Below are 57671 nucleotides of genomic sequence, written 5' to 3' on the forward strand. Positions count from 1 at the left end.
GAATCGCTTGTGGACAAGAAGTAGCCGTCTACCTTGGACGAAGCAAGAAGAAAACGTTAACCCAATCAACTTTCTTTGAGTAAGTTTAAGTAAGTTTTTCGGAGCAGGATGGGTTGTCATCGATCAATAAAAAAAGGTAGGAAGCCCTACCTTGAACCCAAAAAAAAGCATTTTGTAACCAAATACATTTTTTAATATTGCATATTGGTATGACAGCGATATTGCAAACACACGACGAAAGTGTGAATCATTGATAATCAAGGGTTTAGGGGTTCAAGGGGGTGGGATTGATGGGTTTGCTGACAACCAATTTCCACAAATTTATCAGTTGCTAACATTGAAGCATTTTACTTCCGGCTGCTTGTACTAATTTGCCGTCTTCCATCTGAATGATGCGATCGGCTATGTCTAAAATGCGGTTGTCATGAGTCACCATCAAAATGGTACAACCTTGCTCTCTGGCTAGTTTTTGCATTAAGTTAACTACGTCTCTACCTGATTGGCTATCAAGGGCGGCGGTTGGTTCATCAGCTAAGACGATTTTAGGGTAGCTTACCAAAGCACGGGCGATCGCAACTCGTTGTTTTTGCCCTCCAGACAGTTTATCAGGATAGTAATGGAGGCGACTTCCTAAACCTACTTGCTCTAGCATCGCAGTTGAACAGATATCTATCTCTTGAGAGTCAATGTGCTGATGCAGTTCTAAGCCCATCTTCACATTTTGGAGTGCTGTTAAACTCCCGTGTAAGTTGTGCGCCTGAAAAATATAACCGTTATGGCGGCGTGTCTGCACTAATTTTTCTGCACTTGCGCCACAAAGTTCTTGCCCTAAAACCTGTAAGCTACCAAACTGTGAAGAACGCAACCCCCCAACTAAAGTTAATAATGTTGTTTTCCCTGAGCCAGATGGGCCAGTTAAGATAATAATTTCTCCGGCATTAATTTCTAAGTTGATATTAAATAAAACTTGCTTACGCAGCGTACCATAACCAAAATAGTGGTTGAGATTATAGATAGAAATAATTGGTTCAAAAGCCATAAATAATTCTATTTAACTGAGTTATTGATAATTCTTAGCTACAAATGACTAATGACTAGTTTTAAAACATATCAGCAGGGTCAGCAGATTGCAGTTTGCGTGTAGCGATCGCCCCAGAAACAGCACACATAATAAAAGTTAAAATTATTACTTGCAACCCCCGAATTAAAGTCATGTATATGGGTAAATTTGTGGCGGCGCGTGTTATCTGGTAAAGCCCTAAGGATACAGCTACACCTGGGATAAATCCTAATACAGCTAAAATTAAAGCTTCTTCAAAAATTACACTCAGCAGATAGTAATTACGATAACCAATAGCTTTAAAAGTGGCGTATTCTTTAATATGGGTATTCACATCTGTTGAAAGCACTTGATAAACAATAATTACTCCGACGACAAAACCCATTGATACGCCTAAACTAAAAATAAATCCGATGGGTGAATTGGTGCGCCAAAAATTGTTTTCAAATTCAATAAATTCCGCATAAGTTAGCACTTTGACATCATCTCTAAGATGGGCTTTTAATGCTATTGCTACTTGTTTTGCATCATAACCAGGTTTGACTCGAATCAAACCTAAGCTGATACTGTTAGCTTGTCGGCGAGAAAATATGCGTAAAAAGTTTTGATCGCTGGTAATCAAACTGCCATCTGCCCCAAAGGAAGCACCAACTTTAAATAAGCCAGTAATTCTGATGGTGCGTCGTTCTATTTCCGTGGTGAGGGTTTGCCCTTGATCGATTTGCGCGATTGCTTGTTGATAATCGCCTCTTGCACCGCGATCGAATAGGACATGATCGGGTAGTTTTATGCTTTGCAATTGCTGATTGACATCGGGTAAATCAAAGGCTGGCTTATCTGGATTTAAACCAATAACTAACACCCCTGTTTCACGCCGCGTTTGAGGATTCTTCCAAATACTATTACTGAAATACATTGCTTCGGCTGAGTTTACACCCGGTACATCCATCGCTTGATACAGTCGCCGCCGCGAAAACGAAGACATACTTTGTAAGTTACGGGCTTGAGGACTAATTAATACAATGTCTGCTTCTAAACTGCGATGCAGTCTAGTGTTGCTGTCATACAATGCAGTCTCAAACCCAAGCTGCATAAACATCAACACATCAGCAAAAGCAATACCTGATAATGCCACTAGCAAACGGCTTTTTTCATGACTTAATTGCAGCCATCCTAACGGTGTGCGTCGCTGCATTCGTTTGATTAATTTCATCATAAGTTAAGTGCTGAGTGCTGAGTTGAAAGTGCTGAGTTATAAATTTTCTCTGTTTCCCTACAACCTCTTTTTCAAAGTTCAATGACTACTTTGACTTGCATATTGCTGAGGCTGGCTGCTTTCTGGCTAGATGCTTTATCTAGTCGGATATATACTTCTACTACTCGGTTATCAATATTGCTGATGGGGTCAGTGTTAACTACATTTTGCTTTCGCACTTGTAAACCTTTGCGTTCTACTGTTCCCTGCAATTCAATTGGTAAAAAGTCACCAACTATTTGTACTTTCTGTCCTGGGGTGACTTTGCCGATGTCACTTTCATAAACTTCAGCGACGGCGTACATCTGATTTGTCTGTCCAATATCAGCTATCCCATCGTTAGATACTAATTCGCCCGGGCGGGTGTGGATTTCAAATACTTGCCCATCTTGGAGCGATCGCACGTAAGCTTGTTCTAAATTTACCTTAGCTTGATTCATCGCGGCGATCGCCCGGCTAACTTCTGCTTGGGCTGCTTCGACATCAACTTTCGGCACTTCGGTAATTTTGTCTAGCGTGGCTGTGGCTTCTTTGATTTTCTGTTGGCTGGTTGCTTGAGTGCGTTTTAACTGGGCTTGGGCTTCTTGGAGATTTTTTTGAGCAGTTTCTAAGGTTAAGCGTTTACTATCTCTTTGGGAAGCCGCAATTGCACCTTCTTGATAGAGGGCTTGATAACGTTTATCTTCAACTACAGCGTTTTGGACTTCGGCTTGTAAGCGGGCGACAGTTGTTGTTTGGGCTGCAATATCACCAAGACGTTCTGCTTCTAAACGGGCAATTGTCGCGGTTTGGGCAGAAACTTCGCCACGTTTTGCCCCGGCTTTGATGCGGTTGAGGTTGGCTTGGGCGACTTTGACTTGTTCTTGCGCTTCTTGATAAGCTGCTTGTAAGCGATCGCGATTGTCTAAAATGGCAATTACTTGCCCGGCTTTAACTTTATCCCCTTCATTAATTAATAGCTGTTCGACTCGACTTACTTCTGTTGATGTAGAAGCCGAGAGTTTAATAACTTTTCCCTTTGGTTCTATTCTTCCTAAAGCTGTGACTGTTTTAATTTCTGGCAGTAGTGATGTTTGTACTTGCGCTTTTTGATTAGCAGTTTCTCGAAATTTCAATACAGTAAAAATACTGCTACCAATGACAGTTAAAGTTACCAGAATTGCTATAAAAATCGGTGGTCTGAGAACCGATAGAAACGAGATGGAACCGTCTAGCTTTGAGTTCTGCACAATAGCATACCTTTGAACAATTCCAAATTGGTTTTTAAATGAAAGAGAAATTAAATTTTGGTAAATGCCCAGTTTGGATGTAAAGCAATAGCCAAGGTAGTTAGAACTTATGCAGATGATAAAACTTAGAAACTAAAAGGCTTTTAACCTATCATCTGTCACCTGTCACTTACTACGGTTTTTCATGAACAATGAAGTGCGGATTACAAAACTAAACCGTATAGTCATATAATTTGAATTATACTAAACGGATTAGTTTAGTCAAGCGATCGCCAAAGAGTATTCACTATTAAAAAACATCGCTGATTATACTTTCGAGTAACTTGTTACAGCTAAAGAAAATTTTCAGACTGTTGGCAAAATCAGGATTATTGTAAAATGGCACGTCAAAAAGTGGGAGAAACTGACCGTTCTAATTCAACCGAAAAAATCGCTAAGATTCTGCAAGGCGCAATGCAGGAGTTTCTTGCCCACGGCTACGCAGCCACCAGTATGGATAAAGTAGCAGAGGCGGCGGGAGTTTCTAAAGCCACAGTATACAGCCACTTTCAAGATAAAGAGGGACTATTTCGGGCATTAATCGAAAGACTGGCGAGAAAGCGGTTTCACTCTATTTTAGGGACGCAACCACTCCAAGGAGAACCTTATCTAGTGTTGCGGGGGCTAGCGAAAACCGCCTTAGATCAGATGGTGAATGACCAAGAATATCAAGCATTTGAAAGGTTATTGATGGGAGAGTCAGCCCGATTTCCCGAATTAGCCCAAATTTTTATCGGTAGCATTGCCAAACCAGCCATAGAGACTATCAGTAAATATTTAGCATCGCGTTCGGAATTGAATATACCTGACCCAGAAGCGACAGCCAGAATACTTATAGGTTCACTGGTGCATTTTGTGATGACGCAAGAGATTATGCACGGTAAAAATATTATGCCAATGGACAGCGATCGCTTAATTGATGCTTTAACCCATCTAATTGTTAACTGTGCTGATTAAGAGGAACTCAAGAACTGACTGAGCCAGGCAGTCGCGCCATAATAGAGATGATCACAACAATTATGGTGTACAAATTTGAACAATTAAGCAGGATGGAGGTTGAGTCTATGCTGGGAATCACACTCAAAGAAACCAGAGTTTATCAAGAAATTAAGGAAGAAGGGCGTGAGGAAGGTCGTGAGGAAGCTACAGTTAAACTTGTAATTCGACAGCTAACTAAGCGATTTGGCGAACTCTCAGAGGAAATGCGTTCTGCAATTACTGGTTTACCTTTACCTGTGTTGGAAAATTTGAGTGAAGCATTGTTAGATTTTACGAGTTTGGCTGATTTACAAACTTGGCTAGACCGGCAATAAATTTAACTTTGAGCTAGTTGTAGGCTGCAAGAACTACAACAGCAAAGCTTCAGAATAATATGATAAGACAATTCATGATGGCGTTTAGATGGTAGTTAAAAACGCCAATTTAGCATAATTGCTGAGACGAAATTGGGGTTATGATTTCAAAGAGAAAAATATGCTAACTTCAACTGATTTTAGTGGCTTATTTAATGAAAGATTTTTTCGTAACTTTTTGCCAATACCAGCGACTAGTTACTTTAGATTAGAGATAGGAACACCAGATTTTCAGTTACCAGATATCACTAACGGTACTTTAGTTAAATTGTCAGATTATCGAGGTAAGCAACCTGTATTACTTGCCTTTACGAGAATCTTTACTGAAAAGCAATATTGCCCGTTTTGTTATCCTCATATTAAAGCTTTGAATGAAAATTATGAGGAATTTTCAAATCATGGTATCGAAGTTTTGATGATTACGAGTACTGATGAAAAACAAAGTCAAATTGTTGTCCAAGATTTAGGTTTAAAAATGCCCTTATTAAGTGACCCAAGTTGTCACGTATTTCGCAGATACAAGGTAGGGCAAGCATTAGGCGCGCCTTTACCAGCACAATTTGTGTTAGATAAAAATGGTAAATTAGTTTATAGACATTTATTTTCTTTTTTAGATCACAATGCTAGTGTAGAGACATTGTTAGCACAATTTAATGCCGCACAACTTGATTGATTATATTACCATTGGCTGCAATTAATTGAATTTGTAAAGGCATTTGTCCGGCAGCGTGGGTTGAACAACTTAAGCAGGGATCAAAGGTACGAATTCCTGCTTCTACACGGTTGAGCATTCCTTCAGTAATTTCGTTACCTTGAATAAAATGGCGGGCGATTTGGGCGACTGTCCGATTCATTGCTAGATTATTTTGACCAGTGGCAATGATAAAGTTTACTTTTTGCAGTAAACCGTTTTCATCAACTTGATAGTGATGGAACAATGTGCCGCGTGGTGCTTCGCTAACACCGACTCCTTCTAGTTGGTTAATGCCAGCTTCTGCCCGGAGTCGTTTTGATAATATATCTGGATCATCCAGTAACATTTCGATATGTTCAATACCAGCGAGAATTTCGATTAAGCGGGCATAGTGATAAAAGAAAGATGATTTGACTGTACCTTGACCACGATCGCGGAATTCTTGTAACTCTTGATCAGCTAATAGTGTACCGATACGATGACAAATATTGAGCCTTGCTAGTGGCCCTACCCGATACATTCCCCCATCTAAACGGCAATAGTCTTGTTGCTCAGGATACCCAAGAGGTCGATAGTAGGGAGATTTTAAGTAAGAATCTGGTTGAATTGCTTCCCCGATAAATTGTTGATAACGTGAAGGGTCGAGTTTATCAGCAATAATATTACCTACACTGTCTACAAAGCGAAGATTGCCGTCATAAGTTTCCCACAAACCAGTAGGAGTGACTAAACCCATAAACAAACTGGGGAAGTTACCAAAGGTTTGGGCTTCAGCCTGGTAATTATCAAGCAAGTTTTTAAATTTAGCTAAAGCATCCAAAATGGTTGTACGTGCTTCAGGAATGCGGTTTTGAATTTGGTCACGTTTTTCTGGTGTGAGTGGTTCTCGCACACCACCAGGAATAGCCCAGGCTGGGTGAATCTTTTGTCCTCCTAGGAACTCAATAATTTCTTGCCCAAACTGGCGCAGACGAATTCCACCACGGGCGAATTCTGGTTCTGCGGCAATTAAACCAAAAACATTACGTATTTGGGGATCACTATCCATTCCCAATAAGAAATCAGGCGCGCTGAGGTGGAAAAAACTCAACGCGTGGGATTGAATAATTTGTCCTAAATTCATCAACCGTCGGAGTTTAACAGCTGCTGGTGGGATAGTGACAGCTAAAATGCGATCGCCTGCTTTAGCAGAAGCTAACAAGTGACTCACAGGACAAATACCACAAACCCGTGCGGTAATGCCTGGCATTTCCCACAGTGGACGACCCTCACAAAACTTTTCAAACCCGCGAAATTCGGTGACATGAAAGTGAGCATTACTCACTTGACCAGCATCATCTAAAAAAATACTAATCTTGGCGTGTCCTTCAATGCGGGTAACAGGATCAATAATTATTTTTTTATTCATTTGTTATTGCTCAAATAGAAATTTCAGACTAGCCTGCGGCAAGCCGCTATGCGTCTACAGACTTGAGGCTTTCTGGAAACTCTTCAAAATCATCAAAGGCTGTTCTATCAATTATTTCGGCTGTTTGGTGGGCTATTTCTGATTGCATTTCATCAACTGCATCCCAAGCTGCGGCACATTCTTCGGAATGTACGCCTTTCTCGCTACAGACTGCACGAGCTTTTTTAATTTCTGCTTGTAGTTGTTGCTCTAATAGAAGTGACTGGGGTTGTTCGATAAAGTCACTTAAAGCCAAAATATCGGTCAGAGAGATGATCCCCACCAGTTCACCTTGAATCACAGGCGCTCTGTGCAAGTGATGTTGAGCAAACAACCGCGCGACGTATTCTAAACCCAGGTCAGGATTTATAGCTATACAAGGCTTCGTCATCACCTCATAGACACGGGTTTTATGGGGGTCTTTACCGTAGGCGATAACTTTATAGACAATATCGCTCTCGCTGATAATGCCGTAAGCGTCTTGTGCGTGACGACGGTCTACAATCAATGCGCGCCAATCTCTAGCTCGCATCAATTCCACGGCTTCTGCGACTGTGGCGGAACTGCGGATAGTGGCGACATCTTTTGTCATAACATCTGCGGCTTTTAACATGATTAATCTCCTATAGAAGAGTGCTGAATAGTTGTATTTTTTTTGTCTCCTGTCTTGTTTCCCAAATTCAACCAAATTTGATTAGTTCGCGGCCTGCGAGTTGCGGTTTTTGACCTTGCAAAATTGGCTCTAATGCTGCACGGATGCGAGTTGCGGTAGGTGGACAACCAGGTAAATAAATATCAACAGGGACTACGTAGTGTACAGGGATGACTTTATCTAGTAGTTGGGGGACAATGCCTGCTTCTTGGGGAATTTGTGGATGAATATCAACTAATTCGATGTAACAACGTTGGAGGACAGGTTCGGCACTACCCAAAGGATTACGCAAGGCTGTGACATTGCCAGTAACGGCACAGTCACCAAAGGAAATGATGATTTTGGAACGTTCTCTGACTGTGCGGATGGTTGTGAGGTGTTCTTCATTAGCGATCGCACCTTCAACTAACACTACATCTACATCGTTGGGATATTCTTTAATATCAGCGAAAGGGCTGTAAACAAAATCCACTTGTCCAGCTAAGTCAATCAGCCATTCGTCCAAGTCGAGAAAGGACATATGACAGCCAGAACAGCCACCTAACCATACTGTTGCTAGTCGTAAGCGAGTCATAGTTTTTTAAACGCAAAGGTACGCTGAGTCAAGCGCAGAGTGGCGCAGAGTTTTAGTCCTCATTGTCAATTTCCAGAATTGGCAGTGAGGATTTGTCGCCACTCTTGCACAATGGATTGTGGAACTGAGATGTTGATAAATTTTTGACCGGGTAAAGGGATACCTAGTTGTAGTGGTGCGTTGGGTAATTGAGGCAAGATATTTTTCAAGTCGTACTGAGCGATGGTTGGGGCTGGTGCTTCATCTAAGAAAACGTCAGCCGCAGTGAAGATTTGACCGGAAGCAGTAGTTATTTTGAGGGGTTGGGGATGAATTAATTCAGCTGAGTTGGGAAAACCCACAAGTCGTAAATTGATACTTATGTCTTGACCGGGGTAAATTTGCTTAAACAGAACAGTTTGCCAGACTTGTCCTGATTGGTCATCTAATTTTGTTTGTGAGCGATAAACTATTTCGCCTGGTACGGCCTCTAATTTTGTGACAGCAGCGATCGCAATTTGCGATGCAGGGCTGCATAAACCCAGGAATATAAATATTGTCAAAATACTTAGCGATAGCAGCCACCAAAATATGCGGCGGATACGCGGGAGTTTCATGTTCACCTCCTGGTACAGTTTGAGAGTCAACGGCTACAAATTCCATTCCTGTTGTTCTCGTGCGGTAACTAAAAAATTGAGTTTGGCGCGATCGCGTTTCATTTCGCCAACACTAGAACCTTGGTAAAAAATAGCTCCTGTGGGGCAAGCATTGACGCATTTACCGCAGGATGTACAAGTTTGAGATGTTCCCCAAGGTTGGCTTAAATCAGTAATCACATGGGAATTTGTGCCTCTACCTGCCATATCCCAAGTATGTGCGCCTTCGATTTCGTCACAAACACGGATGCAGCGTGTACAAAGGATACACCTGTTATGGTCAAGACCAAAGCGATCGTGTGAAACATCCACTTGGCGTTGCGGGAAGTGATAGTCTAAGCGCACATGATCCATACCGAGTTCAATGGCGAGGTTTTGGAGTTCGCAATTACCATTGGCTACACACACCGAACAAACGTGATTACCTTCTGCAAAGAGCATTTCAATAATTGTGCGGCGGTATTTTTGCAGGCGATCGCTTTGAGTAATTACGTCCATTCCCTCAGCAACTTTGGTCACACAGGCAGGTTGTAATTTGTTACTACCCACAATTTCTACCAAACACAATCTACAAGCACCCACATCACTCACACCTGAAAGATGGCAAAGTGTGGGGATATAAATTCCCGCCGCTTGCGCCGCTTCTAATACCGTTTCCTCCTCGCGGGCGCTGACTAGTTGAGTGTCAATTGTTAAGGTTTTTACTGTCATAGGTTGGGGGTTAGGGACTAGAGGCTAGGGGTTATAAGGTTTCACTTGAATTTTGATACAAATGGGTCGCAGGGGTGCAGGGAGCAGGGGGCAGGGAGAAAGAATTAAAAACCAATGTATTTGTATCAGGATTTTCGTGAAATGGTATTAGAAGTTAAGTAATATCTGTAACTAGTACAGGTTGGCGTAAATAAACAGACCATCGGAAATTGCTAAAAGGCTTGTAGTATCATAATTTTGACTTTTGCCTTTTGACTTTTGCCTTGTTGTACTAATCCCCAGTCCTAACCCCTAATCAACTCTAAGTACTCATCTCGAAAGTAGTGCAATGTACTAAACACAGGATTTGGTGCGGACTGTCCTAAACCACACAGACTGGTGTGCTTCACCATATCGCATAGTTCTTCTAGTAGTTGCAAATCAGTGTGGGTTGCTTGGCCTTGGCGAATCTTGGTCAATAATTTGTGTAACTGTACAGTCCCCACCCGACAAGGAATGCACTTACCACAAGATTCATCCATACAAAATTCCATGAAAAAGCGGGCAACATCCACCATGTTGGTAGTTTGATCCATCACAATCATGCCGCCGGAACCCATCATAGAACCAAGGTTAGAGAGAGACTCGTAATCAACAGGTGTATCAAAAGCGGAAGCAGGGATACATCCTCCGGAAGGGCCACCTGTTTGTACTGCTTTAGCTGTACCACCTTCAGGAATACCGCCACCCATTTCTTCAACAATTTGCCGTAAAGAAGTCCCCATTGGCACTTCAATTAAACCTGTGTTGTGGATTTTGCCAGCTAGGGCAAATACTTTGGTTCCTTTGCTTTTAGCAGTACCAATACTGGCAAACCAATCAGCACCTTTACGAATAATCGGCGAGATGTTAGCAAAGGTTTCGACGTTGTTAATTAAGGTGGGATGTCCCCACAAACCAGATTCGGCGGGATAGGGTGGACGGGGATGGGGAACGCCGCGTTTACCTTCGATAGAAGCCATTAAGGCGGTTTCTTCGCCGCAAACGTAAGCCCCAGCACCAATGCGGATATCGATTTTGAAGTCGAAGGGAGATTCAAAAATTTGACTACCTAATAAACCAAGGCGTTGGGCTTGATGGATGGCAGTTTGCAGGCGATGAATGGCAATGGGATATTCTGCCCGGACATAAATATAACCTTGACTGGCTCCGACAGCATAGCCAGCGATCGCCATTCCTTCTAGAACTCGATGGGGATCGCTTTCTAGAACGCTGCGATCCATAAATGCGCCAGGGTCGCCTTCATCAGCGTTACAGATGACAAATTTGCGATCGCTTTTGGCTTTGGCAACTGTCGCCCATTTGATTCCTGTGGGATAACCTGCGCCACCTCTTCCTCTTAAACCACTGCGAGTAATTGTCTCTACTACCTCTGTTGGGGTCATCTCGCGCAACACATGATAAAGTGCTTGATAACCTTCGGCAGCAATATAAGCTTGAATCTTTTCTGGGTCAATTTTGCCGCTATTTTCTAAAACAATCGGTTTTTGATATGTAAAAAATGGCTGGGATAAATCTATCTCACTAACATTGATTTTGCCTCCGTCTAATCCTTCAATGATGCCAAATACATCTTTAGTAGTTACTTTTTGATAAAGTTTAGTGTCGGCGGGCGTGTCCACTTGCACCAACGGCCCTTGGCAACATAGACGCATACAGCCAACACCACAAACTTCTACATCTTTTTCTAAGCCTTCGGCTTTGATCCCGACTTCGAGTTCATGTTTAATGGCTTGAGAGTTTGCAGACAAACAACCTGCGGCGGTACAACAGCGAATTTTTACTGGTTTGGCTTGGGAACGTTCTTGATTGGCAATTGCGAGTAATTCATTTAGTTCCATGTTCTAGCCATCCTGTCATACGTTCACCAACGGATTCTGGGGTTTGATTGCCTAAAACTTGGCCATCAAGTACCACAGCAGGTGCAATCCCACACGCACCTAAACATCTTGCTGTTAGCAGTGAGATTTGTCCGTCTGCTGTCGTTTCACCCGTATGAATCCCAGTAGTTTTTTCGACGTTTGCCAAGATTGCTGGCGCGCCTTTGACATAACAAGCCGTACCCGTACACACTACACAACTATGAATGCCTTGGGGTGCTAAAGAAAATAAATGATAAAAAGTTGCCACACCATACACTCGACTGGGTGGAAGCTTTAATTTGTGGGCAACGTATAGTAATAAATCGTTGGCTAAATATCCGTAAATTTCTTGGGCTTTATGCAGAATTTCAATTAAGGCATCTTGTTGATACTGATGACGCTTCATCGCTGCATCTAGCATCTTGAGACGTTTGTCACCACTGGGATGGGGCGAAACAACAGGGGTAGCACTGGTCATTGTTATGCTCAAGACTGGTGATTCGAGATTTGCGATCGCAAATCATACCGTTTCACTTTAAATTCGCTCCAAATAGGGCAGGGGGAAAGCAGAAAAACCCATAAATTTGGATCATTATTTGGCATGAAATGGTACGAAAGATGAAGAATTAAGCAGACAAAAAAGAACAAAAATAGTTTTCTTCTTACCTTGTCTGCTTTTTAGATCAAGCTTGAGTGTTAGCTGTAACTACAACTTTCTCGGTACTTTTTTTACTATTGGGATAATTCACGATATAAACCGAACAAGCGGCATGGTGTAGCACATAATTACTCACACTGCCCAAAAACAATTCTGCAAATCCAGAGCGGCCGCGATGTCCCATAATAATTAAATCCGCTTCCCATTGCACCGCCATCCGACAAATTGTACTGCCAGGATTACCTAACACTTGCGTAAATTCTGTGGTGACTTCGGCTGTATTTGCTTGCGCGCAGTAAGCTTGCAACATCTTTAAGCCTTCATTTTGAAAGCGTTCCCACTGCTTTTGATATAAATCTAAACTTTGACCACTTAAACCTGGGTAGTAGTCAACATTAGATAACATAGGAATATAAGGGCTGCCATCTTCTTCAGGAGATAAAACATGAAGTAAAAGCAATTGGGCTGACATCGCTTTTGCAAAAGCTAATGCTTGCTCAAACACTTTTTGTCCCATTTCCGAGCGATCCAATGCAACTAAAATTTTTTTCAGCATATAGACCTCTGGCTTTGATTGCTAATATTTATTAGTTATTTAAGTTGTGGTCGGGAGATGTAAAAACAGCAGTAATTAAAGATTTTTACCTGCAAACTCTACCCTATTAGATGCGGCAAATTATGAAGATAAATATTCTATTTCGCTAGGAGCAATACCATAGGGAACTGCACCATCACATCTATTATTTTTTATAGAACAACAATTTGAGGAACTTGTGAGGACAGATGTAAATATCCTTTAAGGATATAAAAATATATATAGTTAAATTCGGAAAAATGTAGATATTTGTAAAATAAGATTAATTTTAGCTAATTTAGTGACACTATTAATATAGGAAATAAAAATATTTTTTGGTTTTTTAATTTAAAGTTATCGGCTCATTCTCTAACATCATTAAAATCTAGTATTAAATATGAAAATTTTAGTCGTCGAGGATGATGAGTTAAACGCCTATGCACTTACAGCCGTGCTGACTAACCAAAACTATGCAGTGGAGGTAGCAAATGACGGCGAAGTTGCTTGGGAACTAATTCAAACATACGATTATGATTTAGTTTTGTTAGATGTCATGTTGCCGAAGCTAGATGGGATTAGTCTTTGTCGGCAAATCCGCTCCCACAATTTGCAAATGCCCATCCTCTTGTTAACAGGGTGTGATAGTAGCCACGAAAAGGCAATTGGATTAGATGCAGGTGCAGATGATTATGTAGTGAAACCTTTTGCTGAAGAAGAATTAGTCGCCCGTGTCAGAGCTTTATTGCGCCGTGGTGGGACAACATCACAGCCTATTTTAGAGTGGGGAAATTTACGTCTTGATCCTAGTAGTTGTGAAGTCACCTATAGAGACGATTTACTATCATTAACTCCTAAAGAATATGCACTTTTAGAGTTATTCTTACGTAATAGCCGCCGCGTCTTTAGCTGTGGCATGATTTTAGAACATCTGTGGTCGTATGAAGATACACCTGGTGAGGAAGCTGTTCGGACTCATATCAAAGGCTTAAGGCAAAGATTAAAAGCTGTGGGAGCGCCTGGTGATTTGGTTGAAACAGTCTATGGAATTGGTTATCGACTCAAACAGCAAGAAGAAGAAAAAATCTCTGCAACTCCCACCAACGGACATCAAAAAAGCGAAAAGGTTCTCCCATCCAAATCAAAAAATCCCCAGCCAAAAGCAGAAACAGCACCCCAGCCAGCAACACTGAAAGCCATAGCCGGAGTTTGGCAAAGATTTCAAGGAAGAGTGGATGAGCAAGTCAAGGTGCTAGAACAAGCCGCAGCTAGTAGCCAAAAATCTTTAAATTCAGCATTGTTGAGCCAAGCAATTCAAGAGGCGCATACCTTAGCTGGTTCCTTGGGGACATTTGGTTTGGCTGATGGCTCGAAATTGGCGCGCAAAATTGAACAACTACTCAAAACAGGGCCATCTTTAACATCAGAAAATGCGACGAAATTACAAAATTGGGTGAAGTTATTACGTCAAGAAATTCAAGTTAAAGAACAGAATCAGCCAACTTCAACCGCAACTCACGATGAATTACCTTTAGTTTTGGTAGTAGATCGAGATCGCACCTTTAGCGAGCAACTAGCCCAAATCGCTTCCCCACAAGAATTTCAAATCAATATTGCCACTAACCTAAATAGTGCCAGAAATCTGCTATACCGAGAGCATCCTAGCGCAGTGTTACTTGATCCAAGTTTTTCTGAGCAGCAAGAAGATAGTTGGAGTTTTATCGCCGAATTAGCGCAGCGAAAACCGCCTGTACCAGTATTAGTTTTTACCGAGCAAACAGACTTTGCCAATCGCTTACAACTTGCCCGCCACGGCGAACATACATTTTTACAAAAGCCCATGTCTGCTTTGCAAGTAAAAGAGGCGATCGCACACTTCATCCAAAAAGCACCCCAAGCAGAAGCCAAAATCCTCGCCGTAGATGACGATCCCAAAATTTTAGCAGTGTTACAAACTTTACTGACTCCTTGGGGATTACAAGTCATTACTTTAGATGATCCGCGACGGTTTTGGGAAACTTTAGAAACTGTCAATCCCGACTTACTCATTCTCGATGTGGAAATGCCCCACAGCAATGGGATTGAACTATGCCAAGTCGTCAGGAATGACCCTAATTGGAGTGAGTTACCCATCTTATTTTTAACAGTCCACAGCGACGCGGAGATTGTCAATCAAGTCTATAGCGTGGGTGCAGATGATTTTGTCAGTAAACCCATAGTCGGGCCAGAACTAGTAACGCGGATTATTAATCGTTTAGAGCGGATAAAATTGCTCAAACGTATGACCCAAACCCCACCCAAACAAGAGAAAACAGCCGTTACCCCAACTTTATCTCCTCAAGTCGAAACAGAAATTCGGCGAATTAATCGCACACTGCAAACATTAAGTCATTGCAATCAAGTGATAGTGCGTACACAAGATGAACAAGATTTAGTTGAAAGAATTTGCCAAATTCTAGTGGAAGTTGGTGGCTATCGGTTAGCCTGGGTCGGTTTTGCCGAACAAGATAGCGACAAAACTGTTGCTCCGGTAGCGCAATTTGGTTGTGACAATGGCTATTTAGCAAATCTTCAGCTTACTTGGTCAGATACAGTCCACGGTCAAGGGCCGACAGGTACAGCCATTCGGACAGGTCAAATCTCCATCATTCAAAACATTTTGACTGATGAGAGATACGAAGTTTGGCGTTGTCAAGCTCAAGAGCGTGGTTTTGCTGCCTCTATTGCCTTACCTTTAAAAGCTAACGGTGTGGTTTTTGGCGCGTTGAATATTTATGCCACTGAACCGAATGCTTTTGATGCAGACGAAGTGAAACTTTTACGAGAATTGTCTGAAGATTTAGCTTATGGGATTGTAGCATTACGCAATCAACGCGATCGCGCCAAAGTTCAAGCAGCATTACAAGAAAGTCAAGCTAGTTACACCCAACTAGTCGAAATCTGCCCCGAAGCCATCTTCATTCAAAGCGAAGGCAAATTTGTGTTTGTCAATGCGGCGGCTATCAAACTGTTTGGTGCTACCAAAGCCAACAACCTTTTAGGTAAACCAGTGCTTGAGTTTGTACATTCCGACTCGCAAGCATCAGTCCAAGAACGCATTCAATATCTTAAAGAAGTTAAACAGCCAGTTCCCTTAAACGAAGAAAAGTTTATCTGCTTGAATGGCAATGTGATTCATCTAGAAGTAGTAGCAGCACCTTGCGAATACCAACAAAAATCAGCGGCGGTTGTGGTAGCGCGCAATATCTCCCATCGCAAACATACCGAAGTGGCTCTGCAAAAAGCCAATAACGAACTGGAAATGCGCGTAGTGGAACGGACTGCCGAATTAATCAAAGTTAACCAACAATTGCAATCAGAACTAGATGAACGCCAACGGGTAGAAGAAGAACTGCGTGTTTCGCAAGTGAAACTCGCCAGAATTTTAGATATAGCTGATGATGCGATTATTTCGATTGACAGCAGCCAACAAATTACTTTATTTAACCAAGGAGCCGAGAAAATCTTTGGCTATTCTGCCCAAGAAGTGATAGGACAGAAACTCGATATCCTTTTACCACTCAGATTTGTCCAATCTCATCGCCACCATGTAGCGGAATTTGGTAATTCTGCGAGTTTAGCGCGACGGATGGGTGAACGCCAAGAATTATTTGGTCAGCGCAAAGATGGCAAAGAATTTCCCGCCGAAGCTTCGATTTCTAAACTCAACATGGGCGAGGAAGTTTACTATACAGTTATTTTGCGTGATGTCACAGAGCGCAAGCAAATCGAGCGAATGAAAGATGAGTTTGTTTCGGTAGTGAGTCACGAACTCCGCACACCTTTAACTTCAATTCATGGCTCTTTGGGAATGCTGACTAGTGGCTTATTAAAACCAGACTCCGAACAAGGCAAACGCTTGCTGCAAATTGCCACAGACAGCACTGAGCGTTTAGTGCGTTTAATTAACGACATTTTAGACATTGAACGCATTGAATCAGGCAAAGTGAAAATGGAGCGGGAAACCTGCAACCTAGAAGATTTGATTCAGTCCGCAGTCAATGTGATGCAGCCGCTAGCCCAAAAAGCACAAGTCAACTTATCTGTTTCTAGCTTATCTGTTAGGCTCTGGGCTGATCCTGACCGAATTGTGCAAACCTTAACTAACTTATTAAGTAATGCAATTAAATTTTCGCCGCCAGGGGAGACAGTCAACTTAGAAATTCAACCACAACAAGACGAGGTAGTGATTCAAGTTAAAGACCAAGGTCGTGGTATTCCCGCCGACAAACTTGATAGTATCTTTGAACGGTTTCAACAAGTTGACTCTTCCGATTCTCGCAACCATGATGGTACAGGCTTGGGTTTAGCCATTTGTAAAAGTATTGTTCAACAGCATGGTGGTCAAATTTGGGTAGAAAGTACTGTAGGGGAAGGTAGTACATTTTACTTTACATTGCCTGTACAAAAAACTGCTAAACTTCTCGATGCAGCATTACCCACGCCCCAGTGTCTATTGCCTCATCCTTACTCACCACTGGTTTTAGTTTGTGACGATGACCAAAGCATTCGTAATGAAGTGCAAACCCTCCTCCAACAAGGCGGTTATCGCGTGGTAACAGTTGCTACTGGTGAAGAAGCGATCGCGATCGCCGCCGAACAACGCCCAGATGTAATTTTACTCGATTTACTCATGCCAGGAATGAACGGCTGGGAAACAATGGCAGTTTTAAAAGAACGCGCCGATACCAAAGACATTCCCATTGTGATTTGTAGCGTTTACAAATCCAATACCAATAACAAATCTATGACAGATTTTGTTGATTGGGTGAGTAAACCAGTTCAAGAAAGTTTTCTTTTACAATCACTCAAACAAGTTGTCGCTAAACCTTCTAAACGCGCCCGCATTTTAATTGTGGAAGATGACAACGACTTAGCAGACTTACTAATTACCTTATTTGAACGCCATGATATCGAAACTTGTTTAGCTCAAACCGGACGAGATGCTATTCACCTCAGCCAAGAAGTTACACCAGATTTGTTAATTCTTGACTTGATTTTGCCAGAAATCGATGGTTTTGTGGTAGTTGATTGGTTAAAGCAACACAATCAACTTTGTCATATGCCTGTAGTTGTTTACTCTGCCAAAGACTTAGATGAATCTGAGCGCGAACGCTTGAAGCTAGGACATACAGAATTTTTGACCAAAGGACGAGTCACCACCCAAGAATTTGAACAACGAGTCATGGAACTACTTCAACGGATCACTCAAAATTATGGGGAGTAGGGAATGGGGAAATTCTGTTTAAAGCAGTTTGTGTAGAAATTAAACATAAATCTACTCCCTACTCCCTACCTCCATAAACAGTTTAGAAATAAGCATGATCGCTATTGGTACTTAATCATGACCGCGAAACGGATTCTTGTAGTAGATAACGAGCAGTATATTCAAGAAGTCGCCAAGATTTGTTTAGAAACCGTTGCAGGTTGGGATGTGATGACGGCGAGTTCAGGAAAAGAAGGTATTACTCAAGCTGAAACTTACCAACCAGATGCGATTTTGCTAGATGTGATGATGCCTGATATGGATGGCATTACTACCTTTGAAAAACTCCAAGCCAACGCCGCAACTAAACAAATTCCTGTTATTTTATTAACTGCAAAAATTCAAGCAACTGACCGCCGCCGCTATTCTCAAATGGGTATAGTAACAGCGATCGCTAAACCCTTCAACCCCCTAGAATTAGCTAGCCAAGTAGCTACTGCCCTCGGTTGGCAACTAGAAAACTAGAAAAAACCCTCCGCGTAACTTTGCGTTTACCTTTGCGCCTCTTTGCGTTAAACAATGGTCTTAAGATTGATTACCAAAAAAGCGATCGCATTACACAAGCGATCGCTTTTTGCCTACCTCATCAACAACCGCCGACGCAGCAAATCTAGCGCAGTACACGCGCTTAAATGACGGATAAAAGCGCGCTCGCGCATTGTCCCAAAACGATATTCAAAACTTTTCACTTCATCGTTTGGCCCAGCTAACCCGATATAAACCAAACCCACAGGCTTGGTATCCGTTCCGCCACCAGGGCCAGCAATTCCTGTAATACTCAATCCCCAAGTAGTTTCTAAGCGGCTTTTAACCCCAATTGCCATTTGTTCAGCCACCACAGGGCTAACAGCACCAAATTGCTGTAAATCTTCTGGGTTTACCCCTAATAGCCGCACCTTGGCTGAGTTGTCGTAAGAAATTACCCCACCCCAAAAATAATCAGAACTGCCAGCAATCTCCGTTAACATTTGCCCCAAACCACCACCAGTGCATGATTCTGCCACTGATAAAGTTTCGCTTTGCGATCGCAACAATTCACCAACCACTGAAGCTAAAGTATCATCATCCGCACCATAACAATCCAACCCAGCAATTTCTTTTAGCACTTTCTCCACAGGTGCAATTAGTTCCTCGGCAGCTGCTTCTGAAGGAGCTTTGGCAGAAATTCGCAATCTCACTTCTCCCTTGCCTGCGTAAGGTGCAACTGTCGGGTTGGGTAAGTCAAAATAAGGCGCAACTTTTTCTGCTAAAGCCGACTCTCCAATCCCCCAAAACCTTAAACTCCGGCTATGGATAATTTCTTTACCCCAGCCTTGGTTTTGTAGAAACGGTACTGCTGTTTCTTGCCACATCCTGTACATTTCACTAGGAACACCAGGGAAAGTAAAAATTGTAACTTCCGGACGAGGCTGCCAAATGATCCCTGGTGCTGTGCCTGTGGGATTGGGTAAAATTTCTGCACCTTGGGGAATTAACGCTTGCTTGCGGTTGGTGGGTGTCATCACGCGACCGCGTTGGGCAAATTTGTGAGTGATATCTTCAATAATTTCTGGGCGTTCTACCAAAGGCGCACCGAAAAAATCAGCAATAGTTTCACAAGTCAGGTCATCTGGTGTAGGGCCAAGACCACCAGTAAAAATTAAAATATTTGCTCTGGAAATAGCAATTTCTATAACTTGCTTTAATCTTTCTGGGTTATCCCCAACTACTGTTTGATAATAGTGAGGAATGCCTAGTTGCGCTAATTGTTGGGCAAGATATTGAGAATTACCGTTGAGGATATCGCCTAACAATAGTTCAGTGCCAACACAAATAATTTCTGCACTCATATAACTAAAGCAAAAGGTAAAAGAAAAATACATATACTAATGTATTTCTTTTACCTTGCTAGTTTTTATTTTTGCTGAGAGCGTTTCCAAACTCGCCAACTTGTGTAAGTTAACAACGAAGTAGCACCAAAAGCATAAACAACACCGCTAGGTAGACCAGCTATGGCTAACGCCAAACTGCCAACCCACAGTGTAAGTGTATAAATAAATAAAACTGTCCAACGATGAGATAAACCAGCTTGTAGCAATCGATGGTGCAAATGACATCTATCTGCTACCCACGGCAATCGACCACGACGAATACGTGTCAAAATGACGGCTGACATATCTAAAATTGGTACTGCCAAAATTAAATAAGGCAAAATTACAGCCGTGAAAGCGGGAATTTTAACTAGCCCAATTACACCCACCGCCGCTAAGGTAAACCCCATAAAATAAGACCCGCCATCCCCCATAAAGATTTGTGCGGGGTTAAAGTTATATCGAAGAAAACCTAGTGCTGCACCAGCTAAAGCAGCAGCAATCAGGGCGGCGGCTGGTTGGTGCATAAATAAAGATACGAGCAGCATGACTACAGCCGCAATTCCCGACACACCAGCAGCTAAACCATCTAAACCGTCAATCCAGTTTATGGCGTTAACCATTCCCACCAGCCAAACCACCGTAATCGGCAAACTTAGCCAGCCGAGGTCAACTATACCTACTGTCGGAATGCTAATAAAGTCTATACTGACACCTGCTTTCCACGCACCAGCAGCGACAATCATCTGCAATAGCAACCGTCCCAAGGGAGACAGGCTTAATAAGTCGTCTGTTAAACCAATGAGAAAAAAGCCCAGACCCCCCAAGGTAACACCCCAAATTTGCCATTCTTTGTCGGGTGGTAAATTGGCAAATCCACCTAACCACCAAACAACTAATAAGGAAATCAGCGTACCTGCGAAGATAGAAACTCCTCCCAGGCGTACCATTGGGCGTTCATGAACTTTTCGACCACCTGGTTTATCGACATTTCCACTTTTTATACCAATATTTTTAACATCAGGTGTAGTCCAGAGAACGACTACAGCTGCCACCAAAAAGGCGATCAGATGATAAATCTGCGGAGGCATTTGTATTTTAAATTAAGTAGTTTGTCAGACAAGAATTTGTCGAGGGAAATTCTACTTAATATCTACTACATTTCAGGCTTTTATCAGTATGAGGTTTTGGTTAAGTAACTATGAAGTATGAAGGCTGAAATAAGTGTTTCAGCCTTCATACTTGCTTAATTTCCTATGCTAGGGCTGGTACAGGAATTTGCAAATGGGGGTAGAGGGGGAAGCGATCGCACAGTGCAGCTACCCGACGTTTACAATCAGCTGCGACTGTTTCTGATTCTGGGTTGAGCAGGCGATCGGCAATAATATTACCAATTTCGGTAAACTCTGCTACACCCAATCCTCTAGTCGTCATCGCTGGAGAACCTAGTCTCAAACCACTAGTGACAAATGGCGATTGGGGATCAAAAGGCACGGTATTTTTGTTTGCCGTAATATTTACACCGCTTACTAGTTGATCTGCTTGTTTACCTGTCAAACCGACGGAACGTAAATCTACTAACATCAAATGGTTATCAGTACCATCTGACACTAGTTTTAAGCCTCGGTTTTGCAGTTGAGCCGCTAACGCCCGTGCATTTTCAATCACTTGTGCAGAATAAGTTTTAAACTCTGGCTTTAAGACTTCGCCAAAAGCCACCGCTTTAGCCGCAATTACGTGTTCTAAAGGCCCGCCTTGGCTTCCAGGGAAAACTGATTTGTCCAGCTTTTTACCCAGTTCTGCATCTTTAGTTAAAATTAATCCACCTCTAGGGCCGCGCAGGGTTTTGTGAGTGGTTGTAGTGACAACATCACAATAAGGAAGGGGATCAGGATGTAAGCCAGAAGCCACTAAACCAGCAATATGGGCAATATCAGCTAGTAAATAAGCACCAACTTCATCCGCAATAGAGCGGAATTTTTCAAAGTCAATAATCCGAGGATAGGCAGAATAACCACAAATCAAAAGCTTTGGACGCTCCCTTAACGCCAGCTCTCGAATTTGGTCGTAGTCGAGTTGTTCTGTTTCTTTACTGACACCGTAGTGACTGACTTGGAACCATTTACCGGAAACATTGACAGGCGAACCGTGAGTCAAGTGTCCACCATGAGACAAATCCATCCCCATGATTTTGTCGCCTGGTTCGAGCAAAGTCAGGAAAACTGCAAAGTTAGCTTGCGCGCCGGAATGAGGTTGGACATTAGCATGAGCCGCACCAAACATTTGTTTAGCTCGGTCAATGGCGATTTGCTCGACTTTATCAACAAATTCACAACCGCCATAGTAACGTTTACCGGGTAAACCTTCGGCGTATTTATTAGTTAAAACTGAACCTTGAGCCGCGAGTACTGCCGCAGAGGTAAAGTTTTCACTTGCAATTAACTCCAAGTGGTCACGTTGACGCTGGAGTTCTTCATTTATTAATCCGGCAATGGCGGGATCAGAAGCAGCAAGAAAATCGGAATTAGTCTTAGTCACTTTCACTATCCTTCAGTGGAAATTTACATAATGAGGCTTTTTCTAGAAGTACTTTCTAAGTAATAATTCGCAGCCAAATGTCTACATTGCCAGATTTTTGACTGCTGACTATTCCCTATTGGTAGTAACTGAATTTATTACTTAGATGCCAACTCGATGAAGCCCCATTAATGTGTTAATTATTATAAAGCTCTTTCTGGAACATGAAATTAACACTTGTGAAGAGTGCTGAGTGCTGAAGCGCGGTAGCGGGAGTTGAGCAGCGTGCTGAGTTAAAAGACTCCAAAGATATTGGTAGTAGTGTGCCTAGACTAAAGTAGTGTATAAATATAACTCTTGTAGTGTGGGCAGGAAAACCCGCACCGGACAGGCTAGAAGCCCATCCTACAAGATATTTTTGATGCAGCATTTTCAGCTTGCCACGCCAGTAGGGTATTCAATTTCTCTAGAATATTTATCCCAATTTCTCAAAAGCTGATGAGAATACTTCTTTCATTCTATACTTCAGACTTTTGCTACTAGCTGTAAAAATTTATGTATGAGTTGTTACTCAACAACCCTATCTCCCAAAGAGTCAACATACAATAAGTTTAATAACTAAGAGATTCGCTGTTATTTGCCCTGATTTTTGCAAAAAGGCAGCTTGTTGAGAAAATTTACAGGAGGTATTTGGATGTTAGTCATTGTCATGGACGATCAAATCCTTGCCCCTGAGCAGGTTTGCCAATCTTGTTTACTGGCTGACAGGAGTGGCCAACCCCGTTGGCGTGGTGGTCAATTGCATTGTGGTCAAGCTATTCGCAAACTGACAGAACAACAACCAGAGCAGTACGAGTGTCTCATGGGCTTCCGGGTTGCCCAGATCCAATAACTATAGCTTCTGAGAGATTAGACAACTGCGTTATCCTAGGCTCAAGTAACTCTGAAAATTTTGCCATAGGAGAACGCGAAATGACCTGGCGTGGTTCTACAAATGTTTCTGACCGCATTTTTGCTTGTTTACCTTATTTGCTACCTCTAGTTGAAGTATTAAGTTTTGGCTTTGTTTTATTACAACAATTTCCTGCTCTGGCTGTAGTTTTTGCACCTGTACTGATTGTTTGGTCACTTTACAGACGTGTACGATTTGCAGGAATTATCATTTTCTTTGCTTTATGGTTGTTAGTTGTGAGAAACGAAAAGATTTCTCATTTCGTTCGCTTCAACACCATGCAAGCGATTTTGTTAGATATCATTATCTTTTTGTGTGCCATCCTGACTGATATTGTGGGTTTAATTCCCAGTGGAGATTTTGCTATTCAAACTTTATATAGCACTATTTTCCTCGGCATTGTTGCAGCAGTAGCATATTCAGTCGTCCAGTCTCTTTTAGGACGTTATGCAGAAATTCCCGCAATTTCTGATGCTGTTTATATGCAGGTGCGGTAAAAAAGGCTGAAGTCTGTTCGCCCTTGGTGTTCCCGCAGGGTAGTCTGAAATGAAGAAACCCGTATAGTGAGCTTTTCAGCAATTTATAGTGGGTGCTTTACGCCTAACGGTCTAGGGGCGAGTGTTTTTACTCAGCACTTTCAACTCAGCACTTGTTACCGGGCGACGATGGTGTTTTCTAGACGACCAATACCTTCAATTTCCACACGGATGCGATCGCCTATATGTAACGGGCCAATACCTAATGGTGTACCCGTTAAGACTACATCCCCGGGGATCAGAGTCATAACCTTACTGATGTAAGAAACTAAAACATCAGGTGGAAAGACCATTTGATCAATCCCCGCAGATTGGGCTGGATTGGGGTTGTCATTGATGAAAGTTTGCAATCTCGCACCTGGATTCAATTCTCGGACAATCCAAGGGCCTAAGGGACAAAACGTATCAAACCCTTTGGCTCTAGTCCATTGACCGTCTTTTTGTTGTAAATCTCTCGCTGTAACATCATTAGCGATCGTATAACCCCAAATTTTGGTTTGGGCTTCTTCTGGGTTACAATCACAAACGCGATCGCCAATTATTAGTGCTAACTCTCCTTCATAATCTACTCGATGAGACTGAGGAGGATACTTGATTTCAGCCTCAGTAGCAATAATTGATGTTGTTGGTTTGAGAAAAATTAATGGCTCACTCGGTACGGAAGTTCCCATCTCTGCTGCGTGGTCTGCATAATTCTTACCCACCGCCACAATTTTTGAGGGCGCGCAAGGGGAGAGAATTTGGTAACTATCGGGGGCTAAAACTAAATCTGTAGGTTGCCCCTGTAACCAAGGTGGAGCGTCCAACACTTGCACATTCAGAGATAGCTGTAGCAATCCATAGTAAATCTTGCCTTCTGGATTTTGAACTCGCACATAGCGTTGTGCCATAGCCTTGATAACATCCTTATTGTCTGCAATTAATAGCTGTGAGCAGGTAGAATCTTCAGTATTTAGAGGAGATTATAGACGAATGACACGCTTGTTAAGCGCAAACCTCTGATATAACTGGCTTGGACAGTGTGGGGTGTGGGTAATCAAGAAGTTCCACATCTTTTTGAGCAACTCAAGTTTAATTGTCTTAAACACTACCCCCTACACCCTGCCCAGACTAGGTTTCACGTTTTCTTAGTGACATTCGATTATAGACCCCTTTGGGAAGCATACCTGTTGGTTTAGCTAATCGCTCAATTAATTTGCTCTTTTTTACTTAAGGTGGAACTCCCTGTTACACCATATTGCCCATAAAGTAGTTTTTGATCAAAGTCGGAATTTTTCAGCCGATTTTGCTGATGACTCACATAAAAAACTGGTAAGATTATAGTTCCTTGTTGCTTTAGATGTTGCAATATACGTTTTTTATTTAAAAAATAAGTATATTTTTACACAAGCAGCCAAACTGTCCAAAAGGTGATTTCCGACTAATGTCTACAGTTTACGAAACAATGTATATCCTGCGTCCTGACCTTAGTGACGAACAGGTAGATCAAGCGATAGCTAAATACCAAACCTTGATTCAAGACCAAGGCGCCGAAAATATTGAAATTCAAAATCGGGGTAAGCGTCGTCTTGCTTATGAAATTAAAAAGCAACGGGATGGAATCTACATCCAAATGAACTACACTGGGCCAGGAACTATTATTGCTCCTTTAGAGCGGGCGATGCGGTTGAGTGAAGAGGTGATTCGCTACTTAACCATTAAGCAAGAAGTTTCCGAAGCAGCAGCAGATAAAGTTGCCGTAACGGCCTAGTACAAAAAGGCAAAAGTAAAAAGAAAAAGTGCTTTTCTTCTCAGCTTTGCACTTATTTCAATTGCTTGATTCACGCCATACTGTATTCAGGACATAATTAAGTACTGAGGAATGAGTATTTGTACTACAAAACTCAGTACTAAATACAGTAAAACAAAAAATTTTTTTACCATTGACTTTTTTCTGCTTCGGTTGGGAATGCTAAATTAACAAGTACTTGCCATAGGCAGTGCGATCGCCGTTATACCTAAGATTAGAAAAGATTCGTCAACGGGAGCTGTAAGCAATTGTGAGCCAAACCGACATATCCAACATCCAAGCTCTCTCAAAAGAAGTTTCGCAACTGCACCAAGAGTTGCAACTGCGGGATCAACTAGTGCAACAGCTATCTCAAGAACTCTTTCGGCTGGTTAAGGGCAATACTAATTTTATGCCCCAGCGTTCTGAATCGGAGCGTGATTTAAGTCAGTTGCAAGCGTTACGCGAACAACTACAAGCTGTTGAGCAACAAGTCACATTTTATCAAGAGCAAATTGCCACTCGTGATGCGGAAATTTATCAACTGCGCCAGTCTGTGCAAGAATTAACAGACCGCAGTCGGATGTTGGAGCAAGTAGTACAAGAATTACCGCAAATTTATCGTCGGAAATTTGAGGAACGTATGGCTCCAGTGAGAGAAAAAGTAGCAAGCTTACAGAGGGAAAATCGCAAACTGCAAGCAGAACTACAAAGTGTCAGTTACCGTTTAGCACTAAAGACCCGCAATTCCAGCCACAGTGGTATTGATTTACCTAACTTTCCGCGGCCTACGACTGGGCAAGCTAACGTTTCTGCTGTGCAGAATGCTTAAAAAATATAGCCTGTGATTACAGGCTCTCAAAATTAGTAATTTTTATAAATTATTCTTCTTAGACAAGATAGAAAATGCCACAGGCTAAAGCCTGTTGGCAAATTTATGAATTTAGGTTGGTGTAAAGAAAAATTATTAGCCCTAGTCTTGTATAGCTTTTGGACAACAGCACTCTGGTGTCAAAAGTTGATGGCCAATACTCGGCTCAATGAAAAAATTTTACTTTGAGACTAGGGTAAGTTGGCGATCGCCATCAATTGCGAAATTCTCAAAAATATAATTGCATTTTGATAACACCAACACTTTATCTACTATAATTAGAGGTTAGCTTGCTAAAGCCAAAGGTTTTTCGTTGACATTATTCAGGATGTCTTCGTAAGTGTTAAAAATCTCAAAAACTGAATCCAACTGAGTCAGTTCTAAAATTAACCTTACAGGAGCTTTGACATTACACAGGACTAAGCGACAACCATTCTGCCGAGCAGTCGTCAACGTCTTCACCAACGGAACTAAGCCAGAACTATCTAGAAAATCTACTTCTGCTAGGTCAATGACCCAGAGTTGTTCTGGTCGTGGTGCTACCTCTGCCATCTGTTCGCTTAAAGTCGTACCACCTTGCAAGTCGATGCTACCTTGGGGTTTGAATAAAACCACTTGCGATGCTTGTGAGATAGTCATGTATTTATCTTGGTAGTTGAACTACTAGGAAAATCAAAAGCGTGACATCAATACAGATATAGTTTCAACGAAATAAAAATGCTTAATTCACAAAGTATATGAGTGAAAGTGGCACAGTTGAAACTAAATGCTTACGTATTGATGCCGTATAATTTATCTTAACTAAACTAAATATAGGCACAAACGCCTAGTAAATTCAGTATCAATAGTATCCTTTACGAGATTTTTATATTTAAATAAGATTTTCATAAATTTTTTATAAAAGATAATTGATTAGTTTCAGCTATTATGCTTATGTGCTAGTAACGGCAAAACAAGTAATAGTCAATACCCAATAAGTTATAAATTACATATCCTCTCGCTGATGAAGTAGAGGGAGTAAAGCGGGCAAAACATTACTTTGATTGACACTCCAGGCACAAACGCGTCAAGATAGAATAAAGGTAAAAAATTGTAAAGGCGGCGGTGCGGGATGTCTCTTGAATTTATTTCACTAGAAAACATCCAGGAATTTGCCCACCAGTATGGTTACTGGGCAATTTTTTTGGGAATTTTGCTAGAAAACTTGGGCATTCCCCTTCCTGGTGAAACCGTAACCCTTGTAGGTGGGTTTTTAGCGGGCAGTAATGAACTGAGTTATTGGTTAGTTTTAAGTGATGCTATTGCAGGTGCTGTAATTGGTAGTGCTTGCGGTTATTGGATAGGTAAATTAGGTGGCTGGCCTTTCCTGGTGCAGATAGGTAAAATATTTAGGATTTCTGACGAAAAATTACAGAATATTAAAGAGCAATTTAGCCAAAATGCGGCTAAAGCAGTGTTTTTTGGCAGATTTTTCGCACTATTGCGAATTTTTGCGGCTCCACTAGCTGGGATAGCCGAAATGCCGTTTCTAAAATTCTTTTTGTATAACCTTGCAGGAGCCAGTATCTGGGCTACTGTGATGGTGACACTAGCTTTTTTTGCTGGCAAAGTCATCTCTTTAGAAGAATTAGTAGCTTGGGTAAGCCAATTTGCGATCGTAGCTTTATTGATTTTAGTAGCTGTGATTGCCATACCCTTGTGGTTGGAATCCCGCCAAGTTAAACGTGCAGCAGGCGAATAAAAATCATAACTAAAAACTAAAAAGGCAAAAGTCATAAGATTTATCTTGGGCTTTTGCCTTTTACTTTGATCAACAAAATCAGCCAGAAAATCTACGTGAGCAGTTTTTTGTGTTAATTGATTCTGATAAGTTAGTAAACTAAATAACTACTGCTAATGCCTTCAAAGCTACCTATCCCGGTGGGAGCGTTGATGAAAGTAGGCACACCTCATTCAAGACAAAGTTATGGCGCTCATAGTTCAGAAATACGGTGGTTCATCTGTCGGTTCAGTCGAACGTATCCAAGCTGTTGCACAGCGTGTATCTAAAACAGTTAAAGCAGGCAACTCCTTAATTGTGGTAGTTTCCGCAATGGGGAAAACCACTGATGGACTCGTCAAACTAGCCAACGAAATTTCCAAAAATCCTAACCGCCGGGAAATGGATATGTTGCTGTCTACGGGTGAGCAGGTAACTATTGCGCTCCTGAGTATGGCTTTGCAAGAGCTTGGACAGCCAGCGATTTCTATGACTGGCGCACAAGTAGGCATTGTTACCGAAGCCGAACACACTCGCGCCCGGATTTTACACATAGAAACCGATCGCCTGCTGCGACATATTCATGAAGGTAAAGTAGTTGTAGTAGCTGGTTTTCAAGGCATATCCAGCACCGGAGAATTAGAAATTACAACTTTGGGACGTGGTGGTTCTGATACTTCCGCCGTTGCTTTAGCAGCAGCAATCGACGCAGACTTTTGTGAAATTTATACAGATGTCCCAGGGATTTTAACGACAGATCCGCGCTTAGTTCCTGAAGCCCAGTTGATGGATGCCATTACTTGTAATGAAATGCTAGAACTGGCAAGCTTGGGGGCAAAAGTCTTACATCCGCGTTCTGTAGAAATCGCCCGGAACTATGGTGTGCCTTTAGTAGTGCGTTCTAGCTGGACGGATGACCCCGGTACTTGGGTAACATCGCTCAAACCCCAACAGAGATCGCTCATTAATTTAGAAATTGCCAAAGCTGTAGATGCAGTTGAGTTTGACACCAACCAAGCCAGGGTAGCTTTGTTGCGCGTACCCGATAAACCAGGGGTAGCAGCTAAGTTATTTGGGGAAATTGCGCGGCAAAATGTAGACGTAGACTTAATTATTCAATCAATTCATGAAGGCAATACTAATGATATTGCCTTTACCGTCACCACACCGATTTTAAAACGCGCTGAAGCAGTAGCCGCAGCGATCGCACCTGCATTGCGAAACCCAGTCAAACCCAATTCCGACGAAGCCGAAGTAATCATCGAGCAAGATGTAGCCAAAGTCAGCATTTCGGGTGCAGGAATGATTGGTCGTCCTGGAGTTGCGGCGCTCATGTTTGCTACCCTCGCTGAAGCAAGCGTAAACATTCAAATGATTTCGACTAGTGAAGTCAAAGTTAGCTGCTTAGTAAACGCCTCAGATTGCGATCGCGCCGTGGCTGCACTGAGTAACGCCTTTGAAATTGCCGCTAAAGGAGAGACAGAGGAAACAATAACTAGAGAGCAAGAGGTAGTCTCCTGTCCCCCGCCCCCTGCTCCCTGCCCTGTTCCCTCCTCCCCTGTGCGCGGTGTCGCCTTAGACTTAAACCAAGCACGTTTGGCGATTCGTCAAGTTCCTGATAAAGCGGGGATGGCGGCGAAGTTGTTTGGGATATTAGCGCAGCACAATATCAGCGTGGATATGATTATTCAATCGCAACGCTGTCGCATCATTGATGGTGTTCCCAAACGGGATATTGCTTTTACAGTTCCACGGATGGATGGAGAAACTGCCCAAAAACTACTTACTCAAGTGGCAGCAGAATTAGGCTGGGGTGAAGTTGTTTTAGATAATGCGATCGCTAAAGTTAGTATTGTGGGTGCAGGTATGGTTGGGCAACCAGGTGTGGCGGCTAAAATGTTTGGAGCGCTCGCACAAAACCAAATCAATATTCAGATGATTGCTACCTCAGAAATCAAAATTAGCTGCGTTGTTGCCCAAGAGCAAGGCGTAAAAGCCTTACAAGCGATTCATGCAGCCTTTGAATTAGCTGGTAGTGAAAAATTTGTCGTCCCAGCTTAGAAGCAAAGTTGGCAATAAGAAACTTTATTGCCAGCTTTCCAAGCTAGCGACAATTTCTGCTAACCGATATTCACCACACCAAACTAAATCTAGTTTTTTAAGTTGTTCGAGACTATTACACTTATTTTCTGATTCTATATATTCACATTCGCGCTCTTCCATTGCCGCTAATAAATCTCGGAAGATGAGGACTTCATCAAACTGAGGATTCGTTTCTGGATCGTCTAATATGGCTGTGACTCGCTGTTGTGGTAGGTCTTGCAGTGTATTTAAAATAAACTTCGTTGGAAAGTCTACATTTTGTAAGGCTGGATGTCTTTTAACTAAACCTGCCACTAAGACTCCTAAATAAGCAGAGGCTTGTGCATTATCTAATGTTTGCACTTGACGAGCCGCAATTTTAGTTAAATTTTGATAAAACGGGCAACCCAATTGTTGCTCAATGGCGGTAATTGGGTCTGCAACTGTGGAGACTTGTATTTGCGCCGCAAAAAATTTCCGCTGTTCTTGTGGTAAGTGATGAAGTAAGACTTGCTGGGCGCGATCGCTAATAATCATCTCACCATCTAAGCCAAAACTAAAGTCTGTTCCTGGTGCTAAACCTGCATTCACTAAAATGTTAAAGACATTACTTTGGGCTTGTTGCTGCATCTGTTGATATCGAAATTGCCCCAGACAACTTTCAAAAAACCAGCTGTGACTTTCAGCATCACATTCCAGTAACACTTCATTGACCATCAAATCAGTGAATTTTTCTTCGCCGATAATATTTTGCCATCGCATGGTCAATTTTTGAAGAGCGGTAGTGTCACGCCTACGTAGCGCCTGAATTAATTGACGCTTGGCAGTTGTTGCATGGTCTTGGCGGCGTTTAAATAAGTTGATGTTCACGCTATTTTGCGTTTATAGCAATTCGATTACAACTCTTTTACCGTACTTAGCAATAACGTGTCATGAGTGAAATCACGGCAATATATTGAATCAACGAATTGTTGGGCAGTTACTCAGTAATAATTTTATAAAATTGGGGATCGTTAATAGAAAACCATACATAAATTATGTGCATACTTTGTTAAGTATTTTGTACCCTGGTGCATAATCTGAGGGTATTTTCTCTGAACTTGATGATTTGCTGGATGCTACTGACTTATGCTATTCATCATAATTGCTGATAAATTTTGATTTTTGCTGACAAATGCCAATGCTTAAAAAATTTATAGCAGTAATAACACTAATATATAATTAGGTAATTTTGTGTAAAAAGCTTATCTGTTGTTATGGATGGTCAAATTCTTGATACACGTTACCGGATTATCCAAGTTTTGGCTCTAGACGAAGCCGTCAAACGATATTTGGTTGAAGATGTATCAATACCCGATAAGCTGTTGATTGTCAAGCAATTAAATCCAGAAACTCAAAATCTTGAAGAATTAAAACAACTACGCAAGTCTTTTTACCAAGAAGCTGCAACTTTAAAGCAACTTGGTCAAGAACATGACTATATTCAGAAAATAGTTGACTATTTTGAAGAAGATAATCAATTTTATTTAGTTCAAGAATTCGTTATTGGTCATCAATTAACTGAAGAAGTTTTATTTGGCGTACCTGTCAACGAAGATTATGTATTGGAATTACTATTAGAAATATTAGAAATATTATTTGATGTGCATAGTAGTGATGTTATTCATCAAGATATTCGTCCTCAAAATATTATTCGCAGATATTCAGATAATAAATTAGTGTTAGTTGATTTTGGTTCTGTAGAAGAACTAGTAACAACTATAGTTGGTAATTTGGAATATGTACCTGTAGAACAATTGCAAGGTCAAGCTCAATATAACAGTGACATATACGCTTTAGGAATAGTTGCGATCGCGGCAATTATGGGTTTAACTTCTGAGGAGATAGCCAAACTGCAAAGCCAGAAACATTTGCTTACAGGTGAACTGATTTGGCATGACGGCATCACCACAGTCAGCCAAAAAATGACACGCATTATCAATAAAATGGTGCGGTTTGATTATCGCAAACGCTATCAGTCTGTAGCAGAAGTACTGTATGATTTAAGACAGCTAAAATATGTTCAGTACGAGCCACAAATACACAATACTAGAAGATTTAGGCTGATTGTCACAGGGGTAGCTAGCTTAATTACAGCTATGGTTGCTGGATGTTTGTTGCAATCGTTGAATTCCTTTAGTCATGAACAATTTATTTATCAAGAAGGCATAAGTGAATATGAGCGAGGAAACTATCAAGAAGCTATAAGTAACTTTACTCAAACTCTGGCAATTAACCCACAAAATTCTTTAGCTTATAACCATCGGGGTGATGCGTTTTATCGCTTAGGAGAATACAAAAAAGCTGAAGCAGATTCGAGTCAAGCAATTGCATTGAATCCTCAAGATGCTAATGCTTATTATGACCGTGGATTTGCTTTATTTGGGTTGGGTAAATATCAAGATGCGATCGCAGACTACACAAAGGCTATTACATTGAACTCTCAAAACCCCTACGCTTACTATGGGCGGGGTTTGGCGCGGGTGAAAGTTCAAGATTATCCAGCAGCGATGAGAGATTTTAACCAGGCGATCGCACTTAATTCGAGCTATGGTTTAGCCTATTATCATCGTGGCTTAGTCAATATTCAACTAGGTAAGAAAAAAGCAGCACTGAGGGATTTTGAAAAAGCTGAAACACTATTTCCCGAACAGGGAGACAAAGATAGTTACCAAGATACGCAACAAAAAATTAAAATGCTCCAAAAATATGAGTAATTTACATTTTTATTCGCTTTTATAAGTAAGTCGGTGTAAATAATTATTGTTGGAATAAGGCAGGGGGCAGGGAGAAAGAATTAAAAACCAATGTATTTGTCTCAGGATTTTCGTGAAATGGTATAACTTAATTTTTTCTTTGCGTGTATTACACGGAAATGAGGCTTCCCACCTCCCATGTAATACGCGGTAAAATCGGCGTTTTTATGTTAAATAATGTTTCTCTCCGTATCCCGGCTGAACCCCAAAAGGGGGTCTGTATTCAATCAGACCTCCTTTTTTCTTGAACTTGACCGATTTAGTCTAGACTCCAGTTAGATCAATAAATTTAATTGTTTCAACACCAAACCGATCACAGAGACCAGTACCTACTATCGTGACCTTCTTCCCACTTTTGTAAGCCGCCAATAGACCCTCAGTCCTTAAGAGTCCGATACCAGTAACGGCATTGTCATAGGCATAAAATCCCTGTGCAGAACAACTTGTGTTTTGATTAGGTGACAGTTTAACAGAAACGCGTGGCGTACCAGATGAGATGTCGTCTAGCCGTAATAATTGGATCGTGCCTGAATTGGTGCTTGCAAGTGCCATCGGTGCTGTTATAAGTACAAAATACCCTGCTAACCCCACGATTGTGTACTTCTTCTTAAAAATATGAAATTCTGCCATTTTCTTTTTTCCTTGGATAAGAGAAACCATAAGTACCTATATCACAGGAAAAAAACTAGTTTTTATTCTTCTTTTAAAAAGAAATAAAAACTAATGATTGTGACAAATTAGAAAAGAGTTAACGAAAATTCAAGCTTTCGCGCTAATCACAAATTAAAACTTTGAATCAAATCATGAGAGAGTTGAATTTCTGAAGCAGAACTCAAGAATGAGTTGAAAAAACACAATTGTAACTATGAACAAATAAAAAGCAGTAGGTTTTAATTAATTCAAGAACGTCTGACATTTAAACAGCACCATTCTTTTTTCTTCCATAAAGTAGCAACAACCCAACCGTTTTTTTCTAGTGCCTCTGCCACCGATTTAGATTGTTCAATTAAAATACCGCTAAAGATTGCCCAAGTGTTAGGTTTAGCGAGTGCTGTCATTTCTGGGACTAATTGAATAATCACATCAGCTAAAATATTACAGACAATACCATCGACGGGTTTTTCGAGCATTTTGCTCAAAACATCTACACTACCCTCTGCCGCAATTAACCGTTCTGGATTGACATTGTTGAGGGTGCGATTGCTAAAAGTTGATTGTACCGCTAGAGGATCGTTATCCACTGCATAAACTTTTTCGGCTCCCAATAAAACTGCGCCAATGCCTAAAATCCCCGAACCGCAGCCAATATCTGCGATGGTGACTGGTTCACCTGCTTGATTACCAACAAATGAACGCGGCACTGCGCTTAATCGCATTTCGAGTGCTTCTAAACAAAGTTGAGTGGTGGCATGATTTCCCGTACCAAAAGCCACACCAGGATCAAGACGAATTACTAACCTTTCCGTGTTCTCTGGGATTGGTAGCCATGCCGGGTTAATCAAAAAGCGATCGCCAATTTCCTGCGGTTGCCAATATTGCTTCCAACTGCTGGCCCAATCTTCTTCATCAATTAATTGCCAATGCAAGCTAGGTGCAGACATTCCCACACACAAAGCATCTTGGCGCAACCGCAACGCCAAAGCGGCTAAATCTAATAACTGTGCTTGAAATTGCGGTAGGTAAGCCTTCACCAACGACGAATTCCCCTTACGTTCGCTCGCTGTCCCTCGGCTACCAAAATCTTCCAACCGCCAAAAGATAGAATCTTCTAGCTCTGGTTCACATAAAATTTGCAGTTCCCACCAAGTGTTTGCCATATCTGAAGTATGAAGTGTGAAGTATGAAGTATGAAGTGTGAAATTTCATTCTTCATCCTTCATCCTTCATCTTTTTTAAAGTGTTACTGTATAAGCGTCACGAATGCCTGGTACTTTGGTGATTTCTGCCAAAATGCCATCGGGTAGAGGGTCATCAATACTCAAAGCCATCACCGCATCACCACGGACAATTTTCCGGCCTACCTGCATACTAGCAATGTTGACATTAAAACTGCCGAGGAGAGAACCGAGTTTACCGATAATTCCTGGCATATCGCGGTGCAGTGTGAACAGCATATGCTTGCTGGGAGGAACGTTAATCGGGAAGCCGTCAACGTCTGTTAAGTGAATTTCTTTTTCACCCAACAAAGCACCTGTAACTGAGTGAGTACCTAAAGTACCTGTGGCTTCTAGACGTAAAGAACCAGCATAGTCACGTACGGAAGCATCTCTTGTTTCGATGACGCGAATTCCCCGTTCTTTGGCTTCGATATTAGCATTAACGTAGTTTACTCGTTCCCGCAGTGCTTGGTAAAGTAGACCTTTTAAAGCGGCAATTACTAAAGGCTGACTCTTGTTGCTTGCTAGTTCACCTTGTAGTCTTACTGTCAGTGTTTCTACGCGCCCGCCTGCTAACTGGCCTACCAAGTTACCTAAGGTTTCTGCCAACTGCATATAAGGTTTGAGTTCTTCTAAAACATCGGGGCCGAGTCCAGGAATGTTGACAGCAGAACGGGCGGGAAGTCCCAACAAAACATCGCGGATTTGTTCGGCTACATCAATTGCGACGTTAACTTGCGCTTCTGTGGTGGAGGCTCCCAAGTGGGGGGTGAGGATGATGTCTTTACCAAGCGATCGCAATTCCGATTCACCCAAAGGTTCTGACTCGAACACATCTAACGCTGCGCCAGCGATTTTCCCTTCTTTGATAGCTGCGGCTAAAGCTGCTTCATCAATGATCCCCCCACGCGCGCAGTTAATAATCCGCGCTGCTGGCTTCATTTTTGCCAAAGTTGTGGCGTTGATTAAATGGGTAGTTTCTGCCGTTTTGGGAATGTGGAGTGTAATGTAGTCAGCTTGTTGGAAAAGTAAATCCAACTCTACTAACTGACAACCAATTTGTTCTGCTCTTTCATTAGAAATAAAAGGATCGTAAGCGAGTAATTTCATTCCCATTGCCTTAGCCACAGCCGCAACGTGGGAACCAATTTTACCTAAACCAACAATACCGAGAGTCTTTTTGTAAACTTCTGCACCGACAAAAGTTTTGCGATCCCATTCACCGCTCTTTACTGAAGCGTTAGCATCTGGAATGTGACGTGACAAAGCCAGCATCATTGCCAATGCGTGTTCTGCTGCTGCGATCGTATTTCCTTCAGGAGAATTAACTACAACAATACCTTTGCGTGTAGCAGCAGGCACATCAACATTATCCACGCCTACACCAGCACGACCAATAATTTTTAACTGCGTACCAGCTTCAATAATTTCTTCTGTCACCCTTGTACCAGAACGAATCATGAGCGCATCATATTCGCCAATAATTTCAATTAATTCTGCGGGTTTTAGACTAGTTTTGACATCAACCGTAGCAACCTGGGAAAGAATGTCAATTCCAGCTTGATCAATAGGATCGGAGACGAGAACCTTGGACATGATTACTTCATTTAAATCTAGAGGTTTTGCTGCACAAGACTTTTTAGTTTAGTCTTTATCGGTTACAATTCAGCAAAAATATTCGTTTAACTATAGAACTCTTGCACGAGGGCGACTTGAAGTCGCGGCTACACAGGCAAAACTATCAAAACTAGGAAGCGACTGGTGTGACTTCAAGGAAATCCGAATAGATGTTATCCTCTTTTAACAACGTCTGGAAAAGTTGACTCAAGTCGGGAAACTCCCAACGCACTGGCCTAACTTTTCGCAAAATCCAAAATCTCAAATTTTCTGACGCTGCCTCCTAGTCTCTCAAAATGAGTGGCGGTTAATACACCCTCTGGTAAATATAAACCAATAAGAGATACAAAAAACAAAGATATTTATTAATTCTGGTGGGAAGATCCTATGGGAAACGAAGTGGTGTTTGGAGATGAAAGCCACGGCAGAGTCTTGATGACACAGCGAAAATGTGCGAAGCCTAACTCATAGTGAGTCAACAACCCCGCCTTTTGGGGGGATAGCCTTGGTCGGGGTTTCAAGCCTCGAAAAATTCCCAATTCCCTACACCCCATACCCTACACCCGCGCGCAGCGCTTGACAATGATTGATGTTTTAACTACGTAGTTGCACAGGCATAGCTAAATAAGTCATCTTCAACCCGCCCAAAGGTGTAAAAATTACTGGTGTGAGGTTTTGATTGATGTGCATTTGAATTTCTGAAGATGGTAAAGCTTTTAAACCTTCCATTAGATACTTAACGTTAAAAGCAATCTCGATATCTTCTCCAGAAATTTCTGCCGACATTGACTCTCTACCGCTACCCATTTCTTGGGCCTCACAAGATAATGTCAGTTCTTGGGCGGCTTGATCAATGGTGAGTTTAACTATATTATTTTTTTGATCTGCTAGCACCGCAATTCTTTCTAAGGTGCTGAGAAATTGTTTGCGGTCAACTGTGACTTGTCGCTCAAATTGACGGGGAATAAGTTGTCGATATGCTGGATATTGCCCTTCTAAGGTACGACTAGTTAAGCGTTGATTTTGCAAATCAAAAACTACTTGACCTTGGTCTAAATATAAAGATATTGGTTCATCGGAATTAGCATTATGCGCCAACATCCTTTCTAATTCTCGTAAAGCTTTGCTGGGTACTGTCACTTCTAATTGGCCACTTCCCCCCAAAGGACGCTCATTTGTAGTTTCTACCACAGCCAAGCGATGTCCATCAGTAGCACCAAATTCTAAGGTATCTTGTTTGACACTCAAATGTACCCCGGTCAGAACTTGCTTAGTTTCATCGGCACTAGTGGCAAATAAAGAGCCTTTGAGTCCTTCAATTAAGGCGGCTGCGGTTAAATAAATTGGTTCGGTATTTTCAATTACCGGGAGTTCAGGAAATTCTTCGGCACTCATGGCGCGTAATTGATAATATCCGCTTTTGGGCGTGAGGGTGACAATTAAGCCTTCGCCTGTCGATGCTTCTGAGGCTTCGTCATCTAAGGTGATTTCGCCCTCTGGCAGACGAGAGGTAATATCTACTAACAGTTTAGCTGGCAGTGCGATCGCTCCGCCTTGCCAAACTTCGGCGTTGAAGCTGGTACGGATACCTAAACTTAAATCAAAAGCAGTTAAACTGACTTGGTTAGTTTCTGCATCTGCTTGCAACAATATATTAGCCAAGACTGGGTGATTCGGCCTTGAAGGTACAGCACGGCTGACAAGTGAAAGATTCGCGCTTAGATCGCTTTGAGAACAAAGTAATTTCATATTTTAGTAATTTAGATTAGCTGTCATAAAATGCGTAGGCACTCGCACTCTCGCCTAGGGCAAAATCTACAAGCGATAGTTGACGTTGAAGTAAAAACCATCATCTTGAGCATTTTTACCACGGTCATCTAAGTCAACTAAGGGAAGACCATAATCTAGTCTGACATCTAGTTGTGGTAGTGGTTGGAATAAAATGCCTAGTCCTAAACCAGCGAGAAATTTTTGGCGTTGTAAGGTATTGGGGTTATCATCTACGTTCCAGACATAAGCCATATCAAAGAAAGGCGCGACTTGCAATGTAGCGTTACCTGATGCGTCTCTTTCTACTGTTAGGCGGTCTTCTAGAGAAAAGCGCACGCCGTTGTCACCAGCGCGGACGTTTTGGCGATAACCACGGACTGACTGACCACCACCAACAACAAATTGCTGGGAAGGTAATAAGCCGTTGGGGGTTATTTGTAATTCTGCTTGAGCTATCAAGATATTATCTGTACTCAGGCGTTGTACTCGTTGAGCTTGGGCTAACCAACTAAAAAAGCGTCCGTCGGGAATCGGGCTGGGATTGCTGGTAGCATCAAATATACCAATACCGAAACTAAATAGCGATCGCAATGCCCAAGCACCATTTAGATCCCGCACTACATAATCTTGACCAAATTTAATAACACGGGTGCGGCTGTTCCCATCGTCATCAGGGCCAAAGCCGAAGGGTGTTGGCCCGGCAAAGGTAAAGGTTTGACCATTCTGCACCGCAAAACCTAAAGATAAAGCTAATTCTTCGCGGGGTGTTCTAATTAGTGGTTGTCTAAAACTCACTTCGTACAGTTCGGATTCACCACTAATATCTAAGCTCTTAAACGGTTCTTGAACAACATTAGTATCATTGAGTGAGGCCCGCAATTGTAATGTGCCATTCATTGGATTTAAAGGCAGGCGATAGTTAAAATCATATACATTTGCGCCTCCTTGGGTAGTGCGATAATAAGCTGCGGTAAGTTCATCACCATTACCTGTGAGGTTGCGATAACTTGCATTTACGCCCAATCTTTCCGAACCGATGCTAGGGGGTGAATAGTTGTCTACGCTAAAAAAGGCATTAAATTGTTGGGCTTCTGTTACCCTGACTACGAGAATACTTTTACCAACACCACTACCAGCGCGTAAACTCGCTTCTACATTGGAAAATAAAGGATCAGCCCGTAATAGTCGTAATTGGTCTTCTAATGCAGATGTTAACAGAGGTTTGCTAGAACCTAAAGCTATACGCGATCGCACATATTCAGGATTTAATCGCTTCGTACCTTCAACTTCAATTTTCTCGACACCACCCTCAATCGCCCGAATTTCTACAACTCCATTATTAACAGTTTGGTCTACTAAAATAGCTCTGGAAGTAATGTAACCTTTATCTAAATAAAGCTGAGTAATCGCATCAGCAACTTTGCGTAGTTCTTCTATCGTCACCTCACGCCCTTCCACTGGCTGAGTAATCGATTTAAATGTATCTGCGTTAAAAATAGTACTACCGATAACATTGATTTTTTCTACTCTAATAGTTTGCGAACTTTCGGTAGTCGGGGTTTCTGGCGTAGGTGTAGGAGTTGGCTGTATAGATGGTTCTGATTGTGGTGGTAAAGGTGTTGGGGTTGTGTTTGGCTGGGGAAAGCGGTTTTGATTGGCATCTCCGGCTGGGTTTGGTGCTTGTGCTAGTGATGGCCAAGTGAAAATTACCCAGGCAAAACTAAAAACTAAGCTAGTAGATAGCAATTTTATAGATTTTTGTAATGAAATAATCTGTAAATTTGGCATTTTAAATTTTGACTATCAAAAATCAACCCTATGTAAGATTTATTCTTTCTGTTTTTGATGTATTATGCGTGCTTTTTATTATTTTTTAATATGGTTCGCCAATTAAACTAAATCCTGCCCAATATTTCGGATTAGGATACTGCTTCATTGTGGCTAATATCGCCTTTTGTAAAGCTTGGGATTTATTAGGCTTTTGTTTTAATTGCAGATAAAATTCCGTAGTTAGCATGGATGTTGGTGTATCTGATGCTGCCCATTGCGAGATAATAATACTAGGCACGCCAGATGTCATCAGTGCCAAAGATAAACCTTGGATACCGTTACCTAAGCTACTATTTCCTGATTCACCAGCACTGATAAAAGCTAACCTCGCGCGTAAACGTTTACCTTTTGGTTGGTTATATAAGTTGAGAATTTCGCTGGTGGTAAGGAGTCCGGTATTCTCTCCCGCTAATGCAACTCCGCCAGGAATACCTTGTCTTTTGATATCATCTAATACACCATAAGTTGCTAGATGAATGATTTTCGCTTTGGGTAATAAAGGAAGTATTGCGGCTTTACTTGCTTGACTACCAATGAAAGCTTTGGTTTTAAATAAATCAGCAACAGCTAAAGCTTCTTGTTCGGAATTTATGAGTTGTGGTAAAGGTTGGGGTGCTTGATTAATTGCATGGGAAATTTTTGGCATGGTAGGATTACCCACAACCACAACTTTACTTCCGCCTGTTCTACCTCTTTGTTCTTTAGCTAACTGCAAGATTTGAATTGCTGGTACAGTTGAAATTGGATGTTTTTCAATTAAATATTTACCAGAAATATCAATTAAAGCGGAGAAAGGTACAAATAATAACTCATCTTGAGGGATGAAAATTATTTGGGCTTGCGGATTATCAGGTAATAAATCAGCAATAGGTTTAATTAATAGTTGATGTAATTGTAATAACGGATTGACAAGCTTTTGGGTTTGGTTATCTTGACTATTGATGCCCAGATATTTAGGAACACTGGCAACTATTTCAGAAATGGAATTAGTGGAAGTGAAAGTATTTTCTGGTGTGGGTTTGACTTTACGGAAGGTAATTTTACCTGTGGGCTGAATTACCCAAATATATAAGCCATCATCAGGAATAAGAGAATATTTGACTAAAGTAGCTTTTTGTGATTTGGCAATTTTTTGAATATCAATAATTGTCGGTAAAATAATTGATTTATGTGCAGTTTTTAAATTATTATCTTTGGCTTCCGCAGCTAACCGCATTCCCATTAATTGTAGAAATGTCATAATACTGCCTTGTTCAGCTATTTCTAAGGCGGCTTCTGGCTGATTTTGGGTAATTAAAACTTGTTGTAGTAAGCGATAGGTATTGTTTTGTTCCGCAGCGTAATCAATTGTGTTGCCTAAATCTAAACGTAGGGATGTCCAAGTTTTAATACTTTCTTGTAGGGTTGTTTTAGCTTCATCGAATTTGTTTGAGTTGAGATAAACAAAGGCTAGGTTATTTAAAGCTGTCCCTTGGGTGTAATTATCTTTATTGGCTTTAGCGGAGTTTAATTGTTCTTGATATAATGCTACGGCTTGCTCGTATTCTTTGGCAAAAGTGTAAGCGCGTCCTAGTTGTCTGATGACTTCAGATTTTTGGGTTTTATCGGTAAGTTGTAGCTGTTGTTGATAAAATGCGATCGCAGCTTGAAAGTCACCTTGCGTTTGATAGGTTTGGGCTATCTGTTTAAATGTCAAACTGACGATAGTATTATTATTTAATTGCTGGGCTAATTTTAACTGTTGTTGATAAGTTGCGATCGCTTGGTTATACTGCCCTAATTTACGATAAGTTGCAGCGAGGTTTTGTAAGGAATCTATTTGCAGTTGATAGTTATTATTGTCTTTAGCGGTTGTGAATTGTTGGGAATAAAAAGCAATCGCTTGTTTATACTCAGTCGCCGCATCATGATCTAAACCAACGTTACCTAAAAAAGCGGCTTCTCTGTCGGGATTACCAATTTCTTTTTTAAGCGCAGTGGCTTGTGTTTGATATTTTTTAGCTAATTTTTCATCGCCCAGGGTGATATATGTATTGCTGAGATGTTCAAAAATTTGTACTGTCAGCGATTGGTTAGGAAAATTTTGAGTTAGTTGTAAACTTTGGTTGTAATAGTTAATGGCTGTTCTATATCTACCGAGAGTAAAGTAAGCGTCACCGATGCGAAATAAAGCTGTGGCTTCTCCGGTGCGATCGCCTGTTATTTGATATAGTTTGAGTGATTCTTGTAATGATGCTAAGGCTGATTTAAATTGTCCGTTTGTGAGTTGTCTATTACCGAGGTTTAAGAGTAAGTTGGCGCGATATTGTTGTGCGTCTAATGATTTGGCGGGAAGGGGGGAGAGGAAGAGGAGGAGGATTATTGTTAATAATAGATGGGGTTTCATAGTCTTTTTTATTTCGCGCAAAGGCGCAAAGGCGCAAAGAAGAAAAATTTGCTTTTAATCAAATCCTGGGGGGAGTTCTAAGGGTGAGAGTTTATCTGGTTGGGATGGTGTGGGAGAGTTGGGATTAGGGGTGTTGTTGGTTGGGGATGGGGAGGTTCCAGGGGGTTGTGCGGGTTGGGTTGTGGGTGGTGGGGGTGTAGTTGGGATTTCTGGTTTCGCGCCTTCTAATTGTGGTAGTTGTGGTTGATTGGTTGCAGAATTAGGTGGTAAAAAAGTTTCTATGGTGACGGAACGAGTTACTTTTTCACCAGTGGAATTGGTAACTTGTAAAGTGATGGTTTCGCTACCGGGTTGTTGATTAACTGGGTAGGGTATTGTACCGTTACGAGGGATGTCTCCGGGTGCGGGAAGAAGTTCGACTTTAATGTTATTACTACCTTCGACTTTCCAAGATAAGTTGAGGGGTTTGTTTGGTTTAAGGGGATTAATTACTATGGGATATTTGGGTAAGGGGTTGTTACCATCAATTTTAAATTCGAGAATTTTGCTGGGTAGAGGTTGGACTTTTACTAAGTCTGTTTTTTGAGTAATACTTGGTTTATCTGTGTCGGTTTTGGTAAATATTTGCAGTTCAAATATATAGTCGCCTGCGCCGCGATTGTTAGCAGGAATTTTACGACAATTTAGTTGATTATCTTGTTGGTTACAGAAGGCTTTGAGTGTGTCGGGAATGCCTTGAGTAACATTATAAGTTTGCAGTGGACTGTTGACTAAATTTTCTGGCGATCGCCCAATTACTCGTAATTCTTTGATTTTATCTAAATCGTTAATTTTCCAGTGGAGGCGAATGGTGTCGGGGCTAATTTTGTTAGTGCTAGGTTTAACTTCTTGGTAAACCGATTGTGCTGGGGAAAATTCTAAAATTTGTGGTGGGGGAATGGGGACGATTTTAATCGTATTGGTTTTAATTGTGTCGGCTGGTAAGTCGGGATTATTATTAGCGAATGTTTGTAGTTGAAAAGTATAATCTCCTGGTTTACGCGCATCGCTAGGGACGTTAGAACAAGTTAATACTGCACCCATTTGGCAGAATGGTTGTAGTTCTTGGGGTAGTTTACCGTTGAAGTTATAAACTATTGGTTGTACCGCCGCCGTACCATCAGCAAATAAACCAGTTAAAGATATAGTTTGCAATTTTTTGGGGTGGCGAATTTGCCAACTTAAGCGAATAAAATCATTGTTGGATGCTTGATAAGTAGAGTCAGAGGAGAGAAATTGTAAGATTTTGGGAACTGCGGGGGGACTGAATAACCACAGCCAAATTAAAAATGCAATTGCACCGATAATTCCCAAAGCCGTCAGTAATACGAGTAAAAATTGCCACCAGGGACGCGGTTCCCAAATTAAGCTTCCGGGTAAAGCGGGGTTTGGTAAAGGTATTTGTTGCTGATCTACTAATTCAATGCGAAAATTCAGCAATCTTCCCGCGCCGAACATCGGACGATACCACCATTTCACAGGTGTGACTGTTACTTGGGTTGCAGCTTTTTCCCCTGGTAATACACGTAAAACCGTTGGCGAAGTTACGTAAGTACATACCTTATCTTCATCGACAGGAACTGCTTGACAAGTAATTTCCCTAACCGTATTACCCGCATTCGTGAATTTAACTTCAAAAGTTCCACCTTTGCGTCTCACCCGATTTACCACAATCAGCATTTCTGCATTCAGCAGGTAAGACGGTAAAATTTCCCAGTAAATTACATCCAACAGCATCAAATCAGGGTTGTTGGCGGAGTACAAGCGGATGCTAGGGTAATAAAGTCCGGCGTTTGCGCCTAGGGGTGGTTGGAACTGAAGTAATATTTCTCCTTTTTCGCCGGGGTTGAGATTCAAACCCATATTCGGGATGACAAGTCCGGCGGTTTCCAAACCTTCAGGATAGCGGATACTCACCCACTCTTGGGGTAAATCGAGACAACTGAGACGAAATCTATCTACCCTATCCGAACGATTGTGAACATTGACATTAACTTGTAAGATTCCGCCTGGGGGAATTTTGGCAGGCGATCGCGAACTTGTTAAAGGTAGTAAGCTAAAAGTTGGGTCACTAACTCTAACTACCGTTTCAATTGCAGGCAAAACCTGAATTTTTGCCCCATGTCGAATAGGCGTATCTTCAGGATAATGTAGGGGCGCATCAACAACAATTGCATAGTTATAAGTGCTAGGAATTGCTGTGACAGGTACGTTAAATTCAAATAACACCTCACCCACAGAGTTAGGGCTAAGTGCTAACCTTTGCTTTGGTGCATCACACCATTGAATTAATTGCGGTGATAATTCATCAATAAAAATATCAATTAATGCACTTTCTTGACCTTTATTTGTGACTGTGACATTAATTTCAAATTTTGCCCCAGCCTGGACTGCATAATCACCAGAAGGATTAAAAATAATCGCCAGAGGATTTCCCGGCGCAAGGGTTTGTTGCAGGTTTTGTTGTTGAATACCGCGTTTTGCTGCCAAATTAACGCGATATTTCACCTCACCACCAGTTAATATTTGCTGGACAAAACCTTCGTCAACTAATTCATCTAATAAAGCTAAAGTTGCTTGTTGATTTAAATCTAAATGAATTGATACTTGGGTAAGGGTAACGCTATCAGGATGCTTAATTAACCACTGGACTATTTTGCGCTGCTGTGGGGGTAACAGTAACACATCTGCCATACTCAAACCGAGTTGGGAATTACTAGTTCTTGAATTTATGGCAGTCATGTTTACACCCCAAAAAGTAAAAAGTAAAAAGGTAAAAGTAAAAAGTATTTTAACTACGTCTATAAGTATTCATCATTATTGTTTACAACCAACATTTTTATTCAAATCTCTAATATCTAACCTGACTTTATTATCTTCATTACCACTAATAATCAAAATTTTATTCTTCACAACTTTCACATCTACACTATTAAATCGTTGTTTTTCTTTACGTATTTCTTGACCAACCGGAGAAATTCTTCTACCCGCTTGAGTTAAAGACCATAGCATAACGCGATTATCATCACCACCACTAGCTAAATAACAACCATCTCGACTCAACGCCACAGAACGCACTGCTTTTCCACCATGACCATCAGACCATTTATCTAAAATTTGACATTGATTATTACTATTTTTTAAACATTGGTTCATATTCCATAATGTAATTTGTCCCCTATTATCGGCTGTTGCTAATAAATGCGGTTTGTATTCAGGACTATTAAGACTGACGATATAATCATTTTGACTACCTGGGGGATTATAGGGGATTTTCCATAATTTATCTTGGCTAAAATTCCAGATAACTAAATTGTTATATCTCCCACCAATCACTAAATTTTGTTTATCTTGTCCAACAGTCGCCAGCGTATATACAGGAAACTTCACATCCTTATAATTAATTGGTTTTTCTAAAGTTTTCTCATCGTCTAACAGCGCACTATTTAAATCCCATTGCACAACTAGACCACTACCATGACCACTAAATAAAAAGTGGGAATCTTGGCTAAATTCTAAGCCTAAAACTCGGTCTGCTTTATTAAGTGAAAAAGTTGCCTTTGGTTTTTTTGTCCAGCCAAGTACATCCCAAATTTGAATTTCGCCGTTTTCTAAACCTGCGGCGACTACATCATTACCCACAGGTTTATAACGCACAATTCGCACAGACTTACCAATCTTTCTAGCCATTCTGCCATCATCTTGATTAACTAAGGGATTAGTAAAACCTGCGATATTCCATCTAATTATACTTTGGTCTTGGGAACTACTAACGGCGCGATCGCCTACTCCATTAAACTGTACAAATGTTACAGCATCACGATGACCAAAAAATGGGTTATCAGGATTTAACCATGAAATATACCAAAGTAAATATAGTAAAAGACATCCTAAGCCCATCTGTAACCAAGGATGTAAAATTGGATGAATAATGAGTTGTAAATATTGATTTTCATCATTAATATTGACGCGATTATCTGGTACAATAGCCTTAACTTTAAATGCACGTTTTTGCTTCTGACCCAACCACTGCCGCCGCTTACTAATTAATAATTGTAAAGTTTTACTTTCTCCCGGATTTACTTCTACAAATTCTGGGTGTACTTCCCAAAAACATTTCCGCTTATTTTCCTCATCTTCTTTAACTTCAATACTTACCTTTTGCTGCAAATTACTGTGATTTTTGCATTCGAGTTGGTAAGTAGTATAATTAACTTTTAATTGTGGTAGCCAAGGGCGAGATGCGGGTATTTGTTGTTTTTCTGGTGTGCATTGAAAGTCAACAAACCCTGCTGGAGTAACATTAACTATCCCTTCTCGACTACTAGATGGAAGTCCATTGGGATAATTAGCCTCAATCGTAAAAGGATATGCTTGACTCGGTACTTCTTCTGCAATTGGTAACTGACATAAAAATGAAGTTTCTGCTTTATTACCTGGCGGAACTGATAATAGTTTTTCATCGCCATTAATAAACCATTGGGGTTTAAGTCCCATTGGTTTTAAAGAAACACTCGCAGGTAGCTGACTAGGATTAAAAACCCGCACTGGAATCTCAATCGTTCCCTGTGGTTGAGTTGTAAATTCTCTTATTGGTAACTCAACCTGCATCGGTACAGCACCAACACCTGCTTCAACTATCAACCGCAGCAATTGTCTGTCTTCATCCCGCAATTCCAGCGAAAAAATCCGCACAATCAAGTTCATTTTGCCGATAAAACCGACAACAGGTGTATTAGTAATTGTGACTTCAAATTTTGTACTATCCCCTGGTGGATTTTTCGCGCTCACCGCAGGTTTAATACTGTACCAATTAGTCCCCAAACTTTCACCACCACCAGCCGCAATGATTTCGATTTGAAAAGAAGCAAACTGATCACTTTCATTAACTACAGTTACATCAAAAGAAGCTGGTGAACCACCCGGTTGAAAGTTCAATACTTGAGTAGAAATTTTAGTATTAACGAGATTAACTGCCATAAATAGAGTGCTGAGTGCTGAGTATTTAAAACTCTGTGTTCCTTTGCGTTGAACTTTGCGATACTTTGCGTTAAAAAATTATTCCAACTTATTAAAAATATTTTTTAAAGCATCATGTTTAGTTGAGACAGGTGTTGCAGTTTGTTGCCGTAATTGTGTCATTCGCTTACGCTTCCAGGCAAAATTGAGAATATTAATCCCTAATTCTTGGGCGGTGCGAATTGTTTCTCGTGGTAAAGTTAACTTTTCATCTAATCCCCAAGCTAGTGATAAATCACCAATCACTAAAACAATGCCACCTGCAACTAAAATTTGCATAGGCTTTTGATTTATAGCTGGTAAAGCAGCAAATAAAAACGGTTGTGTTCGTAATGGATGATGTTTATCAAGTCGGCGTAAATCTTCTAAGGGTGTGGCTAAACTTTCAGTAATTTCTAAAATGCTTTCTAATCTATCAACTGCATCGGTAGGCGATTCTACTAATAAAACACCACCACTATCTAGATAGCTTTTGAGATTAGCTGATTCTTGGACATTTAAAATTAATGGTTCACTACCAGTAATAAATAGCAAATCATAATTAATTGCTATCGTTGGGTCTAAAAGCGGAAAATTTAGACGAGGAATTTGTTCATCGCCTTGGAGCGTATAGGTAAGACTTGCGGTATATCTTAATAAAGAAGCGAGATTGGCAAAACTACTTCCTTCTTTCGTTTCCTGACTATCAAGATGCGCTACTCTGACCACCGCCGTAGGACGCGATCGCGCAATTTTACGATAACGAAAATCCAAACTATTCAAACTAGGATAAAATACATCTTGGGGATTTTCTAAAGTTACTAATCCCGGTTGTAATAAAATTCGACATAACTCCACCTCAAAAGCATCAGGCGGTGTTGTTTTTTCATCAATCCGAAAAGTTTCTATTTCAAATTCACTTACTTGTTTGCGTTGTAAAGTATCTGGATCTACATAACGCACAACTAAATAAATTAATCTGGGTTTTTCTTCCGTAATATCAGCCGAAATATGAAAATCTATTGGTTGCGGAACCAGAATCGGATTCCCATTCACATCAATAGCAATTCCTGGCTGAATTTGTAACCATCGCCCATCGTTATATTGTGATGGTACATCCTTCGGCGCAGGAATCAAACTCACACCCAAACCTTCAACTATTCCCGGTTCATTAAGTGATTGATAATGAATATTTTGTCGCTGACGGTGATAATCATGCGATCGCTTCCACCGTTCAGCGTTAATCAATAAACCATCTTGAATTTGTAGTCGTTCTAGGGGATGAATTTCCATGATATGAAGTATGAAGTGTGAAGTATGAAGTATGAAATTTTATGCTTTATCCTTTTGACTATTGACCATTAGTTATTGACTCATCTATATAAAGTTCATAAGTACAAAAAGCGGGTTTTTCTTGGTCGATAATGTGGCGGACTAATTGTTCATCTACCTGATCTGGGCGTTGGGGACGGAGGCGAACGATAAAATGATACGGACGACCGCCACCAATCATCGCATCTTCGCCCAGGCGCGTATTACCTAATACAAAACCTTCGCCGCGAATTTCTTCAATACAAATATGTTTATCAACTTCTCTTGTAATGTGTTCATCTAAAGGTAAATCTGTATAAAGATGTATATATAAACGCAAACCTCTACGTGTTCCCCGCCAGCGATAAAGTTCAACCGCCGAACGAATTAAATAACGTTGTCGTTCGATAGTCCAACGACGATCAACAGGCCAAGCTACCCAGTGCGCGAGAAAAGGTAACAATGTCTGCGGTGCGGTCATGGGGTCGAGATAAGCCCACAACACATCCAGCGTTTGCACTGCGGGTTCAAACGCCTGTTCAAAAATCTTCAAGAAGCGACCAATAAAATCAACTTCTCGATAAACCGCAGGTAAAAACTTCGGATAAAGACTGCGGGGACGGACATATAAATTTAACCCAGCCGTTTCAACTAACTGTCTACCAGTTCCCTCCTCGGTGTAATTAACATGAATGCGACTGTGATAATCCAACACCAAAGATTGACCAGCCGCCAACGCGGGAGTTTCAAAAAAATCGGCGGGAAGTTGAAAATATAACACCACATCCATCCGCGATCGCGGCGCAAGTTCATACCCCTCCATCCCAATGCGACACCACTCAGCCGGGAAATTCCCCTCAAGGCGCACATTCAACCGCAACATCCGACTACCCAAGTTTTCCAGTTGCAAAACTATCTCACTCGGTTCCGGCGGATGAACAACCAAATCACACCCCGCGCGAATTGAGTGCTGAGTGCTGAGTGCTGAGTGCTGAGTGTTGAGTGCTGAGTGTGAAAAATCGGCTGCACTTGTACTCACTGCTAATGACTGTACCGCATCAGGTAGTTGCATAGATGTGAGTTGTAGGTGCAGGATTTGGTTAGTCATAAAAAAGTGTGGTTTTTATTCTTGTTTATTTTTGTCAATAGATGCACGAAGACCACCGATAATTCTGCCAACTTCTTGTGCTTGATTTAAAATCTGATTAAATTCGTGTGACTGGATGTATTGAACATCTAAAGCTACATAAAGTTGAGAACGTAATTCAGCACAAGAAGCTTTAGCCATTGAAAGAAACTGATGAAATTCTCTAGGTCTATTACGCTCAAATCCTTCAGCAATATTAGACATTATTGAGACTGATGCTCTTTGCATTTGTCCTGAAAGTCCATAATCTTTGCTAAAAGCTCCCTGTTGTGTAATTTGATAAATTGCTTTAGTCAAAACCCTAGCTTTTTGCCAAGCAATTAAATCCTCAAATCTTTCTACTTTACTCAACTGATTCACCTCCATAACTCAGCACTCAGCACTCAGCACTTACTTACTGAATTAGATTGACCACATGACCAGAACGCAACCGCGTATTTTGCCAAGAACAAATTAAACCCAACGCCCCTGGATCAATCACCGGATTTTGGGGAAGCGATCGCACCCAAGTTGAACCCACATAGCGCAATTCAAACAACTGCACTACCCCCAAATACCGCACCGCCGGAAATTGCTGAAACAAATTGACAATATCCGAAGGATAAACAGGTCGCCCAAACGGCCAGCCTCTCCCATCCTGACCCCCCGTAATCGGATTCAAAAAGCGATACAACGCCACCCGTAACTTACTTAAAATCTCCTGCTGGGCGGCGGGATGGTTGTATTCTGGTTCCAGCGCAACTTCTGTTTGCACTGCTACACCCACATATTCCGGGGCTTGCAATTTAACTTGTATTCCTAATAACCTCCGTTCATCTAGATAAGCAATAATTTGGTCGCGCAATTGCGGACTCAGACTAAATAATTCCGGTTCGATACCTTCGCCACGATTAATCGCATCTGTATTCGCCGCCGGGACAACTAATAATTTGATGGTTCCGGCTTCCTTGGTTGATGTGGGTGGTAAGCAACGCACCCGCGCCACCGCACCACCACCAGCTTGTAGGGTCAGCACTTCAAAATCTTCAGGAGTCACAGCGCGATCGCGGGTTCGCAACATTGCCGGAACGCGAATCACCGCATCTTCCAAAGATTCCGCGTCAGAACCGTTACGCGCGGGTGTATGGTTAATTAACCTCGCCACATACGGAACCGCATTTTTCGCTACCGTAATCGTCCCCCGTTGCACATTCCCCTTACGCCCGCCACCCGTGCGGTATGCAACCATCCGAATGACCGACCCACGCGGCGGGACAGCCCCATATTGCCTTTCCAATTCCTGAATATTGGCAAAATTCCCCACCCCTCGCCTAAATTCCGTCTGTTGCTGGAGTTGGGCTGGTTCCCGAATCACCGGGCCAAACTGTACTGTCCCGGTGCGCGAATCAATTGTGTAGTGCAAATCTTGGGGGAGAGAATTAGCAAAATCGCTGACTTCATACCACCGTTGAGGAATTCCCCCAGGCGGCGAAATGATCAAATATTCATCTTCCCGACGGTTCAACACCGGAACTCCCTGTAATTGAAAAGTCTGTCCTGGTGTACCGTCGCTTTCCCCTAAAATTTCATTGCGAATCAATTCACTTTGACTCGCACCCACAGTCCCACCAATTGATCTAACAGCCAAACCAATCATCCGGGGCGCGCTGCTATATCCTGGTTGATTGGGTTGGGGCGCAGTATACACACAACGCAGCCAACGTCCTTGATAGGCGGTGAAAGTCGTCACAGGCCAAGATTGCGGTAAATGCAGGACGATATCTGCACCTTGTAGGGGATTAATCCCTTGAGTCAGCAATTCGCTAAAACTAAAACCCTTGGTGCTGTCGTCAGATTCTTGCAACAGTACCGCTTCCCATTCCACACCGTTCCAAGCTTCCCAACGGCGCGGCGGAATGTCAGGGTTAATCCCTGTGGCGGTGGCGGCTTCTCCTTTTAATTGCAAGGCGAGAACGTTACCTTCACACTGAGATTCCCCATCAATCACTAAATAAAAAGTATTTCCTGGTTGGGGTTGTTCTTCAAACAGTGCCAACTCTCTACCATACCACTCACCATCAGAGCGCATCGTCCATAAATTAGTCAAGCGATCGCGCAAAATTTCTGGTTTTTGATCAGCAGTGGGACAGGTGAGAAAGTGGCGAATTTGCGGTTTATCAATAATTAAAGGCCGATCTGTAGTGAATGCGATCGCCTCTTCTGTTTCCGTGCGAATTGTCGCCACCTCCACCCCAGCCGGAATTGTGTAAGTGTCCGGTAAAGCCGCACTAAGATAAAAAGTAATATCCGCCACCGCCGGCGCAGGTGCTTGTAACCTCACACCTAATAACTCTAAAAAAGTAATGTAATTGCGCTTTGGTACTTCATTAAACCGCAGCAACATTTGGTCAGTTAACCAAGCAAATAGCTCAATTAACGTGATACCTGGGTCACTGGGGTTATAATTCGTCCATTCTGGACAATAGCGGGGAATCCGCAGAATACACTCATCAACTAAATCTTTAAAAGTGCGATCGTCTAGATTAGACTTGGGTAACTTCGGTAAAAAATCAAATTCCACAATATTTAATAAAAGTGTTGAGTTAAAAGTGCTGTTAGCGGTAGCGGGGCGTTTAGCCCGTGCTGAGTTAAAAGTGCTGTTAGCGATAGCGGGGCGTTTAGCCCGTGCTGAGTGCTGAGTGCTGAGTATTAAATACTCCTCCTGCCTTCTGCCCGGTTGGTGAGCGAACTTGTACTGAGCGCAGCCGAAGTAGTCGAACCACTGCCTTCTGCCTTTCAACTACTGCCCATTCAAATAAAACGGAAATACTAAACTCCGCGAATCATGGCTATCTTTAGGATGATATTCAATCACAATATCTACACGACCTCGCAGGGGATCTGGGTCAGCACGCACCGCATCTAAAACAATGCGCGGTTCCCACATTTCCAAAGCTTCTTGGACGTATAGACGCAAAAGTAATAAAGTTTGTGTATTCATCGGTGCAAAAGTCAACTCCGACAACCGCGAACCAAAGTTAGGACGATACACCCGTTCACCCAACTCGGTACGCAAAATCAGCATCATCGACTCTTCAATATTGCGTTCTGTTTTACTAAGTTGCAGACCTCCTTGGACATTCACCCGCAACGGAAACGACCAGCCCGCACCCAGGTGTTGATTTTGATTGAGTTCTGGCATGGTAGGTACACAGTGATGAGCAGTTTACGCTACTTTATGCCGATCGCTAAAACTAATACCATTCGCCAAAAGTCGAGTTAACCTTTATTTTGGCAACATCGTAGGTCAGAATTCAGAATCAATATACTGGGAAAAAGACCCGCCACTCATTAAAATTCATACTCAATTCTGATTCCTGACTCCTGACTCCTGAATTCTGTTCGATAACTTCACCGCATCTCATCGGTTGTTAACCACTGCCAAGTGCATTAGGCTATCAGATCCCTCTAGTGGCAAAACATAGTTATAGTTACTAATTTTCTCCCAAAAATATATAAATCTTTTTCAAGAATCATCTTGAGTAATTGCTTGACTAAACTCTTGTAAAAAATTTATATAAGTCACTCATGACTATAGGATGAATACAATGTCAATTTCATGCGGAGATCGCTTGATTTAGTCAAATATTCTCTCGCAATATCATAATCTTGGCACTTGTTTACAGCACAACATCTAGGATGTACTGACAGCCAATCCATGATTATTTTCAACTCAATTTTAGACCTACTTTGCCATTCCCCCCTTGCGGTCAATGCTTGACAGGCAACAAGTCTAGCTAGCGATTGAGCAATAGCATAGTAGATAAATATTGAGGAGTAGTCTACTCTACTTTATGCCGATTGGCAAATCAAAACTATTCACCAAAAGTTGAATTATTTTTACCATTAAAATGCAACCTATGTATATTTACTGAATATACAAAAATCAATGAATTTACGGTGAATTTTTTTAGCTGAAAATCTTATAATCGCACCAAACAACGTTTAAAATTTACTCATTTTCAGTGTTCCTAAAAATTTTCAGTTAACTGTCAGCACATTCATCGGTGCTAAAGTTAAGTTCCCTGAAGATACATCTGGTTCTCAAAACTGAACTACGGCTAAGTAACAGAATTTCTGTAAAATCATCCAGTAAGGATGAGGAAGGTTAGAGTTTAGTTTATATATCTTCACAGAATTTTATTTCTTGTGTCAGTAGTTCTACTTAAAAATCAAATGACATTTATCGCAGTTATGATTTCCTAAGTTAATTAGACAATCAATTCAGCAAAATATTAGATGAGGTTAAGGTGGGTGCAGATGTTGAAAAGTGATTTTAAAAAAATTCTTTTTAAAAAAGATATCTTAGCTCTTTTAGATGATTTTGCTGTCAAAATTGAGAGTCAATTTACAATCGAAGATCCTGAAGGAAAAACGTTATACGGAAAAGCAAATCAAGCTGCGTCTAATAAATATCCAATAGAATTTTCTGGTGAATTAATCGGCTGGGTAAATGGCGCGCAAAACTCTGCTGGCGTAGTTTCATTACTAGTCTATGCAATGAAACAAGAACTTGAGAAAAGAAATCTAGCTTATGAATTACTAGAAAGATATCAAGAAATTGACTTGCTGCATGATATTTCTATGCAAGTTACTGCTAGTTTAAACCTCAAACAAGTTTCTCGATTGTTGATTCAAGAAGCTAGTCAATTAATTCCCTCCACTGGTGGGGCTATTTTATTATTAGACAAGAAAAAAAATATCTTGGAAGTTTTGGCTGAGATTGGTGAGGATAGTTATCTACAACATCCAATCAAGTTAGGCGAAGGGCTGATCGGTAGTATTGTACAGATAGGCAGAGGAGAAATCGTCAATAATATCGTATCTTATCCAAGATTGCTTGAGGAACCAAAACAATTTAATTCTCTGATTTGTGTGCCATTAAATCTTGACGAACTGGTTGCTGGCGCAATTGTCATTGGTAGCGAAAATTCTGTTAACTATACCAACCGAGACTTAAAACTATTAAGTATATTAGCCATGCAGGCGGGAGTGGCTATCCAAAAAGCTTTGATTTATGAACAAAGCTGTGAAACAGCTAAAATTGCCCAAATACAAGCTCAACAACTACAAAATACAATTCATGAATTACAGCAAACACAAGCGCAGTTAATTCAAAGTGAAAAGATGTCGAGTTTGGGCCAGTTAGTAGCAGGAATAGCCCATGAAATTAATAATCCAGTCAACTTTATTAGTGGTAATATTAGCCATGCTCAACAGTATGTTGATGATTTATTACGTCTAATTGAGATTTACCAAAATAATTGTAATTACATACCAGAAATTCAAACATTAGCAGAAGAGATTGATCTAGATTTTCTCACTAAAGATTTGCCGAAGCTAATTGGTTCGATGAATTTAGGAATTAAGCGCGTTCGTGAAATTGTTTTGTCTTTACGTAACTTTTCGCGTTCCGAACAAGCGCAAATGACAGCATCTGATATTCATGAAGGTATTGATAGTACACTGCTAATCTTAAATAATCGCATCAAGACAGGCTGCGGAAAGTTTAGCATGGAAGTAGTGAAAAATTATGATGTATTGCCTTTAGTTGAGTGCTATCCTAGCCAACTAAATCAGGTATTTATGAATATCATTGCTAATGCGATCGATGCTTTAGAAGAGCAAGAAAAAGATGGTATTATTACTATTAGCACTTCATTAGAAAATGGCAAAGCATTAGCAAATTATCCCCATGCAGTGATTAAGATTCAAGATAATGGGCCGGGAATGAGTAAATCGGTATGCGATCGCCTCTTTGAACCTTTTTTCACTACCAAACCAGTCAATAAAGGTACGGGCCTAGGAATGTCAATCTGTCGCAAAATTATCGAAAAGCACAACGGTAAAATTGAATGCCTCTCTGAACCCGGTAAAGGCACTATTTTCTGCATTCAAATCCCGATCAATTATCGCAAAAATCCTGATTTATCCAAAAAAGTCCTCAGTAAAGCTACCATTACCTTTCAACCACCAATTAACACCGTCGGCGCACCCACACCTACAACAGTAGTTAATGGTACACCTGTAACAGTATTTACACCTGCCACTTGAGATGTAACTCGCGCCGCAGGTCTACCACCAATCAAAACCGTAAAAGACCCCATCACAATACTGCCAGTCACCACAGGCCCCGCCACTAAATCACCAACACAAGCTGCGGGTAAACCTACAATTAAAACATTCGGCACACCAGGCCCAGTAATCGGATCGCCTGTGACAGTTAAATCAGTTAATCTTGCTGCGGGAAACATAATTTTTTAGGGAGTGGTGAGTTGGGAATAGGGGATGAGAAAGGGGAAAAGGAGGACAAGGTAGTTAAAGGTGATAACTAATCACCACCGACAAATTTCAGACTTCACACTAGCCTGCGGCAAGCCACTGCGCGTCTACACACTTCACACTTCAGACTTCACACTTCATACTTCATACTTCACACTTAGCAATTCAACCGAATTATCCCGCCTAAAATGCCAACGGAAGCTGCACCGTTGATACTGACTGTAGCACCAGCATTGACACTAATTGAACTACCGGAATTAGCGGAAATTGCGCCGCCAGCATTAGCACTCAAAGAACCTCCAGATTGCACACTAATAGAACTACCAGATTGGATACTCACAGTTCCCGTCGTTCTCATTGTGATACCACTAGTTGTAAGTTCAATACTTGTACCCCCTACAGTTAAAGAAATTTTTTGTATTGCAGTTAAAGCAATTTCACTACCGTTGACACTAATTTTATTCGCTGTCCCGGTTGTGCCAGATTTAACGGTGATGTCTCCTGTGGAAGTCAAGCTAATCGTTTTATTGCTGTCATCACAGCGAAATTTGTGACCGCCTGTAGTTTCTAACTCGGCAAATTTCTCGCTGTCATTCATTCGTAAGTTATGACCATCTACTGTTTGCAGATATGCGCCTTTTTTAGTAGTGCTTTTGTCTTCTTCAACAAATTGGAGTTTATGACCAACACGGGTTTTAAACGTCCGCAGGCGCACTTTGCCACTAACAACGCTATCAGCCACGGCTTCTGGTGGTGCGTCTGTGCCATTCCACACACCGCCAATGACGTAAGGACGATGTATATCACCGTGTTCAAAGGCGACTAAAACCTCATCGTTGATCTCTGGTAAACAGTCAAAACCTCTTCCTGGGCCTGCGCCCACACTCACAACTCTTGCCCAATTACTTTCATGTTCTTCAGTTAAAGTCGGAAATTTCACTCGCACACGACCCCAACCTTTTGGGTCGTTGTTATTACTGACTACACCTACTAATAGAGTTTGTCCTGCTTGCAGATGTGTTTGGGGTGAGAGGGTTGCTAATAAATCTCCTGAACGCAAACCTCGGACACTAAACTCGGTGACAAATTTTCGCTCATGAAACAGATGGCGAGTTTCAGTCACGTAGTAACTACCACTGTAATTGCCCATATCTGTCAATTT

At 41.4% G+C, this 57671-nt stretch carries 45 protein-coding genes and 1 pseudogene (1 of these 46 running past the window's edge); 14 read left to right on the forward strand and 32 right to left on the reverse strand.

The features are described from left to right. Positions 1-331 precede the first annotated feature (331 nt). The 3 genes from H6G69_RS14315 to H6G69_RS14325 all read right to left on the reverse strand — a co-directional run bounded on the left by H6G69_RS14315 (position 332) and on the right by H6G69_RS14325 (position 3544). Entirely contained in the window at positions 332-1039 is a 708-nt protein-coding gene (locus H6G69_RS14315) for a DevA family ABC transporter ATP-binding protein (protein ID WP_190687883.1), read from the reverse strand. Between the two features lie 61 nt (positions 1040-1100). Next, complete coding sequence (gene devC, locus H6G69_RS14320) at positions 1101-2276, reverse strand: ABC transporter permease DevC (RefSeq protein ID WP_397326927.1); 1176 nt, start codon at positions 2274-2276, stop codon at positions 1101-1103. Positions 2277-2347: 71 nt separating this feature from the next. Beyond that, complete coding sequence (locus H6G69_RS14325) at positions 2348-3544, reverse strand: HlyD family efflux transporter periplasmic adaptor subunit (protein ID WP_190687886.1); 1197 nt, start codon at positions 3542-3544, stop codon at positions 2348-2350. Positions 3545-3922: 378 nt separating this feature from the next. On the opposite strand from H6G69_RS14325, the gene H6G69_RS14330 reads away from it, so the two are divergent. The 3 genes and pseudogenes from H6G69_RS14330 to H6G69_RS14340 all read left to right on the forward strand — a co-directional run bounded on the left by H6G69_RS14330 (position 3923) and on the right by H6G69_RS14340 (position 5608). Next, positions 3923-4540: a TetR/AcrR family transcriptional regulator gene (locus H6G69_RS14330; protein ID WP_190687888.1), complete on the forward strand. Its 618-nt coding sequence runs from the start codon at positions 3923-3925 to the stop codon at positions 4538-4540. A 20-nt stretch (positions 4541-4560) separates the two neighbouring features. Next, positions 4561-4896: pseudogene (locus tag H6G69_RS14335) on the forward strand (DUF4351 domain-containing protein); the annotation flags it as partial. Positions 4897-5056: 160 nt separating this feature from the next. Further along, positions 5057-5608, forward strand: coding sequence for a peroxiredoxin (locus H6G69_RS14340; RefSeq protein WP_190687894.1), 552 nt, complete (start codon positions 5057-5059; stop codon positions 5606-5608). Here the strand turns inward: H6G69_RS14340 and H6G69_RS14345 are convergent. The 8 genes from H6G69_RS14345 to H6G69_RS14380 all read right to left on the reverse strand — a co-directional run bounded on the left by H6G69_RS14345 (position 5586) and on the right by H6G69_RS14380 (position 12763). After that, the gene (locus H6G69_RS14345) at positions 5586-7037 is read right to left on the reverse strand and encodes a Ni/Fe hydrogenase subunit alpha (RefSeq protein ID WP_190687895.1); all 1452 of its coding nucleotides are present in this window, start codon (positions 7035-7037) and stop codon (positions 5586-5588) included. The two genes, H6G69_RS14340 and H6G69_RS14345, sit on opposite strands and share 23 nt — an antisense overlap. A 46-nt stretch (positions 7038-7083) precedes the next feature. Further along, complete coding sequence (locus H6G69_RS14350) at positions 7084-7689, reverse strand: CBS domain-containing protein (RefSeq protein ID WP_190687911.1); 606 nt, start codon at positions 7687-7689, stop codon at positions 7084-7086. Positions 7690-7756: 67 nt separating this feature from the next. Further along, positions 7757-8302, reverse strand: a complete 546-nt coding sequence (locus H6G69_RS14355) for an oxidoreductase (RefSeq protein ID WP_190687914.1) — start codon at positions 8300-8302, stop codon at positions 7757-7759. 65 nt (positions 8303-8367) lie between these two features. Then, complete coding sequence (locus tag H6G69_RS14360) at positions 8368-8898, reverse strand: DUF3122 domain-containing protein (protein WP_190687915.1); 531 nt, start codon at positions 8896-8898, stop codon at positions 8368-8370. A gap of 33 nt (positions 8899-8931) precedes the next feature. After that, complete coding sequence (gene hoxU, locus H6G69_RS14365) at positions 8932-9648, reverse strand: bidirectional hydrogenase complex protein HoxU (protein ID WP_190687918.1); 717 nt, start codon at positions 9646-9648, stop codon at positions 8932-8934. A gap of 284 nt (positions 9649-9932) precedes the next feature. After that, positions 9933-11528, reverse strand: a complete 1596-nt coding sequence (locus H6G69_RS14370) for a NuoF family protein (RefSeq protein WP_190687921.1) — start codon at positions 11526-11528, stop codon at positions 9933-9935. Next, the gene (hoxE, locus tag H6G69_RS14375) at positions 11515-12027 is read right to left on the reverse strand and encodes a bidirectional hydrogenase complex protein HoxE (RefSeq protein WP_190687925.1); all 513 of its coding nucleotides are present in this window, start codon (positions 12025-12027) and stop codon (positions 11515-11517) included. The genes H6G69_RS14370 and hoxE overlap by 14 nt, the downstream gene beginning before the upstream one ends. 205 nt (positions 12028-12232) lie before the next feature. Beyond that, a complete protein-coding gene (locus tag H6G69_RS14380) occupies positions 12233-12763 on the reverse strand; it encodes a universal stress protein (protein ID WP_190687927.1) in 531 nt (176 codons plus the stop codon). Between the two features lie 415 nt (positions 12764-13178). On the opposite strand from H6G69_RS14380, the gene H6G69_RS14385 reads away from it, so the two are divergent. The 3 genes from H6G69_RS14385 (at position 13179) to H6G69_RS14395 (ending at position 18697) form a co-directional block, all read left to right on the forward strand. Continuing rightward, the gene (locus H6G69_RS14385) at positions 13179-18044 is read left to right on the forward strand and encodes a response regulator (protein ID WP_190687930.1); all 4866 of its coding nucleotides are present in this window, start codon (positions 13179-13181) and stop codon (positions 18042-18044) included. Positions 18045-18161: 117 nt separating this feature from the next. Further along, on the forward strand, positions 18162-18548 hold the full coding sequence (locus tag H6G69_RS14390; protein ID WP_190687933.1) for a response regulator: 387 nt from the start codon (positions 18162-18164) through the stop codon (positions 18546-18548). Beyond that, on the forward strand, positions 18530-18697 hold the full coding sequence (locus H6G69_RS14395; protein ID WP_190687935.1) for a hypothetical protein: 168 nt from the start codon (positions 18530-18532) through the stop codon (positions 18695-18697). The genes H6G69_RS14390 and H6G69_RS14395 overlap by 19 nt, the downstream gene beginning before the upstream one ends. Here the strand turns inward: H6G69_RS14395 and H6G69_RS14400 are convergent. From H6G69_RS14400 to glyA, 3 genes are all read right to left on the reverse strand, one after another. Continuing rightward, a complete protein-coding gene (locus H6G69_RS14400) occupies positions 18662-19912 on the reverse strand; it encodes a competence/damage-inducible protein A (protein ID WP_190687938.1) in 1251 nt (416 codons plus the stop codon). The genes H6G69_RS14395 and H6G69_RS14400 overlap by 36 nt on opposite strands. A 65-nt stretch (positions 19913-19977) precedes the next feature. Further along, complete coding sequence (locus H6G69_RS14405) at positions 19978-21024, reverse strand: glycosyltransferase family 4 protein (protein WP_190687941.1); 1047 nt, start codon at positions 21022-21024, stop codon at positions 19978-19980. Between the two features lie 163 nt (positions 21025-21187). Next, complete coding sequence (gene glyA / locus H6G69_RS14410; RefSeq protein WP_190687944.1) at positions 21188-22471, reverse strand: serine hydroxymethyltransferase; 1284 nt, start codon at positions 22469-22471, stop codon at positions 21188-21190. A 673-nt stretch (positions 22472-23144) separates the two neighbouring features. Here glyA and H6G69_RS14415 point away from each other — a divergent pair. Together H6G69_RS14415 and H6G69_RS14420 are read left to right on the forward strand one after the other, a co-directional pair. Beyond that, complete coding sequence (locus H6G69_RS14415; protein ID WP_190687946.1) at positions 23145-23342, forward strand: hypothetical protein; 198 nt, start codon at positions 23145-23147, stop codon at positions 23340-23342. A gap of 80 nt (positions 23343-23422) precedes the next feature. Then, positions 23423-23899: a Tic20 family protein gene (locus tag H6G69_RS14420; RefSeq protein ID WP_190687949.1), complete on the forward strand. Its 477-nt coding sequence runs from the start codon at positions 23423-23425 to the stop codon at positions 23897-23899. 155 nt (positions 23900-24054) lie between these two features. On the opposite strand, the gene H6G69_RS14425 is transcribed toward H6G69_RS14420, so the two are convergent. Next, positions 24055-24828: a fumarylacetoacetate hydrolase family protein gene (locus H6G69_RS14425; RefSeq protein WP_190687950.1), complete on the reverse strand. Its 774-nt coding sequence runs from the start codon at positions 24826-24828 to the stop codon at positions 24055-24057. A 533-nt stretch (positions 24829-25361) separates the two neighbouring features. Here H6G69_RS14425 and rpsF point away from each other — a divergent pair. Both rpsF and H6G69_RS14435 read left to right on the forward strand, forming a co-directional pair. Then, entirely contained in the window at positions 25362-25688 is a 327-nt protein-coding gene (gene rpsF, locus H6G69_RS14430) for a 30S ribosomal protein S6 (RefSeq protein ID WP_190687953.1), read from the forward strand. A gap of 289 nt (positions 25689-25977) precedes the next feature. Then, on the forward strand, positions 25978-26538 hold the full coding sequence (locus H6G69_RS14435) for an Npun_F5560 family protein (RefSeq protein ID WP_190687956.1): 561 nt from the start codon (positions 25978-25980) through the stop codon (positions 26536-26538). 324 nt (positions 26539-26862) lie between these two features. Here H6G69_RS14435 and H6G69_RS14440 read toward each other — a convergent pair whose 3' ends face one another. After that, positions 26863-27216 carry an STAS domain-containing protein gene (locus H6G69_RS14440; protein WP_190687959.1) on the reverse strand — a complete coding sequence of 118 codons (354 nt, stop codon included), beginning with the start codon at positions 27214-27216 and terminating at the stop codon, positions 26863-26865. A gap of 472 nt (positions 27217-27688) precedes the next feature. On the opposite strand from H6G69_RS14440, the gene H6G69_RS14445 reads away from it, so the two are divergent. Together H6G69_RS14445 and H6G69_RS14450 are read left to right on the forward strand one after the other, a co-directional pair. Further along, a complete protein-coding gene (locus H6G69_RS14445; RefSeq protein WP_190687961.1) occupies positions 27689-28318 on the forward strand; it encodes a DedA family protein in 630 nt (209 codons plus the stop codon). 225 nt (positions 28319-28543) lie between these two features. After that, positions 28544-30397, forward strand: a complete 1854-nt coding sequence (locus tag H6G69_RS14450) for an aspartate kinase (protein WP_190687966.1) — start codon at positions 28544-28546, stop codon at positions 30395-30397. A gap of 24 nt (positions 30398-30421) precedes the next feature. On the opposite strand, the gene H6G69_RS14455 is transcribed toward H6G69_RS14450, so the two are convergent. Beyond that, positions 30422-31288, reverse strand: a complete 867-nt coding sequence (locus tag H6G69_RS14455; RefSeq protein ID WP_190687969.1) for a hypothetical protein — start codon at positions 31286-31288, stop codon at positions 30422-30424. A 386-nt stretch (positions 31289-31674) separates the two neighbouring features. On the opposite strand from H6G69_RS14455, the gene H6G69_RS14460 reads away from it, so the two are divergent. Continuing rightward, positions 31675-33174: a tetratricopeptide repeat protein gene (locus H6G69_RS14460; RefSeq protein WP_190687972.1), complete on the forward strand. Its 1500-nt coding sequence runs from the start codon at positions 31675-31677 to the stop codon at positions 33172-33174. A 303-nt stretch (positions 33175-33477) separates the two neighbouring features. On the opposite strand, the gene H6G69_RS14465 is transcribed toward H6G69_RS14460, so the two are convergent. The 13 genes from H6G69_RS14465 to H6G69_RS14525 form a co-directional block, all read right to left on the reverse strand. Beyond that, on the reverse strand, positions 33478-33873 hold the full coding sequence (locus H6G69_RS14465; RefSeq protein WP_190687975.1) for a hypothetical protein: 396 nt from the start codon (positions 33871-33873) through the stop codon (positions 33478-33480). Positions 33874-34112: 239 nt separating this feature from the next. Continuing rightward, positions 34113-35030 (reverse strand): 50S ribosomal protein L11 methyltransferase, encoded by a 918-nt coding sequence (gene prmA, locus H6G69_RS14470; protein ID WP_190687977.1) that lies wholly within the window; start codon positions 35028-35030, stop codon positions 34113-34115. A 75-nt stretch (positions 35031-35105) separates the two neighbouring features. After that, positions 35106-36686 (reverse strand): phosphoglycerate dehydrogenase, encoded by a 1581-nt coding sequence (gene serA / locus H6G69_RS14475; RefSeq protein WP_190687980.1) that lies wholly within the window; start codon positions 36684-36686, stop codon positions 35106-35108. 615 nt (positions 36687-37301) lie between these two features. Beyond that, positions 37302-38456 carry a DNA polymerase III subunit beta gene (dnaN, locus tag H6G69_RS14480; protein WP_190687983.1) on the reverse strand — a complete coding sequence of 385 codons (1155 nt, stop codon included), beginning with the start codon at positions 38454-38456 and terminating at the stop codon, positions 37302-37304. A 66-nt stretch (positions 38457-38522) separates the two neighbouring features. After that, positions 38523-40265, reverse strand: a complete 1743-nt coding sequence (locus H6G69_RS14485; protein WP_190687986.1) for a ShlB/FhaC/HecB family hemolysin secretion/activation protein — start codon at positions 40263-40265, stop codon at positions 38523-38525. An 85-nt stretch (positions 40266-40350) separates the two neighbouring features. Beyond that, positions 40351-42693, reverse strand: a complete 2343-nt coding sequence (locus H6G69_RS14490; protein WP_190687988.1) for a CHAT domain-containing protein — start codon at positions 42691-42693, stop codon at positions 40351-40353. A gap of 54 nt (positions 42694-42747) precedes the next feature. Beyond that, the gene (locus tag H6G69_RS14495; RefSeq protein WP_190687991.1) at positions 42748-45474 is read right to left on the reverse strand and encodes a hypothetical protein; all 2727 of its coding nucleotides are present in this window, start codon (positions 45472-45474) and stop codon (positions 42748-42750) included. Positions 45475-45549: 75 nt separating this feature from the next. Next, positions 45550-47712, reverse strand: coding sequence for a hypothetical protein (locus H6G69_RS14500; protein ID WP_190687993.1), 2163 nt, complete (start codon positions 47710-47712; stop codon positions 45550-45552). A gap of 78 nt (positions 47713-47790) precedes the next feature. Next, positions 47791-49023: a DUF4159 domain-containing protein gene (locus H6G69_RS14505; protein WP_190687996.1), complete on the reverse strand. Its 1233-nt coding sequence runs from the start codon at positions 49021-49023 to the stop codon at positions 47791-47793. 58 nt (positions 49024-49081) lie between these two features. Beyond that, positions 49082-50149 carry a phage tail protein gene (locus H6G69_RS14510; protein ID WP_190687999.1) on the reverse strand — a complete coding sequence of 356 codons (1068 nt, stop codon included), beginning with the start codon at positions 50147-50149 and terminating at the stop codon, positions 49082-49084. Between the two features lie 15 nt (positions 50150-50164). Further along, positions 50165-50548, reverse strand: a complete 384-nt coding sequence (locus H6G69_RS14515) for a four helix bundle protein (RefSeq protein ID WP_245894916.1) — start codon at positions 50546-50548, stop codon at positions 50165-50167. 34 nt (positions 50549-50582) lie between these two features. Further along, positions 50583-52748 (reverse strand): putative baseplate assembly protein, encoded by a 2166-nt coding sequence (locus tag H6G69_RS14520; RefSeq protein WP_190688256.1) that lies wholly within the window; start codon positions 52746-52748, stop codon positions 50583-50585. Between the two features lie 219 nt (positions 52749-52967). Then, positions 52968-53369 carry a GPW/gp25 family protein gene (locus H6G69_RS14525; protein WP_190688002.1) on the reverse strand — a complete coding sequence of 134 codons (402 nt, stop codon included), beginning with the start codon at positions 53367-53369 and terminating at the stop codon, positions 52968-52970. A 1118-nt stretch (positions 53370-54487) separates the two neighbouring features. Between H6G69_RS14525 and H6G69_RS14530 the strand changes: the two genes are divergently transcribed. Beyond that, positions 54488-56281, forward strand: coding sequence for an ATP-binding protein (locus tag H6G69_RS14530; RefSeq protein ID WP_190688004.1), 1794 nt, complete (start codon positions 54488-54490; stop codon positions 56279-56281). Here the strand turns inward: H6G69_RS14530 and H6G69_RS14535 are convergent. Next, the gene (locus tag H6G69_RS14535) at positions 56194-56481 is read right to left on the reverse strand and encodes a PAAR domain-containing protein (protein ID WP_190688007.1); all 288 of its coding nucleotides are present in this window, start codon (positions 56479-56481) and stop codon (positions 56194-56196) included. The genes H6G69_RS14530 and H6G69_RS14535 overlap by 88 nt on opposite strands. A 185-nt stretch (positions 56482-56666) precedes the next feature. Then, a protein-coding gene (locus tag H6G69_RS14540; protein WP_190688010.1) for a VgrG-related protein crosses the window boundary here: on the reverse strand, positions 56667-57671 show its 3' portion. It continues 963 nt past the right edge of the window; only the last 1005 of its 1968 coding nucleotides appear in the window; its start codon lies off the right edge, out of view; its stop codon occupies positions 56667-56669.

Origin of the sequence: Nostoc sp. FACHB-110, assembly GCF_014697425.1 — a bacterium.
In the GTDB taxonomy this organism is placed as follows: domain Bacteria; phylum Cyanobacteriota; class Cyanobacteriia; order Cyanobacteriales; family Nostocaceae; genus Nostoc_B.

Coding starts and splice junctions, on each gene's coding strand:
- H6G69_RS14315 (WP_190687883.1), bottom strand. CDS start 1,039: ATGGCTTTTGAACCAATTATTTCTATCTATAATCTCAACCACTATTTT.
- devC (WP_397326927.1), bottom strand. CDS start 2,276: ATGATGAAATTAATCAAACGAATGCAGCGACGCACACCGTTAGGATGG.
- H6G69_RS14330 (WP_190687888.1), top strand. CDS start 3,923: ATGGCACGTCAAAAAGTGGGAGAAACTGACCGTTCTAATTCAACCGAA.
- H6G69_RS14340 (WP_190687894.1), top strand. CDS start 5,057: ATGCTAACTTCAACTGATTTTAGTGGCTTATTTAATGAAAGATTTTTT.
- H6G69_RS14345 (WP_190687895.1), bottom strand. CDS start 7,037: ATGAATAAAAAAATAATTATTGATCCTGTTACCCGCATTGAAGGACAC.
- H6G69_RS14350 (WP_190687911.1), bottom strand. CDS start 7,689: ATGTTAAAAGCCGCAGATGTTATGACAAAAGATGTCGCCACTATCCGC.
- H6G69_RS14355 (WP_190687914.1), bottom strand. CDS start 8,302: ATGACTCGCTTACGACTAGCAACAGTATGGTTAGGTGGCTGTTCTGGC.
- H6G69_RS14360 (WP_190687915.1), bottom strand. CDS start 8,898: ATGAAACTCCCGCGTATCCGCCGCATATTTTGGTGGCTGCTATCGCTA.
- hoxU (WP_190687918.1), bottom strand. CDS start 9,648: ATGACAGTAAAAACCTTAACAATTGACACTCAACTAGTCAGCGCCCGC.
- H6G69_RS14370 (WP_190687921.1), bottom strand. CDS start 11,528: ATGGAACTAAATGAATTACTCGCAATTGCCAATCAAGAACGTTCCCAA.
- hoxE (WP_190687925.1), bottom strand. CDS start 12,027: ATGACCAGTGCTACCCCTGTTGTTTCGCCCCATCCCAGTGGTGACAAA.
- H6G69_RS14380 (WP_190687927.1), bottom strand. CDS start 12,763: ATGCTGAAAAAAATTTTAGTTGCATTGGATCGCTCGGAAATGGGACAA.
- H6G69_RS14385 (WP_190687930.1), top strand. CDS start 13,179: ATGAAAATTTTAGTCGTCGAGGATGATGAGTTAAACGCCTATGCACTT.
- H6G69_RS14390 (WP_190687933.1), top strand. CDS start 18,162: ATGACCGCGAAACGGATTCTTGTAGTAGATAACGAGCAGTATATTCAA.
- H6G69_RS14400 (WP_190687938.1), bottom strand. CDS start 19,912: ATGAGTGCAGAAATTATTTGTGTTGGCACTGAACTATTGTTAGGCGAT.
- H6G69_RS14405 (WP_190687941.1), bottom strand. CDS start 21,024: ATGCCTCCGCAGATTTATCATCTGATCGCCTTTTTGGTGGCAGCTGTA.
- H6G69_RS14415 (WP_190687946.1), top strand. CDS start 23,145: ATGTTAGTCATTGTCATGGACGATCAAATCCTTGCCCCTGAGCAGGTT.
- H6G69_RS14420 (WP_190687949.1), top strand. CDS start 23,423: ATGACCTGGCGTGGTTCTACAAATGTTTCTGACCGCATTTTTGCTTGT.
- H6G69_RS14425 (WP_190687950.1), bottom strand. CDS start 24,828: ATGGCACAACGCTATGTGCGAGTTCAAAATCCAGAAGGCAAGATTTAC.
- rpsF (WP_190687953.1), top strand. CDS start 25,362: ATGTCTACAGTTTACGAAACAATGTATATCCTGCGTCCTGACCTTAGT.
- H6G69_RS14440 (WP_190687959.1), bottom strand. CDS start 27,216: ATGACTATCTCACAAGCATCGCAAGTGGTTTTATTCAAACCCCAAGGT.
- H6G69_RS14445 (WP_190687961.1), top strand. CDS start 27,689: ATGTCTCTTGAATTTATTTCACTAGAAAACATCCAGGAATTTGCCCAC.
- H6G69_RS14450 (WP_190687966.1), top strand. CDS start 28,544: ATGGCGCTCATAGTTCAGAAATACGGTGGTTCATCTGTCGGTTCAGTC.
- H6G69_RS14460 (WP_190687972.1), top strand. CDS start 31,675: ATGGATGGTCAAATTCTTGATACACGTTACCGGATTATCCAAGTTTTG.
- H6G69_RS14465 (WP_190687975.1), bottom strand. CDS start 33,873: ATGGTTTCTCTTATCCAAGGAAAAAAGAAAATGGCAGAATTTCATATT.
- prmA (WP_190687977.1), bottom strand. CDS start 35,030: ATGGCAAACACTTGGTGGGAACTGCAAATTTTATGTGAACCAGAGCTA.
- serA (WP_190687980.1), bottom strand. CDS start 36,686: ATGTCCAAGGTTCTCGTCTCCGATCCTATTGATCAAGCTGGAATTGAC.
- dnaN (WP_190687983.1), bottom strand. CDS start 38,456: ATGAAATTACTTTGTTCTCAAAGCGATCTAAGCGCGAATCTTTCACTT.
- H6G69_RS14485 (WP_190687986.1), bottom strand. CDS start 40,265: ATGCCAAATTTACAGATTATTTCATTACAAAAATCTATAAAATTGCTA.
- H6G69_RS14490 (WP_190687988.1), bottom strand. CDS start 42,693: ATGAAACCCCATCTATTATTAACAATAATCCTCCTCCTCTTCCTCTCC.
- H6G69_RS14495 (WP_190687991.1), bottom strand. CDS start 45,474: ATGACTGCCATAAATTCAAGAACTAGTAATTCCCAACTCGGTTTGAGT.
- H6G69_RS14500 (WP_190687993.1), bottom strand. CDS start 47,712: ATGGCAGTTAATCTCGTTAATACTAAAATTTCTACTCAAGTATTGAAC.
- H6G69_RS14505 (WP_190687996.1), bottom strand. CDS start 49,023: ATGGAAATTCATCCCCTAGAACGACTACAAATTCAAGATGGTTTATTG.
- H6G69_RS14510 (WP_190687999.1), bottom strand. CDS start 50,149: ATGACTAACCAAATCCTGCACCTACAACTCACATCTATGCAACTACCT.
- H6G69_RS14525 (WP_190688002.1), bottom strand. CDS start 53,369: ATGCCAGAACTCAATCAAAATCAACACCTGGGTGCGGGCTGGTCGTTT.
- H6G69_RS14530 (WP_190688004.1), top strand. CDS start 54,488: ATGTTGAAAAGTGATTTTAAAAAAATTCTTTTTAAAAAAGATATCTTA.
- H6G69_RS14535 (WP_190688007.1), bottom strand. CDS start 56,481: ATGTTTCCCGCAGCAAGATTAACTGATTTAACTGTCACAGGCGATCCG.